At 35.5% G+C, this 57,671-nt stretch carries 53 protein-coding genes, 1 tRNA gene and 1 pseudogene (2 of these 55 only partly in view); 13 read left to right on the forward strand and 42 right to left on the reverse strand.

Going from position 1 to position 57,671, the window contains the following annotated elements; translation table 11 throughout:
- On the reverse strand, nucleotides 1-25 hold the 5' end (the start) of the coding sequence (eno, locus tag BM305_RS05160) for a phosphopyruvate hydratase (RefSeq protein WP_092559633.1). It extends 1,286 nt beyond the left edge of the window; only the first 25 of its 1,311 coding nucleotides appear in the window; the start codon lies at nucleotides 23-25; its stop codon lies beyond the left edge, outside the window.
- Between the two features lie 199 nt (nucleotides 26-224).
- Between eno and argH the strand changes: the two genes are divergently transcribed.
- Nucleotides 225-1,598 carry an argininosuccinate lyase gene (argH, locus tag BM305_RS05165; RefSeq protein WP_092559634.1) on the forward strand — a complete coding sequence of 458 codons (1,374 nt, stop codon included), beginning with the start codon at nucleotides 225-227 and terminating at the stop codon, nucleotides 1,596-1,598.
- Nucleotides 1,599-1,690: 92 nt separating this feature from the next.
- Here argH and BM305_RS05170 read toward each other — a convergent pair whose 3' ends face one another.
- From BM305_RS05170 to BM305_RS05245, 16 genes and pseudogenes are all read right to left on the reverse strand, one after another.
- The gene (locus BM305_RS05170) at nucleotides 1,691-2,224 is read right to left on the reverse strand and encodes a phosphatase PAP2 family protein (RefSeq protein ID WP_092559635.1); all 534 of its coding nucleotides are present in this window, start codon (nucleotides 2,222-2,224) and stop codon (nucleotides 1,691-1,693) included.
- A gap of 76 nt (nucleotides 2,225-2,300) precedes the next feature.
- Nucleotides 2,301-2,873, reverse strand: a complete 573-nt coding sequence (locus tag BM305_RS05175; RefSeq protein ID WP_092559636.1) for a hypothetical protein — start codon at nucleotides 2,871-2,873, stop codon at nucleotides 2,301-2,303.
- A gap of 3 nt (nucleotides 2,874-2,876) precedes the next feature.
- Nucleotides 2,877-4,712 carry a serine/threonine protein kinase gene (locus BM305_RS05180; RefSeq protein WP_092559637.1) on the reverse strand — a complete coding sequence of 612 codons (1,836 nt, stop codon included), beginning with the start codon at nucleotides 4,710-4,712 and terminating at the stop codon, nucleotides 2,877-2,879.
- Between the two features lie 26 nt (nucleotides 4,713-4,738).
- A complete protein-coding gene (locus tag BM305_RS05185) occupies nucleotides 4,739-5,506 on the reverse strand; it encodes a PP2C family protein-serine/threonine phosphatase (protein WP_092559638.1) in 768 nt (255 codons plus the stop codon).
- A gap of 180 nt (nucleotides 5,507-5,686) precedes the next feature.
- Nucleotides 5,687-7,798: a glutamine synthetase III family protein gene (locus BM305_RS05190; protein WP_092559639.1), complete on the reverse strand. Its 2,112-nt coding sequence runs from the start codon at nucleotides 7,796-7,798 to the stop codon at nucleotides 5,687-5,689.
- Nucleotides 7,799-8,011: 213 nt separating this feature from the next.
- Complete coding sequence (locus BM305_RS05195; RefSeq protein WP_092559640.1) at nucleotides 8,012-8,890, reverse strand: mechanosensitive ion channel family protein; 879 nt, start codon at nucleotides 8,888-8,890, stop codon at nucleotides 8,012-8,014.
- Between the two features lie 36 nt (nucleotides 8,891-8,926).
- Nucleotides 8,927-11,185: pseudogene (gene glgB / locus BM305_RS05200) on the reverse strand (1,4-alpha-glucan branching protein GlgB); the annotation flags it as partial.
- A 25-nt stretch (nucleotides 11,186-11,210) separates the two neighbouring features.
- Entirely contained in the window at nucleotides 11,211-11,852 is a 642-nt protein-coding gene (locus BM305_RS05205; protein WP_092559642.1) for a YesL family protein, read from the reverse strand.
- Between the two features lie 34 nt (nucleotides 11,853-11,886).
- A complete protein-coding gene (gene manA / locus BM305_RS05210) occupies nucleotides 11,887-12,819 on the reverse strand; it encodes a mannose-6-phosphate isomerase, class I (RefSeq protein WP_092559643.1) in 933 nt (310 codons plus the stop codon).
- Nucleotides 12,820-12,976: 157 nt separating this feature from the next.
- Nucleotides 12,977-13,864, reverse strand: coding sequence for an ROK family protein (locus BM305_RS05215; RefSeq protein ID WP_092559644.1), 888 nt, complete (start codon nucleotides 13,862-13,864; stop codon nucleotides 12,977-12,979).
- 25 nt (nucleotides 13,865-13,889) lie between these two features.
- Complete coding sequence (locus BM305_RS05220) at nucleotides 13,890-14,414, reverse strand: adenine phosphoribosyltransferase (RefSeq protein ID WP_092559645.1); 525 nt, start codon at nucleotides 14,412-14,414, stop codon at nucleotides 13,890-13,892.
- 88 nt (nucleotides 14,415-14,502) lie between these two features.
- Nucleotides 14,503-16,266 (reverse strand): single-stranded-DNA-specific exonuclease RecJ, encoded by a 1,764-nt coding sequence (gene recJ, locus BM305_RS05225; protein WP_092559646.1) that lies wholly within the window; start codon nucleotides 16,264-16,266, stop codon nucleotides 14,503-14,505.
- A 103-nt stretch (nucleotides 16,267-16,369) separates the two neighbouring features.
- Nucleotides 16,370-18,511 (reverse strand): protein translocase subunit SecD, encoded by a 2,142-nt coding sequence (gene secD / locus BM305_RS05230; protein ID WP_092559647.1) that lies wholly within the window; start codon nucleotides 18,509-18,511, stop codon nucleotides 16,370-16,372.
- A gap of 45 nt (nucleotides 18,512-18,556) precedes the next feature.
- On the reverse strand, nucleotides 18,557-19,924 hold the full coding sequence (gene scfB / locus BM305_RS05235) for a thioether cross-link-forming SCIFF peptide maturase (protein WP_092559648.1): 1,368 nt from the start codon (nucleotides 19,922-19,924) through the stop codon (nucleotides 18,557-18,559).
- Nucleotides 19,925-20,015: 91 nt separating this feature from the next.
- Nucleotides 20,016-20,156 (reverse strand): six-cysteine ranthipeptide SCIFF, encoded by a 141-nt coding sequence (scfA, locus tag BM305_RS05240; protein ID WP_092559649.1) that lies wholly within the window; start codon nucleotides 20,154-20,156, stop codon nucleotides 20,016-20,018.
- Between the two features lie 138 nt (nucleotides 20,157-20,294).
- On the reverse strand, nucleotides 20,295-20,669 hold the full coding sequence (locus tag BM305_RS05245) for a TIGR04086 family membrane protein (RefSeq protein WP_177214560.1): 375 nt from the start codon (nucleotides 20,667-20,669) through the stop codon (nucleotides 20,295-20,297).
- A gap of 136 nt (nucleotides 20,670-20,805) precedes the next feature.
- On the opposite strand from BM305_RS05245, the gene BM305_RS05250 reads away from it, so the two are divergent.
- Nucleotides 20,806-21,675 (forward strand): PHP domain-containing protein, encoded by an 870-nt coding sequence (locus BM305_RS05250; protein WP_092559651.1) that lies wholly within the window; start codon nucleotides 20,806-20,808, stop codon nucleotides 21,673-21,675.
- A gap of 74 nt (nucleotides 21,676-21,749) precedes the next feature.
- Here the strand turns inward: BM305_RS05250 and yajC are convergent, their stop codons facing one another.
- The 3 genes from yajC to BM305_RS05265 all read right to left on the reverse strand — a co-directional run bounded on the left by yajC (nucleotide 21,750) and on the right by BM305_RS05265 (nucleotide 23,831).
- Entirely contained in the window at nucleotides 21,750-22,064 is a 315-nt protein-coding gene (gene yajC / locus BM305_RS05255) for a preprotein translocase subunit YajC (RefSeq protein ID WP_092559652.1), read from the reverse strand.
- A 227-nt stretch (nucleotides 22,065-22,291) separates the two neighbouring features.
- Complete coding sequence (gene tgt / locus BM305_RS05260; RefSeq protein ID WP_092559653.1) at nucleotides 22,292-23,422, reverse strand: tRNA guanosine(34) transglycosylase Tgt; 1,131 nt, start codon at nucleotides 23,420-23,422, stop codon at nucleotides 22,292-22,294.
- Nucleotides 23,423-23,603: 181 nt separating this feature from the next.
- Nucleotides 23,604-23,831, reverse strand: coding sequence for an HPr family phosphocarrier protein (locus BM305_RS05265; RefSeq protein ID WP_092559654.1), 228 nt, complete (start codon nucleotides 23,829-23,831; stop codon nucleotides 23,604-23,606).
- A gap of 284 nt (nucleotides 23,832-24,115) precedes the next feature.
- Between BM305_RS05265 and BM305_RS05270 the strand changes: the two genes are divergently transcribed.
- Together BM305_RS05270 and BM305_RS05275 are read left to right on the forward strand one after the other, a co-directional pair.
- Nucleotides 24,116-24,188: transfer RNA gene (locus BM305_RS05270), tRNA-Trp, on the forward strand.
- Nucleotides 24,189-24,446: 258 nt separating this feature from the next.
- Nucleotides 24,447-26,003, forward strand: coding sequence for an ABC-F family ATP-binding cassette domain-containing protein (locus BM305_RS05275; protein WP_092559655.1), 1,557 nt, complete (start codon nucleotides 24,447-24,449; stop codon nucleotides 26,001-26,003).
- Between the two features lie 137 nt (nucleotides 26,004-26,140).
- Here BM305_RS05275 and BM305_RS05280 read toward each other — a convergent pair whose 3' ends face one another.
- A complete protein-coding gene (locus BM305_RS05280; RefSeq protein ID WP_092559656.1) occupies nucleotides 26,141-26,581 on the reverse strand; it encodes an acyl-CoA thioesterase in 441 nt (146 codons plus the stop codon).
- 257 nt (nucleotides 26,582-26,838) lie between these two features.
- On the opposite strand from BM305_RS05280, the gene BM305_RS05285 reads away from it, so the two are divergent.
- Nucleotides 26,839-27,507, forward strand: coding sequence for a hypothetical protein (locus tag BM305_RS05285; RefSeq protein ID WP_092559657.1), 669 nt, complete (start codon nucleotides 26,839-26,841; stop codon nucleotides 27,505-27,507).
- 85 nt (nucleotides 27,508-27,592) lie between these two features.
- Here the strand turns inward: BM305_RS05285 and BM305_RS05290 are convergent, their stop codons facing one another.
- The 6 genes from BM305_RS05290 to BM305_RS05315 form a co-directional block, all read right to left on the reverse strand.
- Complete coding sequence (locus BM305_RS05290; RefSeq protein ID WP_092559658.1) at nucleotides 27,593-28,309, reverse strand: M48 family metallopeptidase; 717 nt, start codon at nucleotides 28,307-28,309, stop codon at nucleotides 27,593-27,595.
- Nucleotides 28,310-28,339: 30 nt separating this feature from the next.
- Nucleotides 28,340-29,518 (reverse strand): ComEC/Rec2 family competence protein, encoded by a 1,179-nt coding sequence (locus tag BM305_RS05295; RefSeq protein ID WP_177214561.1) that lies wholly within the window; start codon nucleotides 29,516-29,518, stop codon nucleotides 28,340-28,342.
- Nucleotides 29,519-29,538: 20 nt separating this feature from the next.
- A complete protein-coding gene (locus BM305_RS05300; protein ID WP_092559660.1) occupies nucleotides 29,539-31,068 on the reverse strand; it encodes an ATP-binding protein in 1,530 nt (509 codons plus the stop codon).
- A gap of 3 nt (nucleotides 31,069-31,071) precedes the next feature.
- Nucleotides 31,072-32,409, reverse strand: coding sequence for a vWA domain-containing protein (locus BM305_RS05305; RefSeq protein ID WP_242940464.1), 1,338 nt, complete (start codon nucleotides 32,407-32,409; stop codon nucleotides 31,072-31,074).
- 15 nt (nucleotides 32,410-32,424) lie between these two features.
- Nucleotides 32,425-33,318 carry a leucine-rich repeat domain-containing protein gene (locus BM305_RS05310; RefSeq protein WP_092559661.1) on the reverse strand — a complete coding sequence of 298 codons (894 nt, stop codon included), beginning with the start codon at nucleotides 33,316-33,318 and terminating at the stop codon, nucleotides 32,425-32,427.
- A 173-nt stretch (nucleotides 33,319-33,491) separates the two neighbouring features.
- The gene (locus BM305_RS05315; protein WP_092559662.1) at nucleotides 33,492-33,632 is read right to left on the reverse strand and encodes a cyclic lactone autoinducer peptide; all 141 of its coding nucleotides are present in this window, start codon (nucleotides 33,630-33,632) and stop codon (nucleotides 33,492-33,494) included.
- 333 nt (nucleotides 33,633-33,965) lie between these two features.
- Between BM305_RS05315 and BM305_RS05320 the strand changes: the two genes are divergently transcribed.
- The 5 genes from BM305_RS05320 to BM305_RS05340 all read left to right on the forward strand — a co-directional run bounded on the left by BM305_RS05320 (nucleotide 33,966) and on the right by BM305_RS05340 (nucleotide 38,247).
- Nucleotides 33,966-34,487, forward strand: coding sequence for an ECF transporter S component (locus BM305_RS05320; protein ID WP_092559663.1), 522 nt, complete (start codon nucleotides 33,966-33,968; stop codon nucleotides 34,485-34,487).
- A gap of 285 nt (nucleotides 34,488-34,772) precedes the next feature.
- Nucleotides 34,773-36,026, forward strand: a complete 1,254-nt coding sequence (locus tag BM305_RS05325; RefSeq protein WP_092559664.1) for a sensor histidine kinase — start codon at nucleotides 34,773-34,775, stop codon at nucleotides 36,024-36,026.
- Between the two features lie 14 nt (nucleotides 36,027-36,040).
- A complete protein-coding gene (locus BM305_RS05330) occupies nucleotides 36,041-36,763 on the forward strand; it encodes a LytR/AlgR family response regulator transcription factor (RefSeq protein WP_092559665.1) in 723 nt (240 codons plus the stop codon).
- Nucleotides 36,764-36,823: 60 nt separating this feature from the next.
- Entirely contained in the window at nucleotides 36,824-36,967 is a 144-nt protein-coding gene (locus BM305_RS05335) for a cyclic lactone autoinducer peptide (RefSeq protein ID WP_092559666.1), read from the forward strand.
- A gap of 485 nt (nucleotides 36,968-37,452) precedes the next feature.
- A complete protein-coding gene (locus BM305_RS05340) occupies nucleotides 37,453-38,247 on the forward strand; it encodes a polysaccharide deacetylase family protein (protein ID WP_092559667.1) in 795 nt (264 codons plus the stop codon).
- A 661-nt stretch (nucleotides 38,248-38,908) separates the two neighbouring features.
- Here the strand turns inward: BM305_RS05340 and BM305_RS05345 are convergent.
- From BM305_RS05345 to BM305_RS05395, 11 genes are all read right to left on the reverse strand, one after another.
- A complete protein-coding gene (locus BM305_RS05345; protein ID WP_242940465.1) occupies nucleotides 38,909-39,199 on the reverse strand; it encodes a DUF1294 domain-containing protein in 291 nt (96 codons plus the stop codon).
- 17 nt (nucleotides 39,200-39,216) lie between these two features.
- Nucleotides 39,217-41,013 (reverse strand): aspartate--tRNA ligase, encoded by a 1,797-nt coding sequence (aspS, locus tag BM305_RS05350; RefSeq protein ID WP_092559668.1) that lies wholly within the window; start codon nucleotides 41,011-41,013, stop codon nucleotides 39,217-39,219.
- Nucleotides 41,014-41,024: 11 nt separating this feature from the next.
- Nucleotides 41,025-42,281 carry a histidine--tRNA ligase gene (gene hisS, locus BM305_RS05355; protein WP_092559669.1) on the reverse strand — a complete coding sequence of 419 codons (1,257 nt, stop codon included), beginning with the start codon at nucleotides 42,279-42,281 and terminating at the stop codon, nucleotides 41,025-41,027.
- A 26-nt stretch (nucleotides 42,282-42,307) separates the two neighbouring features.
- On the reverse strand, nucleotides 42,308-42,922 hold the full coding sequence (locus tag BM305_RS05360) for an HD-GYP domain-containing protein (RefSeq protein WP_143099130.1): 615 nt from the start codon (nucleotides 42,920-42,922) through the stop codon (nucleotides 42,308-42,310).
- On the reverse strand, nucleotides 42,909-44,378 hold the full coding sequence (gene hemZ, locus BM305_RS05365; protein ID WP_092559670.1) for a coproporphyrinogen dehydrogenase HemZ: 1,470 nt from the start codon (nucleotides 44,376-44,378) through the stop codon (nucleotides 42,909-42,911). The genes BM305_RS05360 and hemZ overlap by 14 nt, the downstream gene beginning before the upstream one ends.
- Before the next feature lie 19 nt (nucleotides 44,379-44,397).
- On the reverse strand, nucleotides 44,398-45,081 hold the full coding sequence (locus tag BM305_RS05370; protein ID WP_242940466.1) for an MBL fold metallo-hydrolase: 684 nt from the start codon (nucleotides 45,079-45,081) through the stop codon (nucleotides 44,398-44,400).
- A gap of 4 nt (nucleotides 45,082-45,085) precedes the next feature.
- Nucleotides 45,086-47,392, reverse strand: a complete 2,307-nt coding sequence (locus BM305_RS05375; protein WP_092559671.1) for a RelA/SpoT family protein — start codon at nucleotides 47,390-47,392, stop codon at nucleotides 45,086-45,088.
- A 165-nt stretch (nucleotides 47,393-47,557) separates the two neighbouring features.
- Nucleotides 47,558-48,103 carry a biotin transporter BioY gene (locus BM305_RS05380; protein WP_092559672.1) on the reverse strand — a complete coding sequence of 182 codons (546 nt, stop codon included), beginning with the start codon at nucleotides 48,101-48,103 and terminating at the stop codon, nucleotides 47,558-47,560.
- Nucleotides 48,104-48,221: 118 nt separating this feature from the next.
- On the reverse strand, nucleotides 48,222-48,953 hold the full coding sequence (locus BM305_RS05385; RefSeq protein ID WP_177214562.1) for a ferritin-like domain-containing protein: 732 nt from the start codon (nucleotides 48,951-48,953) through the stop codon (nucleotides 48,222-48,224).
- Between the two features lie 49 nt (nucleotides 48,954-49,002).
- A complete protein-coding gene (locus BM305_RS05390) occupies nucleotides 49,003-50,241 on the reverse strand; it encodes a DUF1015 domain-containing protein (protein WP_092559673.1) in 1,239 nt (412 codons plus the stop codon).
- Between the two features lie 88 nt (nucleotides 50,242-50,329).
- The gene (locus tag BM305_RS05395; protein WP_092559674.1) at nucleotides 50,330-51,052 is read right to left on the reverse strand and encodes an AlkZ-related protein; all 723 of its coding nucleotides are present in this window, start codon (nucleotides 51,050-51,052) and stop codon (nucleotides 50,330-50,332) included.
- Between the two features lie 143 nt (nucleotides 51,053-51,195).
- Between BM305_RS05395 and BM305_RS05400 the strand changes: the two genes are divergently transcribed.
- From BM305_RS05400 to BM305_RS05410, 3 genes are read left to right on the forward strand one after another with little or no spacing between them, the layout of a single operon-like run.
- A complete protein-coding gene (locus BM305_RS05400) occupies nucleotides 51,196-51,555 on the forward strand; it encodes an ArsR/SmtB family transcription factor (RefSeq protein ID WP_092559675.1) in 360 nt (119 codons plus the stop codon).
- A gap of 30 nt (nucleotides 51,556-51,585) precedes the next feature.
- Entirely contained in the window at nucleotides 51,586-51,804 is a 219-nt protein-coding gene (locus tag BM305_RS05405; protein WP_092559676.1) for a cation transporter, read from the forward strand.
- 37 nt (nucleotides 51,805-51,841) lie between these two features.
- The gene (locus tag BM305_RS05410) at nucleotides 51,842-53,698 is read left to right on the forward strand and encodes a heavy metal translocating P-type ATPase (RefSeq protein WP_092559677.1); all 1,857 of its coding nucleotides are present in this window, start codon (nucleotides 51,842-51,844) and stop codon (nucleotides 53,696-53,698) included.
- Between the two features lie 94 nt (nucleotides 53,699-53,792).
- On the opposite strand, the gene BM305_RS05415 is transcribed toward BM305_RS05410, so the two are convergent.
- The 4 genes from BM305_RS05415 to BM305_RS05430 all read right to left on the reverse strand — a co-directional run.
- Nucleotides 53,793-54,428: a methyl-accepting chemotaxis protein gene (locus BM305_RS05415; protein WP_092559678.1), complete on the reverse strand. Its 636-nt coding sequence runs from the start codon at nucleotides 54,426-54,428 to the stop codon at nucleotides 53,793-53,795.
- A 14-nt stretch (nucleotides 54,429-54,442) separates the two neighbouring features.
- Nucleotides 54,443-55,804, reverse strand: coding sequence for a DNA repair protein RadA (gene radA, locus BM305_RS05420; protein ID WP_092559679.1), 1,362 nt, complete (start codon nucleotides 55,802-55,804; stop codon nucleotides 54,443-54,445).
- Nucleotides 55,805-55,867: 63 nt separating this feature from the next.
- On the reverse strand, nucleotides 55,868-56,281 hold the full coding sequence (locus tag BM305_RS05425; protein WP_092559680.1) for an endosialidase: 414 nt from the start codon (nucleotides 56,279-56,281) through the stop codon (nucleotides 55,868-55,870).
- A gap of 98 nt (nucleotides 56,282-56,379) precedes the next feature.
- Nucleotides 56,380-57,671: the 3' portion of an ATP-dependent Clp protease ATP-binding subunit gene (locus BM305_RS05430; protein WP_092559681.1), read on the reverse strand. The gene runs 1,153 nt beyond the window's last position; only the last 1,292 of its 2,445 coding nucleotides appear in the window; its start codon lies beyond the right edge, outside the window; its stop codon occupies nucleotides 56,380-56,382.

Below are 57,671 nucleotides of genomic sequence, written 5' to 3' on the forward strand. Positions count from 1 at the left end.
CTGTGATACGTAATTGTTCATTCATATTATTTCCTCCATATCCTGTAAGTCTCCAAACAATCTTTTTCTTATAATAGAATGTGAATTTCTTCTATAAAATATTCAAAAAGAAAAATACACAGATTTTTTTTAGATAGTTGCATAAATACCAAAAAACAGTTAATATAGAAAAGCAGGAATTAAATGTACTTATATTATTACAATAAAGAAACGAGGTAATTAACATGAAACTCTGGGGCGGACGTTTTACAAAGGAGACGGACCAATTAGTTCATAATTTTAATGCTTCTATTAGCTTTGATCAAAAATTTTACAAGCAGGATATAACAGGTAGTATTGCCCACGTGAAAATGCTTTGCAAACAGGGAATTTTAAGTTCTGATGAATGCAGCACCATTGTAAAAGGTTTAGAAGATATTCTTACAGATATTGAAAATGGAACTTTGGTTATTGACAGTGAGCATGAAGATATACACAGCTTTGTAGAAGCACACTTAATTGAACGGATTGGCGATGTAGGTAAAAAGCTGCACACTGGAAGAAGCCGGAATGATCAGGTAGCTTTAGATATGAAGCTGTATACACGGGATGAAATGAAAGAACTAGATACTCTTCTTAAAAATCTTTTGTCTGAACTTTTTATAATTATGGAAAAGAATACAGAAACCTTTATGCCAGGATTTACCCATTTACAAAAGGCTCAGCCAATATCTCTAGCTCATCATATAGGTGCATACTTTGAAATGTTTAAAAGAGATCGTTCCCGGCTTTTTGATATTAAAAACCGTTTAAATTATTGTCCACTTGGTTCAGGCGCGCTGGCTGGTACAACCTATCCTTTGGATCGTGAATTTACAGCATCACTTTTAAATTTTGAAGGACCAACCTATAACAGTATGGATTCTGTTTCAGATAGAGATTATTTAATTGAACTTTTAAGCGCCATGTCAACCATTATGATGCATTTAAGCAGATTTTGCGAAGAAATTATTATCTGGAATTCAAATGAATATCAGTTTGTAGAACTTGACGATGCATATAGTACTGGCAGCAGTATTATGCCACAAAAGAAAAATCCAGATATTGCTGAATTGGTTCGTGGTAAAACTGGCCGCGTCTATGGTGCACTAATGTCACTATTAACCACTATGAAGGGCTTGCCACTTGCTTATAATAAAGATATGCAGGAAGATAAAGAACTGACATTTGATGCGATTGATACGGTAAAAGGATGTCTTGCTTTATTTACTGGTATGGTTTCAACTATGAGATTTAATAAAACCATAATGGAAAGCAGTGCCAAGAATGGATTTACCAATGCCACTGATGCAGCAGACTATCTTGTAAATCATGGTGTACCATTCCGTGACGCACATGGAATTGTAGGTCAGTTAGTTTTATTTTGCATAGAAAAAAACATTTCGCTGGATGAAATGACTCTTGACGAGTATAAAGCTATCAGCTCTGTTTTTGAATCAGATATTTATGAAGCCATCAGCTTAAAAACTTGTGTTGAAAAGAGAAATACCATTGGCGCTCCAGGTACCGAATCTATGAAGCAAGTTTTAGATTGGTGCAGAACATATTTAAATCAATAGGTTTGTTCCAGCTTTTGAAAAAGAGCCTAAGTCCATAAAAAGACCTGGCTCTTTTTTGGTGCTGGAAGGTGTGTGTTCTAAGCGCTTTGCTCTTATTCCGGTATCTTTTTCCCAGCATACACACTAATATAAGCAATTCCCATTCCCAACGCCATTCCAGCTAATACATCTGTTAAATAATGAACGCCTAAATATATTCGTGAAAATCCTATTAGTGCTGCAAGGCACAGCGCGCTAATACCATATTTTCTTGGCAACATTAAAAACAGCACCATAGCAGCTGCAAAACTAGAGGCTGTATGTCCAGAAGGAAAGGAGTAGCTATGAGGCGCCCTCGTTAAATGCTCCAATTCCTCCATTGCTACAAACGGCCTGGTGCGTGCAAATATATTTTTTAAAAACTGATTCACGACAAACATTTCCAACATAACAGAAAGATTTACAACAAAGCCAACCCTTCTATACTTGGCATAAAAGACAAGTCCAAATCCAATTAAAGTCCAAATAATCGCATTATCCCCTAACACCGTAATCATCTGCATGATTTTCGTCAATACTGGAGTCCTTAAGTATTCCTGAATCCATAATAATATATTTTGATCCAACTCTGTTATTGTTGTTATCATCCATGCTTCTCACTTATAAATAGAATATTGCTAAAGTATATTCGCAAGCATATAAATTAATACTATTGTTTCATTCTTATTCAATGTTCAAATCCGAATGTATAAATGAAATTTCATTAATAATTACAAACTGCTCTGATATAAATATTTCATCTGACTGCTTTTCACTTGTATCCCTATTTGCAGATAATTTTTCCGTTCTTGGCAGCTGATCCAGCACAGAGGTTTCATTCCCTCCTAACACTGTAGTCTGACCTTCACCTAATACAATGGTTTCATTTGTATCTAACACAGCAGTCTCATTTTGCCCTAAAACGGCAGTTTCATTTGCTTCTAACACCGTTGTTTCACTTACTTGGTTTTCAGATTCCTTCTTTAACTGCTTGGTTGCTTTCTTTAAGCCAGCCGTTTTCCCTTTTAGTTCTTTTGATTTTCCATGTTGCTTTTCCAACCTTCGTACATTTTCGACACTTTGGCTTTTCTCTCGTATCTGCTGCGTACCTTTTTTAGCTGAAGAACCCGTTAATACACCAATTACTTTCACAATGTGAAGTCTGAAAAAGAGAATGATTGAAATCATCAAAAATACACCTGCTGCTACTAAACCTGATATGAATAGTAAATTAAATACTTTTGCTTCTTCTGTCATTTTCTATCGTCCCTCCCCGCTTGTCACTGTACTGCCCGAATCCTGATTTTCTGACTGTTCTTCAGTTGTTCTTGCAGAATAAGCTGTTACTATGGCATTTTCAGCTTGTACAATTGTCTGGCTCAAAAGTTCTGTTACTTCTTTCTGGAGCAATTCATTTGTAACAGTCATATCAGTTAGCTCATTTTTAATACTTGTCAGCATTTCCTCCATATCAGTCTGATCAACGCCATCTGTTTTTAACTTATTTGCCCGTTCAAAAATCTGTCCGCATATTTCAGCAAAAAGCCTAATTTTGATAGCATCTTCTCCACTTACTTTATCCTGCTCTGACTTTAAAGTTTTCAGATTTTCCCAGAATTCAATATGCTTACCTGCATCTGAACCTTCATATTCAAGCCTTGTAATGTCCTTATAATAGCTTCCAATGGCTGAATATAAGCTGGCCTTTCTATAGTATCCGTCTTCTTCTATATCTTTTCCCTGTTCTTCACATATTTTTGTTACATAGTCGAAAAAAGTAATTGAAGTTTTCTTTTCAACATCCGTTTCCGTTTCCAGATAGAACCATCTTGCTTCTCCAATTTTATAGCATACCTCAATATATTCATCTGGTGATTCCATCAATCTGGTAAATGGTTTCACTGTCTCAGCATTGCTGAATTTATATTCTTTTGACTTTGAACCTGTTAATTGAATAAATGTATCAATTGGCTGACTAATTCCTCCTATCCGGCAATACTCAATAATCTGATCCTCCTCCTTTGAAAGAAGCTGATCGCTGGTAAATTGATCGATTAATTGCAGATAAGGTTCTTTAATTTGTGGTGACAAGGTAATAGCACTTAAATAGCACAAAATAATTTTATCATAGTCAGATGAACCTGCTGCCTCATCCATTAAAACCTCATATCTGTTTATTTGCAGCTTTTCCTTTTGGCTATAACAGAAAAAGGAAAAAGCCAAAAATGCTAGTGTCAGCACAGCAGGTATAATAAATAATGTCAGCTTTTTCTTTTGCTCCCTGATATATGCATCATCAAGCTCTTCGTAATGCTCCAAGGCATACATTAATTCTGAACAGGACTGAAACCGGTCTGCCGGATTATTTTGTGTGCACTTTAATATAATATTCTCCAAACCTTGGGATAAGGAAGGATTCCAGTAGCGTATTGGATACATTTCATATGGCGGATCACTTGGGTTGTGCCCAGTGATTAAATGATATAAAGTAGCTCCTAAACAATAAATATCGGTTCTGCCATCTGTCTGACCTTGCCCGCCAAACTGCTCAGGTGCAGCATATCCTCTAGTTCCTAAGCAGGTAGTGTCCTCCAGACTTGTTTTCTTATATTCCCGTGCTGTTCCAAAATCGATTAGCGTTACATCTCCATTGGGCCTTAGCATAACATTAGCTGGCTTCATATCACGATAAATAATCGGTGGCTTTTGATTATGTAAATAAGATAAAACATCACAAAGCTGCTTTGCCCAGTGAATCACCTCTTCCTGTGACAATGCTCCCTGCTCTGCTATCTTATCACTAAGTGGTTTTCCTTCTATGTAATCCATTACAATAAGAAACATTCCGTCAGAATCAATAACGTCTACAATACTAGGCAGGCTTGGATGGTTAAACTTCTTCAACATATCTGTTTCAACAATCAGCCCCTGCTTAATCACTTCAAAATTCCACACGCCATCCTTTCGGACTTCTTTTATTGCCCACTGCTTATTTGCCTTTTCATTCATGGCAAGGTATACAACACTCATTCCTCCCCGTCCAATAACGTTCAGTATCTTATATTTTCCATCAATAATTGAACCTATTTCAAGCATTTCTTCCTCTCCATAATTCTAAAATTTTAATAAGTTTTTATTAGTGCGATCGAAATATTATCCCGTTCCTTACGACTCTTGTTCAATTCAATCAAATAGTCAGCATAATGTTCCATATTTTCTACGCTGGTTAGTACATCAGGAGATAGACATTCAAAAATTTCCTCTTGTGTGATTTCATGGCGGAATCCATCTGAACAAAGCATATATACTGCATTTCTTTTCACCACTCCACTATAAAATTCAGGACATACACTTTCAGAAGCCCCCACACATTGTAATAAAATACTCCTTCTTGGATCAACCTTTGCCTGTTCCTCGGTCAGCCTTCCTCTGGCAATCTCCATTGCAACCACTGTCTGATCTCTTGTAAGTACTCTTAACTGATTCTCAATCTCATATAACCTTGTATCGCCAACATGAATAACATAATATTTTTCTCCCATAATAAGCAATGCAGTTATGGTCGTTCCTAACCGTATATTACATCTCCGTCCATAATTTTTAATTTTTTCGTTCAACTCACTTAGCATTTCTTCCCATTGGAAACGTATCTTATCTTCACTAATGCCACGTCTTAAATGATTGGGCAAAACAGTTGTAAACCAGTTTTCAAATGCTCTTATCACTGTTGCACTTGCCACTTCTCCCTGCTCCAGACCACCCATGCCATCACAAATAACAGCAAGTAAAATCTCCCCAAAAGAAGTATCTGCAATTTTAATAGAAAGACTATCCTGGTTTTTGTCCTTCACAATACCTTTGTCTGTCTGAGCTGCTGCCAGAAATTTCATATTCTCCCTCCATCACTCTCTGATAATTCGATGCTTTTTTGTCCTATGTACATAAATCTACAACACTTCTTGGTTTTAATTTTACCACAAAATATTCCATTCGTAAAACTAAACATAAAAAAATCACAAGAAACTTAAAACTAAGTTCCTTGTGATTTAGATTTTATCACTTCTTAATTATTATACTTCAAATAATAAATCGCCGTAAGATGGAACAGGCCAGAATGCTTTATCTACTATCATCTCTAATTCATCTATAGGACTTCTTAATTCTCCCATTGCTGCGAACACAGTATCTTTAAAGAATGTTGCTTGTTCTTTTCCTTCTTCAACACCAGCAGCTTCTGCTGTAACAGCTTCTAATTTTGCTAATGCAGCTTTTGCGCTAGCTAATAAAGAAGACGCTTTTGTTAAAATCTCTGTCTGAACAGAAATATCAGCAGCTGGACAAGCAGCTTTTACACTATTAATAGAATCAGCCAGGCTTGTAACATACTTAATAACAGCAGGAATATATTTCTTGGAAGCCATATCAATCATAGTTTTTGCTTCAATATTAATTGCTTTTGCATAAGCTTCATAGTGAATTTCTGCACGAGACTCTAACTCACAACGGGATAATACATGATGTTTTTCAAACATAGTAATTGTTTTCTCTGTTGTAAGCTCAGGAATTGCATCTACCATAGTTTTCAGGTTTGGTAATCCTCTGCGTGCTGCTTCTTCTACCCATTCATCCGAATAGCCATTTCCGTTGAAAATAACTCTTTGATGCTCTGCAAACGTCTTTTTAATTAAATCATGAACTGCAACGTTGAAATCTTCAGCACCCTCTAATTCATCTGCCATTTCAGCCAATACTTCAGCAACAATTGTGTTAAGTACTGTATTTGCCCCTGCAATTGACATAGAAGAAGCAACCATACGGAACTCAAATTTATTACCTGTGAAAGCAAAAGGTGATGTACGGTTTCTGTCAGTAGCATCTTTCTTAAGAGAAGGTAATGTATTTACACCAATATTCAATTTTCCACCCTGCTTACTAGAAGTAGCAGTACCAGTTTCGATTAATTGAGCTACAACATCTTGTAACTGTTCTCCTAAGAATACAGAAATAATAGCTGGAGGTGCTTCATTTGCTCCTAATCTGTGGTCATTTCCAGGATTAGATGCTGACATACGAAGTAAACCTGCATTTTCATCTACTGCCTTTAAAACAGCAGCCAGGAATAATAAGAATTGAATGTTATCATGTGGAGTTTTTCCTGGATCTAATAAGTTTTTACCTGTGCTAGTTACAAGTGACCAGTTATCATGTTTACCTGAACCATTAACTCCTGCAAATGGTTTCTCATGTAATAAACATTCTAAACCATGGCGTTTTGCAACTTTTTTCATTGTTTCCATAACTAACTGATTATGATCTGTTGCAATGTTGGCTGTAGAATAGATTGGAGCCATTTCATGCTGAGCAGGTGCAACTTCATTATGCTGGGTTTTTGCAAGAATACCAAGCTTCCAAAGTTCCACATTTAACTCTTTCATAAAAGCTGCAATTCTTTCTTTGATACTTCCAAAATAGTGATCATCCAGTTCCTGACCCTTTGGAGGCATTGCACCAAACAAAGTACGGCCAGTAAAAATCAAATCTTCTCTCATTAAATATTTTTCTTTATCTACTAAAAAGTATTCTTGTTCTGGACCAACAGAGCAAGATACATTTGTTACATCATCATGTCCAAATAATTTTAATACACGTACTGCCTGCTTGCTGACAGCTTCCATAGAACGTAATAATGGAGTCTTTTTATCAAGGGCTTCTCCTGTATATGCACAAAAAGCAGTTGGAATACATAAAGTAACACCTGCTGCATCTTCTCTTAAGAATGCTGGTGATGTACAATCCCAAGCTGTATATCCTCTTGCTTCAAATGTAGCACGAATACCACCTGATGGGAATGACGAAGCATCCGGCTCACCTTTTACTAACTCTTTGCCTGAAAACTCTAAAATCACACCACCATCTTTTGTTGGTGAAATAAAGGAATCATGCTTTTCAGCAGTAATACCAGTCATTGGCTGGAACCAATGGGTATAGTGTGTAGCACCTCTTTCTAAAGCCCACTCTTTCATTGCATGAGCAACTGCTCCAGCAATTTCCAGATCTAATTCTTCATCATTTTCAATTGTCTTTTTTAATTTTGCATAAACAGGCTTTGGTAAGCGTTCTTTCATTACTGCATCATTAAAAACATCCATAGCAAAAACTTCTTCAATTACATTCTTTTTCATATTCTAAGTCCTTCCTTCCATATGATATTCTATGCTATTCATAGTATTCCTATGAAAAAAGGTGTTCTCAAATAAACCTTGAGAACACCCTTGCTCCAATTCTAAACGAATTTCTTTTTCGCTAGTAATAAGATACCACGATTTATTAAAAAAATAAAGTGTTTTTTCATTTTTTTTTGAGATTTTTTCATTATTTCTTTTGAGAATAAGTTTTTATTCCCTTTTCACAATAACATCTAACTGATTAAACGGAATAAATATATTTTCTTCTGCGAATCGTTCTCTTATATTCTCCAGTATCTCGCACTTTAATTTCCAATAATTATCTGTATTTACCCACATTCTTAGCCCAAGTGAAATTGAACTCGCTTCAAAGCTGCTCACATAAATATCAATCTGATAATCTTCTTTTAGCACCAGCTGATGATTCATTGCTTCCTGAAATAAAACATCTTTAACCCTCTTTATGTTTTCAGAATATTCTATTGGAATTATTAAATCAAGCCTTCGAACTGGTTCTGCTGTGACATTTACTATATTAGAATTTGCTAAAGAACCATTGGGAATTACAACAACTTTATTATCTATTGTTAATAGTTTTGTATAAAAAATATCAATTCCCGAAACGGTTCCTTCATTTCCTGCTGCAATAATATAATCTCCAACTCGAAATGGTTTTAATACTAAAATTAAAACTCCACCTGCAAAATTAGACAGACTTCCCTGAAGTGCAAGACCAATTGTCACACCTGCTGAACCAATTAACGCTACAAAAGAGGTAGTTGGCAATCCCAAGATAGCAATAATTGTTACCAGCAATACAATGGTTGCTACTACTTTGCTAAATGAAATAAGGAACTTCGTAATTCCAGTATCTACATTTGACCGTTCAAGAGATTTTTCCACCAGACGTAACAGCCAGTTGATTACTTTCTTACCGATAAAGAACACAACAAGAGCAATCAAAAGACTTTTACCTACCTTCAATATATCAGGAAGAATGCTGTTAAACCAGTCCACCGATACCTGAACCTTTTCCTTTGCTTGTTCCAGCGCTTCTGAACTGTCTACAATACTGCTTTCCAAAAGCATTCTATTCACTTTAATCTCAATTCCCCCCTAATCCGTTTTCACAACTCTCGTTCTCTTTTGTTTTTTAGCCTTTTCTTCTTCCTTTACCAACGGCGTACAAGTAAATACGGAAATACCTAACGGTGGTACTACTATTTTAATAGATTCCTCTCTTCCATCCCACGCTATACTTTTTGATTGTTTTAATCGTGGATTACAGTTCCCTTCTCCACCATACTCTACACGGTCACTATTAAATATTTCTTTATATCTTCCTTTAAAAGGTACACCAACCAGAAACTCGTTATATACGACTGGAGTAAAATTACAAACAACTAAAAGAGTTTCCTCTTTTTTATTGCTCTTACGTAAAAAAGCAATTATACTATGATCACAATCCAGACAACTAATCCATTCAAATCCATCTGCACTATCATCCTTGCAATATAATGCTGGCCTCTGTTGATAAAAGAGATTCCATTCTCTTACATAATTCTGCATCTTTTGATGTGCTTCAAAATCCTCAATTAGTTTCCAGTCAAGTTCTTTCTTCTCATCCCATTCTGCAAATTGTGCAAATTCCTGCCCCATGAACAACAGCTTCTTACCTGGGTGTGTCATCATATAACCATAGGCAGCCCTCAAATTAGAGAACATCTCCCAATAATCCCCTGGCATCTTTTGAATCATAGAACCTTTTCCATGAACAACCTCATCATGAGAAAACACCAAAATAAATTTCTCACTATACGCATAAATCATGCTAAAAGTCAATTCTCCATGCCGGCCCTTTCGAAATAAGGGATCGCATCTCATATAATTAAGAAAATCATTCATCCATCCCATATTCCATTTGAAATCAAAGCCTAATCCTCCTGATTCCACATTTTCTGTTACCATCGGCCAGGCAGTTGACTCTTCCGCTATCAGTACAGCACCATCTTCCCGCTTTTTCATAATACTATTCAAATGCTTTAGCAATTCAAGGGCTTCCAGGTTTTCTTTTCCCCCATACATATTGGGAATCCATTGACCAGGTTCCTTACCATAATCCAGATAGAGCATAGAAGCTACTGCGTCCATTCGGATTCCATCTGCATGATACTTTTCAACCCAAAAAAGTGCATTGGCTATTAGAAAATTAGACACCTGAGGCCGTCCATAATTAAATATCAGCGTTCCCCAGTGAGGATGGGCTCCTTGTCTTGGATCCAGATGTTCATACAAACAAGTTCCATCAAAATTAGCAAGACCAAATGCATCTCTTGGAAAATGTGCTGGTACCCAGTCTAAAATAACCCCTATATTGTTCTGGTGCATAGTATCAATAAAATACATAAAATCTTCACAGGTTCCATATCGTGCAGTTGGTGCATAATAACCTGTCACCTGATATCCCCACGAAGCATCAAATGGATGTTCCATGACAGGAAGTATCTCAACATGTGTATAGTGCATTTCTATTAAATACTCTGCCAGCATATCTGCCAGCTGACGGTAGTTATAAAATTCTTTTGTTTCATCTTCAGGCTTTTTCCATGAACCAAGATGTACCTCATAAATGGAAACTGGCTGGTTCTGTAAAACATTTTTCTTACGCTTTTTCAGCCATTCATCATCCTGCCATTGATATAATTCAATATTTCTGACTACGCTGGCGGAATTTGGCCTTAACTCGGCTCCAAACCCATAGGGATCTGCTTTTAAAATCGTCAGATCACCTTTTATTTTTATCTCGTATTTGTAGTTGCTTCCCTCTTCTAATCCAGGTACAAATGTCCAAAAAACCCCCGATTCATCAAGATGAATCATTTGATTCCGCCTGCCATCCCAAAAGTTAAAATCACCAACAACACTGACTCTTACTGCATTGGGCGCCCAAACTGCAAATGCCACGCCTTTCACAGAATTTATTTCTACAGGATGAGCTCCTAACTTTTCATAAATTGAATAGTGGATTCCACCAGCAAAGCGAAGTAAATCCTGAGAAGTGATCGTAGGCTTAAATCGATAAGGATCTTCCACTGTTCTCTCAACACCATCCTGATAAACAACACGGTACGAGTAAGAAAACAGTTTCTTTCTTGCAACCAAAACGGCAAAAAAACCATTCTCATCAACCATTTCCATTTTATACTTCTTCTCTTTTCCAGCAGGAACCACATAAACCTCTTTTGCATCTGGGAAAAAGGCCTGGATTAATATGCCCTCCTTTAATAGGAATGCCCCTAAACATTCATCTGGATGATCAGTATCCGCATAAACTATACTTTCAACCTTCTCCCAATTCATTAAATCATACAATAATTTATCCATAACTCCCACTCCAACCTATATTTTTTTATTCTAAATACCACTCATCTTTATTTTCACCATCTTCTTCTTTTGGAGTATATAATTTTAAAACTGGTTCCATCACTAGTGATACTAACAGGCAGCAGCACACTGGCGTAAAGAAAATCAATGGTATTGCCGCAAAGGTAGCAAAGCCAAACAGAGCTACAATCACAATCATAAGGAGCGTTCTAATTAAATGCTTAAACATGAAAAATAAGCACGTCTTGACTACCTGACTGAATTTCATTGTAAACCTAGATAGTACCGGATAAAAATACACACTTACTCCAATAATTAAAAATGCAAAAAAACAATACACACAGATTAGAAATAATGCAAATTTTCCTTCTAATGCAAAAGCAAACTGAATATTTGAAACAATTAGTATTCCCAAAACCAGCTGCAATACCCATGCAATTGTTCCATTTACAAAATTCATTTTAAACGATTTAATAAATTCCTGTGTAACATATCCCCGTTCTCTTCTTAAAACCTTAACCGTAGTGTAGTACAGCGCTGTCGTTGCTGCCCCAACTGTTACCAGTGGAATACAACACAATCCCCATAGAATACTTAGATAAACCAAATCAAATAATTTTGATAAAAAGCGCATTACCGGATTATCTAAATTAAATAAATTAAACATATTTTTTCCTCTTTTCAAATGAAATACTTATATTTTATAAATAAGATACGATTAATTCCAAATCTCCTTCTACCGTATAATCCCCATAATTCGCTGGCAGAATAAAGTGATTTCCTTTTTCAACTTTTCTATTATCTATCATTCCACTTCCATCTATTACACTAAACAACATAAAAGGTTCTGTCTGTTTAAACGTTTCTCTTCCATTCACTACAACTCTCTCTACTGTGTAGTATTTACAAGAAATCAACTCATAAACAACTGCATGCTGTAAATTTGTATTCTGGTTAGAAATCATCACTTCTTCGTGTGGACATGTTATTACATCAATACTTTTTTCTAAATGAAGTTCTCTTGGTTTACCATTCTGCAATCGGTCATAGTCATACAAGCGATATGTAATATCACTGCTCTGTTGTGTTTCCAGAATAAGCGTACCCCCTTTAATAGCATGTACAGTCCCTGGATTAATTTGAAAAAAGTCACCCTTACTGATTTTCCGAAACTTAATTAGTTCGGACCATTTTTTTTGGTCGATCATATCCTTTAGTTCTTCCTTAGAAGAAGCATTATGTCCAATTACAATTGTAGCATCCTCATCACAATCTAATATATACCAGCATTCAGTTTTTCCTAATGCACCATCCTCATGAACTCTGGCATATTCATCATCGGGATGCACCTGAATACTTAAATCCGTCTTTGCATCAATTATTTTTACTAATAAAGGAAATTCATTTCCCTCCACATTACCAAAAAGTTCTCTGTGATTCTGCCATAGCCAGCTTAAGCTTTTCCCTTGAAAGGTTCCATCCTGAATCATACAATCGCCATTTTTATGCGCACTCACTGCCCAGCACTCACCTGTATGATCACAGGGAATGTCATAATGAAATTCTTCTCTTAGTCTTGATCCTCCCCAAATCATTTCCTTTAATACAGGTTGTAGCATAATAATTTCTCGCATTTTTATTTCTCCTTTTCCTCCGTGGCTATATAATTTTTCTCAAAAACTATTGTAGCATATTTTATCTCGTTTTCAAAATAAAATAATTATAAAAAGGACTGCATTCAGAAGAATCTACTTCCAAATACAATCCTTATTTTACAATTAGTTATCTTTATTACAATTTAGAGGAATTCATCATTTCAAGATATCCCAGTCGCAGGGCACCCATTATTCCAGGATCGTCTCCTAGCTTAGGGGCTACAATGTATTCCTCAATATTTTTTACTATGGCATCATGTCTGATATATCCGTTCAGCTTATTTACAACACCATTCCGAATCATCGGAAACAACTGAGGCTGATGCATAACGCCGCCCCAAAGCACAATTTTATTAGGAGAATAGGTTAAAATGTAATTTACCAGAGCTTGTGAAACATACTCTGCTTCCATCTTCCAGACCCCTTCTGAATCTGCCAGTTCGATTGCTTTCTTTCCCCATCTTCCTTCAATAGCCGGACCTGCCGCAAGTCCTTCCAGGCAGTTAGGATGAAATGGGCACTTCCCTGAATACGTATCATTTGGTAACTTTTCTAGCAGTATATGTCCTGCCTCTGGATGTACAAGCCCATGAAGAAGCTTCCCACCTATGCAGACCCCAACACCAACACCTGTACCGATTGTAATATATAAAACCACATCGCAGCCTGCACCAGCTCCCCAGGTAGCTTCAGCCAGAGCAGCTCCGTTGACATCTGTGTCAATACCAACCGGAATGTGAAATTCTTCAAGAAAAGCTCCCCTAAGATTTACATTACCCCAAAAAGGCTTTGGAGTACTGGTAATATATCCAAAGGTTTCAGACTTTCTATCCAAGTCTAACGGTCCAAAGCTTCCAATTCCTATTGCCTCAACAGGAAAATCCTTAAAATATGAAATCATTGCAGGTATTGTAACATCTGGTGTTTCTGTTGGAAATACCTTTCTGTCAATTAACTTACCATTTTCGTCACCAACTGCACATACCATTTTAGTACCACCAGCTTCTAATCCTCCCAATAACATACCGTCTCTCCTTTATGCTGAAATTTTATTTACCTTCGTATTTAATAACAGAAACTACATCATAATCCTTTAATTTTTCTCTTCCACAAAGACCTTCCAGCTCCATTAAAAATACAATTTTAATTACTTCACCGCCAAGCTTCCTTACTAATTTAGTAATTGCTTCTATGGTTCCTCCTGTAGCAATCAGATCATCAATGATTACAACCTTTTGTCCTGGCTGTATGGCATCCTTGTGCATTTCAATCACTGCTGTACCATATTCTAAATCATATTCCATCTCAACTGTTTCACATGGTAGTTTTCCCTTTTTTCTTACAGGAATAAACGGCTTATTCAAATTATATGCCACAGGAACTCCAAAAATAAATCCTCTGGACTCAGGTCCTAAAACTAAATCAAAATCTACCTGCGCTAATTCTTCTTGTATTTTATCAATTGCCATTCTTAAGCCATCTTTATCTTGTAATATACTGGTTACATCTCGAAATATAATTCCCTCTTCCGGAAAATCAGGAATACTTCTTACATAATCTTCTAATTTTTTCATAAAATACTACCTTTCTTCTTGTACAAAATTGAACTTACGCCATTATTGTATCATCTACTGAAAAAAATGCAAGTATGTTAGCGTTAATTTATCGAAAATGTTGAATAATAATCTGAACTGTTTCCTTTCCGTTGTATTCATTCACATCTGGATAAAACACAAGATCTAACAAAATATTTTTCGCATTTCCTTTCAGAATCTGTTCCATTGCGTTCTTCCCGTATTTTTCTCCTACTATTTCTTCAAATCTATCTAATCCCTGAAACAACATAGCAGAATACAAATTCGAACTACTCTTTGTTTTTACAGACAACCGCAGCATGGAATTATCTTTCCCAATTAGCCTGCCATTGATAATTTCAACATTTCTCAATACAAAAGTTGGTTTTCCATTCCCTTTTCCGAATGGCTCTAGCAACTCCATTTCACGAATAAACTTGGGACTGATTTCATTAAAAGGAAGCTCCATATCAAAAGACACTTTTCTGATTAAATCATCTTCTGTAAGACTGCTGTTTTGGTTTAATTTTGCCCTAAGCAAGGAAATATTTTCTTCTGGAAGTGAAAGTCCTGCTGCCATAGGATGTCCACCAAATTTTGTTAATAATTCTCTGCACTCATTCAATTTTTCAAACATAGAATACGCTTCTATGGATCTTCCCGAACCCTTTACACCCTGCTCTGCTCTAGTCAATATAATTGCTGGTTTATTATACTTTTCTCTGACTCTTCCTGCAATAATACCTGCAATACTTTCATGGCAGTCTGGCAGAAATACCACAAGCACAGAATCACTCTCGTACTGCTCCTCCACAACTGAATACGCCTGTTTTACCCCAAGGCTTGTTAATTCCTTGCGTTCCTCATTTAAAAGCTTTAGCTTCTTTGCTGATTGCATCGCTCTTTCATAATCCTCTGCCAAAAACATTTTCAAGCTGATTTTAGCAGATTCCAGCCGCCCCGAAGCATTGATACAAGGTCCTAAAATAAATCCCATATGATATGCTGATAACTTTCGTTCTTTCAACTGGTTTACCTCTATCAGCGCCTGAATACCGTAATTTTTTGAGAAAGGCAGTTTCTTTAACCCCTGACTTACCAGTACACGATTCTCTCCTTCCAAATCCATGACATCACATACCGTTGCGATTGCCACAAAAGGAAGCAGTTCTTCTAGTTCATTAAGTGCTATGAAATATTCTTTCCATAAAAGTTCTAACAATTTGAACACCACTGCTGCGCCACATAACTTTTTAAACAGATAGCTACAGTCCCATTGTTTCGGGTTCACTACAGCATCTGCGGGAGGAACCTTGTATATCCTCTTTCCATCCTCCTGCTCTTCATAAGGAACCTCATGGTGATCTGTAATAATTACCGTCATCCCCAGTTCCTTTGCACGTTGGATTTGATCATATGCTGCAATACCATTATCACAGGTAATAATGGTATCAATGTTATCACTACTTGCCGCCTCTACAATATCTATATTAATGCCATACCCATCCTTAATTCGGTCTGGAATTTCATAATCTACAACAGCGCCCACCCTGGAAAGACCCACCTTTAGCAAATAAGCAGCCATTACACCATCAACATCATAGTCGCCAATAATTCGTATCGATTTCCTTTGTTCTATCTTCTTCTTTAAAATATCAACTGCAAGAACACTATCCTTCATCTTATTTGGTTCCAAAAGCATATGCGTATCTGGATATAAATATTCCTTAAGCTCTGACGCAGATTTAACATTTCGATTTACAGCCAGCTGTACCAGTTTCTCACTAACTCCAAATGCTCTAGCAATCTTTGAAAAATCACCCTTTTTGTTTTTAATAAACCATTTTTCCATAACTACTCCTTATATGTGCCAACATCCTCTTCTGACATAGGAAAAGCCATGAAAGTTCATCTCTCATGGCCATTGAAACTACTAAAACTATACTTCTCAATTATTAAGCTTTTTTCTTTGTAAACGTCTTCTTTAATACAAACCACAATGCACCTGTAATACAGATAGAAGAATATGCACCACCTATAATACCAGCCATAATTGGAATTGCAAATTCTTGAATTGAATCCACTCCTAAGATTGCTAAAACCAATACCATTACAAAGGTTGTTAAAGATGTGTTAATATTTCTGCTGATTGTCTGGCTAACACTAGTATTAACTACATTTTCTAGTAAATCTGGGCGGTTCATTGTGCCTTTATTTTCACGAATTCGGTCAAATACAATAATCGTTGCATTAATAGAGTAACCAACAATTGTCAGCATACATGCTATAAATGTACTGCTTACAGATATACGATTCATTGCACTGGCTACTGCATATACCGTTATCACAATTAATACGTCATGGCACAATGCAAGCACTGCACTGGCACCAAAGTTAGCATCTTTAAATCTGAACCAGATGTAAATCAGCATACAGATAGTAGCAATGATAACTGCAACAACTGCATCCTCTTTCATTTCATCACTGATGGCACCACTGATATTTTCTGTCTGAATTTTGTTCTTATCAACACTATATGTTTCAACTAATTTATTTTCTAAAGCAGTTCTTTCATCAAGTGACAGTTCCTGTGTTTTAATAACAACAGCATTCTCACCTTTTACTTCTGACGTTTCGGCATTCTTTCCTGTAACTGTTTTTACAAGTTCTCTAATTTCTGTACTGCTTGGAACAGTTCCTTCAAAAGTCACCTCAGTTGAAGTACCACCCTTAAAATCAAGTCCATAATTTAAAATCTGTCCTGTCTGAGCTTTGTTATAAATAAGTGATCCAATACCAACTAAAATTATAACTCCAGATATAGATGCAAATTTCAGGAAGTTTCCAGTAAAGTTTTTAACCTTAACTTCTTTTTGTACACCATAGAATTTTTCCTTGTCAAATCCAATTCCATATAGACCTTTTAAAATAAACTTAGTAACTGTTAATGCTGTAAACATAGATAAAATAATACCAATTGCTAATGTCTGGGCAAATCCCTTTACAGTTCCCGAACCTTTAAAATATAATACCGCAGCAGCAATTAAAGTAGTTACGTTACCATCTATAATAGCAGATAGTGCTTTATCAAAACCTAATTTAATAGCAGAACGAACTGTCTTGCCTGTTGCAAGTTCTTCTCGGATTCTTGTAAAAATAACAACATTGGCATCTACCGCCATACCAATAGATAAAATAATACCAGCAATACCTGGAAGTGTCAGAGTTACATTAAAACCATTCAATACTACTAAAGTAACTACAACATATAAACATAATGCAATTGCAGAAGCTAAACCTGGAATTCTGTAATAAGCAATCATAAACAATAGAACAATAGCCAAACCAATGATACCTGCTAATAAACTTGTATCAACTGCTTCTTCACCAAGCCTTGCACCTACTACGTTAGAACGAACTTCCTTTAATTCTAATGGAAGTGCACCAATACGAATTGTGGATGCTAGTGCTTCCGCTTCATCATAGCTGCTCTGTCCACTGATTTGTGCCTTACCACCTGTAATTGCTTCATTTACCTTTGGAGAAGAAATGACCTCACCATCATAAACAATTGAAATTGTTTTACCGATATTAGCTGCCGTTGCTTCTGCAAATTTATTCGCTCCTGTTGCATTAAGCTCCAAGTTAACGACATATTCCGTAAGTCCCTGTGTAATAGTTCCTGCCTTGGCTGTAGAAATATCAGAACCATCAATTACAACATTACCATCTTCATCTTTAAATTCAATGGAACCTGCTTTTCCAAGTGCAGCAAGAATTTCATTTGCATTGGTAACACCTGGAATATCTACATTGATACGGTTACTTCCTTCCTGATAAACAGCTGCCTCCATGCTATAATTTTCAACACGCTTCTGTAACTTGTAAATAGTATCTTTCATTTCAGTCGCAGTTGGATTATCATCTACTGTTTCATAAGTAATACTTACACCACCTGCTAAGTCCAAACCTAATTTAATGTTTTGGGCACTACCCTTATGTTGTTTACCAATTCCCATAAATGCTATGGCACTAAATGCACCAATTACAATTACCACAAGAAGTAAGCTTGCTATGCCTCTTTTCTTATCTTTCATTGTTCTTTCTCCTTTTCCTCTTAACTTTACTAAATCACAGCCCTCTTACTCTGATTCTGCTGCTTTTATCATGATTGCACATTCAATGCGCTTTTTTTGCAGTTCACACCCGATGTCATAAGCATCTGTAATGGTTCCATGAAAATTATATGAATTAGCTGCACAGCCTCCGCTGCAATAAAACTTTGCAAAGCATTCTCTGCATTTTTCCTTGGCGTAAACATTGCAAAGCTTAAACTCATCTCTGATCTCAGTCTTTTGTACCCCTTCAAAGACATTGCCCATCAGAAAATCTTCATTCCCAACAAATTGATGGCAGGGATATAAATCTCCCCAAGGTGTTACTGCTAAATATTCAGTACCAGATCCACATCCAGATAATCTTTTTGCTACACACGGACCTCCGCTCAGATCAAGCATAAAGTGGAAAAAATTGAAACCATTCTTTTCCCTGTTTCTCCGAATCATTTCTCTGGCGAGAATATCATATTCCTCCATAATTTTTGGAAGGTCATCCTCTTTAATCGCGTAAGGCTCCTCTTCCTTTGAAACAACAGGCTCTACAGAAATTTGCTTAAAGCCCATGTCTGCTAAATGTAATACATCCTTTGAAAAATCTAAATTAAAATGTGTAAAAGTACCCCTCACATAATAATCCGTTTGCTTTCTGCTTTCAGCCATCTGTATAAACTTTGGCATAATCAAATCATAACTACCTTTATCATTTCTTGAAGGTCTCATATAATCATTGACTTCTTTTCTCCCATCAATGCTGAGGACAACATTTGACATTTCTTTATTTAGAAATTCCATTATTTCATTATTTAGTAATACACCATTTGTCGTAAGAGTAAAACGGAAGTTTTTACCATGCTTCTTTTCCTGATCTCTTCCGTATTGAACAAGCTGCTTTATGACCTCAAAATTCATAAGAGGCTCACCGCCAAAGAAATCTACCTCCAGATTTTTTCTGCTTCCAGACTGGGCAATCAGAAAATCCAGTGCCTTTTTCCCGACTTCAAAGCTCATATATGCTTTATCACCCTGATATTCACCTTTTCCTGCAAAACAATATCTACATGCCAGATTACAATCATGGGCAATATGTAAACATAAAGCCTTTACAACTGTCTGCCTTTTTTTAAAGTCCACAATATATTTTTCATAAATATCTTCTGTGAACAGACATCCACCCTCTTTAAGTTGTTCTATTTCGTTAAAGGCCTCATGAATATCTTCTATTTCAACTCCACTTTCCCTGTATTTTTCCAGCATTCTGCTTATAATGGATTCTTTCTCGTTTGTTTCATACAATTCAATCATGTCATAAACTAAATCGTCCACTACATGGACACTACCACTATTCACGTCTAAGACAATATTATAACCGTTATTTTTATACTGATGAATCACGGTATTACTCCTTTCATTCTTATGTTTTGGCATGTCCTGCATATATCACATTGAATAGGCAGCGACATCTGCCGCTGCCCTCTGCTTATAATTATTTGTTCTCACAGCTTTGATTACCAACTGTACAAGAAGTTTTACAAGCTGATTGGCAAGAAGTCTGACATTCTCCACAACCGCCTTTTTTCATTGTCTCTTTCAAATTACGAGTAGTTAATGTTTTGATATGTTTCAATGCAAGTAACCTCCTTTATTTGAATTTTCTGTTAAAAAATAAACTTTTGCTATGTAACAAAAAATTCATGTCAACTCAAAATATTATAACACAAATCATTTTGTATTGGAAGTTTTTTTTTATTAACATATTAACTTATTAACTAAGCATACCACCCAGCATGCCACCTAAGCTGCACATAAAAAACACAGTGATCATACTTCCTATTTCGCCCATAATATCTCTTTGCATTAGAATAGAAACTGCAAATATAATTGCAAAATACAGCATGCCCAATATGATTCCCCACAAAAATCTTTTTTGCGATGAATGTTTTCCCACAATTAGCCCCCCTATAAATGATGAGAAAATATATGAGAAAATAATTCCAGCATTTACTGCAATATCAGGCATTTCCAGCCTCGCCATGGCAAGAGCTAAAAATAACATAAAAGCCCCTGTTATAACATAAGCAATAAATAATGCCTTTAGCAAAGTAACACCTCTTGACTGTTTCATAATAGAACGATTCATCTCCATACCTCCAACCTCTCCAGTACCTGTACTTTTATTAACATATATATTGACAAAGAATGGCAGATAGAACTACAATAAAAATAAAATATTTATCCAACAAACTATATCTATCTATAAAAAGAAAGGCTTTCAAATGAAATTAATTGATTTACATGTGCATTCAAATATTTCAGACGGCACTTTTCCGCCAGAAGATTTAGTAAAACTTGCTGTTGAAAATAATCTTGCAGCTTTTGCCCTAACGGATCATGATACAATAAGCGGAATTGCTCCAGCAGCCGCTTTTGCAGAGAAATTTAAAAAAGAAGGAACTGACATTCAGGTTATTCCTGGTGTAGAACTATCTGTCGGATATAAAAACAGGGATATTCATATTTTAGGATTATTAATTAATGAGCAAAACTCTTTGCTTATCTCCACTTTGAATGAGTTACAAAAAGAACGGGAAAACCGTAACCTTAAAATGATTGCAAATTTTAATTCTGTTGATATTCCTATCACGATAGAAGATTTGACTCAATACGCAGAAGCTGCCGTTATTACACGAGCTCATTTTGCTAAATACTTAATCGAACACGGCTATGTCAAAACATCAAATGAGGCATTTGACCGTTATCTAAAAGAAGACGGACCATTTTACGTAAACCGTCACTTCATTTCTCCTGAAGACGCAATTGACTTAATCCGTCATGCTGGAGGAATTCCTGTACTGGCTCATCCCATGCTTTATAATCTCCCACCAGAAGAGCTTGATCAATTGACCAAACGACTTGCCTTGCATGGTCTGCTAGGCATTGAGGCAATTCACTCCTCTAATACCATTACTTCTGAAAACGTGTCACGCTATTTGGCAAGTAAGCACCATCTCCTTATTACGGGGGGCTCTGATTTTCATGGTTTAAATAAACCAGATATATCTTTGGGAACTGGGAAAGGAAATTTGCAAATATCTTATTCTATCTATGAAAACTTATTAAATAAGAAGCATGAATTATTCTCTTAATTTCTGCCAAAAAAGGCCGTTATTACAGTATAATGCAATAACGACCTTTTCATAATAATAACTATTCACCAAAATTAACTCTCTTTTTTGGGTTTTTCCACACTGACAATTGATTCTCTCTTCATCGGAATCCGGCAGTTTTTATTGCTTCCAAATTCAACAATTACGATTTCAGGCATCACATCAATAATAACACCATAAAAACCACTTGTTGTCAAAATACTGTCACCAATTTCCACAGAAGCAACAAGTGCATCATGTTCCCTCTGCTGCTTTTTTTGTGGTCTCATCACAAGAAAATAAAACACTAAGAACATAGCAATAATTGGTAAAAAAGTAGCCAGCATACTTGCTGTATCTGCTGCCAAAAAAATAGCTGGTAAATTCATTTTAATCCTCCTAATTATGCATTTTCATTTTATATTTTACCTGCCCTTCAAGGAACAAAGTGTGTGTTCCACACACTTTGCCGCGCCTTGGGGGGTGGCTGTCCTTTAGCCACAATATTCCTTACCCACAAGTGCGCATCATCCTGCACCCTGTTTTTTAGGGTGCTTTTTTCTGTGATAGCAAAATGCGGAGCAATTTCCTATCACAGAAAAACAGGTCATATATTCTATTCACCTTCTGCCATTCGGGCCAGTTTATCCCTTTTATATTCTTGAAAACGATGTTCCTCAATTGCCATTCGGATTTCTTCCATCATCTTATTATAAAAATACAAGTTATGTGTCACCAGAAAACGTAATCCCAGCATCTCCTTGGCTTTTAGTAAATGTCTGATATAAGCTCTGCTGTATGTCTTACAGACAGGACACTGACACCCCTCTTCAATCGGACGTTCATCCAGTTCATACTTGGCATTCAGCAAGTTCATTTTTCCATGGTTGGTATAAGCATGTCCATGTCTTCCATTCCTTGAAGGATAAACACAGTCAAAAAAATCTACCCCTCTCTCCACGGCCTCTAAAATATTAGCTGGTGTCCCCACCCCCATTAAATAAGTGGGCTTTTCCAGTGGCAGATAAGGTACTGTTTGTTCAATTATCTCATACATTTCCTCGTGGGATTCCCCAACTGCCAGACCGCCTAATGCATATCCATCCAAATCAAGTTCCGAAATCCTTCTGGCATGCTCTATCCGTATATCTGCAAAGGTTCCTCCCTGATTAATACCAAACAGCATCTGCTTTGGATTAATGGTATCTTCAAGTGAATTCAATCGTTCCATTTCTGTCTTACAGCGCAAAAGCCAGCGGGTAGTCCTGTCAACAGAGTCCTGCATATATTTTCTTGTCGCTGGATGAGGAGGACATTCATCAAAAGCCATTGCAATAGTAGATGCTAGGTTTGACTGAATCTGCATACTTTCCTCTGGCCCCATAAAAATACGTTTTCCATCAATATGAGACTGAAAATATACTCCCTCTTCCTTTATTTTTCTTAACCCTGCCAGAGAAAAAACTTGAAATCCTCCTGAATCAGTAAGAATTGGCTTATCCCATACCATAAACTTATGCAACCCACCCATTTTTTTTACTACAAGGTCTCCTGGTCTTACATGCAGATGATACGTATTGGATAGTTCAACCTGAGTATCAATTGCCTGCAAATCCAATGTGGACACAGCACCCTTAATGGCAGCCGCTGTCCCAACATTCATAAATACAGGTGTCTGTATTGTACCATGTACAGTATGAAATTCGCCTCGTTTCGCATTATTATCTCTAGTTATCAAACGATACATTGCCTTCTCCATTCCTTACATAATTCCGCAGACAATAGACAGAAAAAGTATCTCCTGACATTCATATTGTCTGCGTAACTACAAGTTCTTCTAATGTACTTCCCTGTAGTTTGCCGACTAATAGTATAGCCTCTAACAGAGAAAATTTCAACACATTAAAAGTGTTTTACGTATTAAATTTTTAGGATACAGCAAATTTCTTAAGAATATTTTCAAAATTTGGATTATAACCTCGACAAGTTACACTTAATTCCTTGGTAAGATCTAAACTCAATACACCCAGTAGAGATTTTGCATCTACAACTACTCTGTTGTAGCTAATATCAATATCAAAGTTACACCTAGATGCCTCACGCACAAATTCTTTTACCTGGTTTACTTCCTGTAATCTTATCTTCGTCTTTTCCATAAATAATTCACTTCTTTCTTTTAATAAAAACTCAACTATGTGCTAACATTTTAGTTAGTTATATCACCTTTTGCGAATACCGTCAATCTTTTTTCTATTTAATTTTAATTTTTATATTTATAGGAAAATTCTTCTTATAATAAGATGTATCTTATTCGATTTTATTCCTTACTATTCGTCATAAAAAAATATTTCTAAATTTTTTAAAATTATCTTGACAATAGCAACAATTTATTGTATTATGATTAAGCAACACAGCAGTGCTGCAACATACATAAGTACATAGGGGTATAGTTCAGTTGGTAGAATAACGGTCTCCAAAACCGCAGGTCGTGGGTTCAAGTCCTACTGCCCCTGTTCTTTTGAGTCATAAGCCTTTTGGTTTATGACTTTTTTGTTTTATATGCTTTCATACACATATTTCATGTATATTCTATTTCCATATGCCATTTTCTATTCCTACAAATTGCTGACATATAATAAACCGTTACTATTATTTTATGAAAGAAAAGATAGACTCTTGTCAGATTACTATTTTTCATATAAAATAACACTATTGCGCGAGCTGGTGAAATTAACAAAATAAAAACTTTTCAAGTATAAGGAGTTTATTGTATGAGTATCTTAAATGTTGAAAATCTAAGTCACGGATTTGGTGATCGGGCTATTTTTCATAACGTATCCTTTCGTCTTTTAAAAGGGGAACATATTGGGTTATTTGGCTCCAATGGCGAAGGTAAATCTACCTTCATGAATATAATCACAGGAAAACTCCAGCCAGATGAAGGTAAAATTGAATGGTCAAAAAATGTTCGTGTAGGCTATCTGGATCAGCACACCGTTCTTGAAAAAGGCATGACTATTCGAGATGTTTTAAAATCTGCTTTTGCTTTTTTATACGATATGGAAAACCAGATGAATGAAATCTGTGACAAAATGGGAGAAGCTTCTGAAACCGAACTAGCTTCTATGATGGAAGATCTAGGTGTCATTCAGGATTTACTTATGGCACACGACTTTTATATTATAGACTCTAAAATCGAAGAAATCGGCCATGCTCTAGGATTAGATGATATTGGATTAGATAAAGATGTTACTGATTTGAGCGGTGGTCAAAGAACTAAGGTTCTACTGGGAAAATTATTATTAGAAAAGCCCGACATCTTATTATTGGACGAGCCTACTAACTATCTGGACACCCAACATATTGAATGGTTAAAGCGTTACTTACAGGATTATGAAAACGCATTTATTTTAATATCCCATGACATCCCTTTTCTTAATAGTGTCATTAACCTAATCTATCATATGGAAAATCAGGCGCTTAACCGTTATGTCGGCGATTATGATAAATTTCAAGAGGTTTATGAAATGAAGAAGGCACAGCTAGAAGCTGCTTATCGAAAGCAACAACAAGAAATCGAAGAACTAGAGGATTTTGTTGCTCGTAATAAAGCAAGGGTTTCCACCCGCAATATGGCTATGTCCCGCCAGAAAAAGCTAGATAAAATGGAAGTGATTGAGCTGCAAAAGGAAAAACCAAAACCTGAATTTAATTTTATAAGTGCAAGAGCATCTGGCAAGGTTTTATTTGAAACGAAAGACTTAGTAATTGGTTATGATGAACCACTCTCTCATCCTTTAAATCTATCTATGGAACGGGGACAGAAAGTAGTTTTAGTTGGAGCAAATGGAATTGGTAAAACAACTCTTTTAAAAAGTATTTTAGGCTTAATCCCACCTGTATCTGGAAGTGTGTCCTTGGGAGACTACCTTCATATTGGCTACTTTGAGCAAGAAATGACTCCTGGTAATACAACAACGTGTATTGAAGAAATCTGGAAAGAGTTCCCTTCTTACACTCAGTATCAGGTTCGCTCTGCCTTAGCAAAATGTGGACTGACAACAAAGCATATCGAAAGTCAGGTCCGCGTTTTAAGCGGAGGTGAACAAGCTAAAGTCAGACTTTGCAAGCTCATCAACCGCGAAACAAATATTCTGCTTCTGGATGAGCCTACAAACCATTTAGACATTGATGCGAAAGATGAATTAAGACGTGCCCTGCAAGCCTATAAAGGCAGCATTCTGCTGATTTGTCATGAACCAGAATTTTATGAAGGACTGGCTACAGACGTATGGGACTGCTCCAGCTGGAGCTTAAAAATCATCTAATTTTTATGTAATCCAGATTTTATAGAATAACATAAGAGGTATATAAAATAGATGCTGCATTTATTTTTCATACCTCTTTGTATTTGTATCATATATTTCACTATTCAATTAATATGTATTTCAATGAATCCCTTAGGTTATGGAATGTCAATTACATCTTGTCCCACTAACCCTGCAAAAAAATCATATGCATCTGGATGTGACTTCTTTAATGAGATCAAATGATAGTTTTTATCAAGGACTGCATGAGCTGTACTTCCTAAAACCCTCAGCTCCTTTGTTACTGCATCAATAACCTGATATGTAAATTCAATTTTTACACCGTTGAAACCTTCTACTTTAGGAACAATATATACTGTTTCATCAAATCGAACCATCGATTTATACTTACAAGCTACTTCTGTTAAGGGACAAATAAATCCCATTTCCTCCATTCTATGATAAGAAAAATCTAGTAAATCTAACATCTCATTTCTGGCCTCTTCAAACCACCTAATATAATTGGAATGATGTACTACCTTCATCTGATCTGTTTCATAATACTGTGCCTTATGTTTATATACGCCTATTTTCCTCATATGTCTTCCCCCTATGCTTCGTAATAAATTATTTACTTATTTTCCTAAATACATATATTATAACAATTTTATTGAAAAAATCAATAAATTTCTAATTTTTTTTAAATTTTAATTAAATTTTTTCACAATTTTTACACTTTCACAATTTTTACACTTTTACAATTTGTTCATTTCTAGTACGAAAATATTAGTTGTTTCCAAATTGAAATCATGGTACAATAATCATACGTATTAATTCTGAAAAGGGAGTGATTAGAATGGCAAGTTATGTTCAATTTTTAAACGTAGGCTTTGGTATTATTAACAATACAAAAGAAGTAGAATCATGGGATATAAAAACAGCTATGGAAGAAGCACTATTAATGGATAATCCAGATACTGATGTTCGAATCATTGGTTTTAGATTTTATGACCTTGATCCAGTTACAAACCATGTTTCAAAGCGAAGTGGTATTTATTATCTGGATGGTGAGGTCTTCTACTATCCAAAAGTTGATAATGATATCTTGAATTTCTTAAAGACAATGAACAAGGAATTCCAGAAAAATCAACGCATTATAAAAATTCAAAAGCCATATACACTTGTATATCCTTTTGAAAGTGATGATACTATTGTAGATGTGAAACCATTCTTAGCAAAGATTAAGGCGAAGAAAGCGGAAGAACAGCTTGATCGAATGAAAGAAGAAATTGAAGAGTACAAGAATAATTTATTAGAGGCATTGCGTAAAATTGAAGATGCAATTGAAACAAATGCATTCAATACAATACCTTTATTAGATTCTCCGTATTCAGAAGCTACAAAAACTCTTAATATTATGAATGATGGCGGTAATTTTAATAAACATATTGAATACCTGCGTAATAAGCGTGTTGAAATTATGAACTTAGAACGCACAATGAATGAAACCGGCGGAGTGCAATAATACATAATAAAAGGAAATTGTGATAATTCATCCAATTTCCTTTTATTGATTTATAAGACAATATGTTTTATAAATCATGAAAGTATCATCCTGGCTCATTTGATACTATCTGACTATGTTCTTTTAACCACAAACGTCTTTTTTTATAATCAGGAATTATGGATGCAACTAGATCCCAAAAGTTCTTTGAATGATTCATATGTTTCAGGTGACACAATTCATGCACAACAACATAATCTATCATTTCTAATGGCGCCATAATAATTTTCCAGTTAATCATCACAGCTCCTTTACTACTACAGCTGCCCCAGCGGGTTTTTGCTTCTCTTAATGTTAATTTACTAACTCTGACACCCAGTTTTGCACTGTACATTTTAATCTGATTATCTATTACCCATTTTGCCTGTTCAAAATACCAGCTGCATAATGCTTCTCTCACAATTTCCCTTGAAAGCTTCTTCCCAGATACTTGAATTTGATTATGTAAAATTTTTACCTCTGGAACATCGTTCACCCTGTCTTCTACTAAAAGTAATGTATACTCTTTCCCTAAGTATAAAAAATGTTCCCCATTGACATATTCTTTTGCCTGTGTCCTTTTTTCCATCAAATGCATCTTTTTTTGTTTTTCCCGAATCCACCCCAGCTTCTTCAAAACAATAGCCTCTACTTCATTCATGGACAAAATAGCAGGAGCTTTTACGATAACACTCCCATCCTGTTCCACAATGATTGAAATTGTTTTTCGTTTTGAACGAATTAGTACATATTCTAAATCTACTTCCTCTCCAATACACTTCATATCCTTAATTCCACCTTATTTATATTGTATTTATTGTGCCACACAACTTGAAAGTTTATTTCCATAACTGTCATAGAGCAAAGCAATGTCTTCCTTTTTTGTACTCCACACCTTCTCCTCTTTCCAAATATAATCACCTTTCTTGCCAGTGCATGCAATTGTTATTTTTTCATTTCTTAATAGCCTGCTCCCTTCAGGAAAGCAAAATACTTCCTTTCCTTTTGTGGAAAAAATGAAATATCCTGACAAATCCACCTCATCACCATTATTTATAATCGTAACCGTCTGATTTTCCAGCGAAACTGATTGGATTTCCAGGCTGGCAACTAACTTAGGAATAATAGGATCTGATACCTCTGTGTTTCCATTTGTATCAATTTTAATAAGGACACCACATGCATAGTCTTCTGTAACATAAACCTTGGCAGAAGAGAAAAACGCTTTGACCTTTTTATTTGCAGAATTTTCATCCACTGATGTATCCGTTGATATAACAGCTATTTCTGGTGAAACTGCCTTTGCAAACTTTACTGAAGTCGCATCCTTGTTTCCATGATTTGCCACCTTTAAAATGTCTGCTGAAACATCAGCACCAGCTTTTAATAACGTTTCTTCCTCTGCAAATTGCATATCCCCCGTAAATAGAAATGTTTTTCCATTTACCGACAGCTTCAGTACCAGTGAATTATCATTATCATCTGCATCATTGTATTGAAGTGGTCCCAATACTTCAAAATAAACATCTGATGTAATAGCAATCTGGTCCCCTGCCTTTAGTTTTTTATGTGGCAGTGCTAATTGTTCCACTACCTGTTGTATTTTATTTTCACCTGTTTCTTCATTCATTGATATTTCGGCTGAATACACATTTTCTATTTCACATCTTTGTGCAAGTGCCTCCATACCACCAATGTGATCACTATGGGTATGGGTCAGAATAACACCATCTAATTTTGCCACTTCCTTATACTGTAATGCTCTGAAAAGAGAAGGTACAGAGTCATTCTCGCCTGCATCGATCAGAAAATTTTTTTCATCAACCTGTACTAATATAGAATCTGCCTTCCCCACATTTATATACATAACAGATACTTGATGATGATACTGCTGCTTGTCTTCTTTACAGCCTGTTAATATACACAAATTCACTGCTATAAGAAGTACTGCTGCACCGATCCAAATCAATTTACCCCTCTGATTCTTAATCATATTTCTTTCACCCATTCTTCTTAACTTTCCATCAGCTTGTTTACTTCTTGAATGTCTCTGATAATACTTTCTTTTCTGTCTTGAAACAGCAAGCCTTTATTGTATTCATAATACTTATCACAGCCAAACTCACTAATATATCTCATACTGTGATAATTTCCAGCTAATTCCGTAATAAAGATAACCATTTCCTGACTTTCGCCAAATGCTTTTTCCATAAAAAGAAAAGCATGCTTTAAACGATTGGAGGCTTTTTCAATTGATTCGTTTCTTTCCTTGGTTTCCTCATAAAACCATTCTTTCAGAAGCTGAAAGGATTCTTCATCCGCCATGCTTCCCTTCTGTACCAGCTTATCCTTATATTCCTCTAACGTCTGAATCATATGAAGAATAGCCTGTACTTGGTCAATTTCTATCTGACCAGCTTCTTTCTGAGCTGTTAAAACAATATTTTTTCGCTGTATGATAGACATTAATAACTCTGGCACACCATCCACATTACTATTTTCTTGAACATTTTCTTTTATTTCCTGTAAAACCTCATATAATCCTGTCACATATGCATCCATATGCAATGCCCTTTGAAAATTTTCATTTATGCCTGCCAGCAACAGTCCAATCACGGTATACCTTTCATCAAACTGTGCTTCCTTCACTCGTTTTACCAGTTCTGATTCAATTTGTCCATTTAAAATACTCTGAATCTGATAATCTTTTTCATATTTAACATACAACTCTAGATAGCTGGAAAAATCCTTTGCAATTTTCTGATTTTGCAGATACTGGATGACAACCTGTTCATCTACTTTAAGATTTAGTTCTTCATATACTAAGAGTAATTTAGACAGGTCTTCCCACCCCCTGGCTGTTACAAAACTCATACCATCTATTGTTGTTTCAATTTTATAAAAATGGTCTTTTTTTATTTCTAAATAGGAAAGAACTGCCCCGTGGATTCCCTGCTTATAAGCATATTCCTTCCAAACATCAAAATTGTCTTCTACCTCAATCTTTTTTAGCCGATCTAGTGTTACAATGTCAAAATCACGAACAGATTTATTATATTCAGGAGGATTTCCAGCTGCAACAATGATCCAGCCTTCTGGAAGCTTATGATTTCCAAACGTTTTAAATTGCAAAAATTGAAGCATAGTAGGTGCCAATGTCTCTGAAACACAGTTTATTTCATCCAAAAATAAAATACCTTCTCTTAATCCTGTTTCCTCAATTTTATTATATACCGCAGCAATTATCTCGCTCATTGTATATTCTGTTACCGCATATTCTCTGCCACTATACACCTTCTTACTAATAAATGGCAGGCCAACTGCACTCTGACGTGTATGATGTGTGATCGTATAAGCCAGCAGTCCGATTTTACATTCCATTGCAATCTGCTCCATAATCGCCGTTTTTCCAATACCAGGCGGACCTATCAGTAGAATTGGACGCTGCTTCATAATCGGAATTTTATACATTCCATACTCATCTTTACTTAAATATGCCTGAATTGAGTTTTTAATTTCTTCCTTTGCACGCTTTATATTCATTTTCTATTCCTTTCGTTTTTGTCTTAAATCATCTGGTTCTATTATAAGTTTCATTGCCCACGGGGGAACCTTTTTGTCTGTATAGTTTTCTTCAATAAATACAAATGCCACCTCATACCCTGGCGGTTTAGTAGGATAAACTCCCATTCCATCGGTGAAATAAAGTAATCCCTTTAAATGATGCAGCTCTTTCCTTTTGATCAGGTCATCAACATATTGAAACACAGGGCGGAAATCTGTCCCTCCATATCCTTTAACAGAAAACCCTTTTATACAATCTTCTATTTGTTCCATATCTGTGATAATCATATCTTCCTTTATTTCATTATCACACTGAATCACATGTACATTTACCTTATTAAAAAAATTCTCACTATCCAGCAGAATTGTAAAAGTCTCTTCCAAAAATGCCTTTACTGTCTCTCCCTGACAGGATCCTGATGTATCAATAGCAATTACAAACTCTTCTATCTTGTTTACCTCACTATACTCTAATGGTTCTATTAATGGCATATTCTGATAAAGCTCCAATCCGTAATGATAAAATCCATAATCAAAGCTATCCATATCCATTTTGTTTTCTTCCCGCAGCAATGCAAATCTACGTAAAAAACTTCTGTAATTATACTGCTCCCGGTGCTTAACATTTAAGTAGTCCATTAGTGCTCTTGATTCATTTCCTGCATTTTTAAAATAAGTTTCCAAATTGGTCTTTATAGTTTCACTTACTTTTTCCCACCTTTGATATTCTTCCTCTGGTGCCTTTCTGCTCTCAGGCTCCTCATTCTGTCCTCCCTTTTTCTTTTTTCTCCACAAGGTATGATCGTCTACTAAAAATTCCAATCCTATTTTTACTATATCCTGTTCTGCAAACCTCCCAGATAATAGTACCTTATAGATTCCCTCAGCAGTTAAAATCTTCTGCTCGTCCTCTAAGCTCGCATAAATTTGCTTTCTGTAATCGGAAATTAATTTTTGTATACATTTATAGTCCATTCCATCCATAATATATTCAACAGCAATATCACAGCTTATATCCCATAGTTCTTCATTCTTATCTTCATAATTATAAATGTGAAAAAAAATGCAGTGAAGCAGCATATGAAAATAACTCCTGTTTACCAAGATTCTGTTAAACTCATACCGTTCTGTCAAAAACTTGGGGTTATAATATATCTTCTCCCCGTCTGTTCCCATATAAAAAGTAGATAACAGAAATTCATAAGAAAACTGGCTCAGTGCTACATCTAAAAATCTCATAGAAAGGTACAATTCATTTCTGGAAGCCTTTAAAATCTGATTACATATATTTATTAATCTTTCCTTAATCTCATTTTTCACTTTTTGCTCTCCTGTCTACAATTCAAAACTTTTGTCAGAAAAACCAAACTTTCTTTTCTTATATGTTAATAAAAAATGAATGATTTCTAATTTTCCTAATGAACTGGCCGCCTTCAAGATGCGTTCAAGACTTTCCCTGTCAAATACCTCTAGTTTAGAAAGCTGCTCTAATATTTCCATATCTTCTCGTTCCGCTGCCAAATTGAAAATGTAATCTAAGTTCTCTTTTATATAAGCAAGATACATCTGCTGCGCTTCCTCTTCTAGCTTATAGGGATAAAAAGCCCTATACATAGCCAAAAATGCTGCTGTTTCATCAGAATCATTTGCTCTGGCAACAAAAAAATCTGCATCATATTTTTTATAGTCCACATCTCCACCAAACATACATTCCCGAAAATGTACGCCAGAACCGTATGTTACCTGATTGATGATTCTTGCCGCAGTCACTTCTTCATAATCAAACTCATATTTAGGAAATACAAGTTTAGCAACTGATATGCCATTCCATTTATCTTCACCATAATCCAGAGTCACATGAAGCTCCTGGTTAATTTCTGATAGGATTCCCTTTAAACATTTTGTTTTAGGAATTACACGATATATAAAAACTTCTTTCAAATTCCCACAATTTTTAAATGCACCATCTCCAATGGAATTCACTGTATTGTAAAGTACTATTTTCCTCAATTCTCGACAATTATAAAATGCATGTGTACCAATGCTTAGTAGTCCATCTGGCATAAACAATTCATACAATCCCCGGCATCGTTCAAATGCATATGCTGCCAGGCTGACAACTTTTTGCTCATCAATCTTTTCTGGAATGATTACACTAGAAGCGTCCCCTAAGTACCGGGTAATCTCAATTCCTGTCTCAACTATCTTCCATTCAAAATGATTTTTCAATTTTCCTAGCTCCTTGTTTCATAAATCAATAGATAATTTATAACGAGTATACCATTTTGGACTTTTTTTTACAATATTTATATCCATGTTCTGTAACGATAAAAATGAGAACAAAGGGGCTGTCACAATAAAAATGGCGTTTTGCATTGGCAAAACACCATTAAGACATAATTCTATTTTTTAAATCTCTCTGCACCTTTCGGAAGAACTGGCTGATAATACCAACTGATACATGCAGAATTTATTTCTTTTGATACAAAATGCTCTGCTGTTTTACTAATTATTTTTTCCACAATTTCTTTTCTCTTTTTCACCTTATGAACCTCCTTTTATTATAATCATTCAGATTATTAATATTCAAAATTTTCATTCAAAGTGTCGTAAATACAAAACTTGCAAAATATTAGTGTATAACATATTTTAACATAATGTTACAAGACATTCAATCCTATATTATACTTTTATCATTATTCAGTATACTTTTTTAAATAGATTCTGTCAAATAGTATCCTTACAAGTATTGAACGATGCAAAACTGGTACCATTCGTCATTTATCTTCTGACCCTTTTAATCATTCCACTTATATATTATAGTTATAGTACTTATACAAACAATTATATGAATAAATGAGATTCAGGAGGCTGTTATGAAAAAAGATAGAATTACGAAATTAACTCTTGCTGCACTTATGGCTGCATTAACCTATGTAGCAACAACTATTGTAAAAATCCCATCCCCTACAAATGGATTTATTCATCCAGGTGATGGCATGGTATTTTTGTCTGGTATATTGCTTGGTCCTATATATGGAGCATTTGCTGCCGGAATTGGTTCTATGCTTGTTGACTTGCTTTCAGGCTACACCCAGTACGTTCTTGGAACCTTTGTAATTAAAGCACTGGCAGCTTTTACCTGTGGACTTCTCTACCGTGTCCTTTCCACTAGATTTCACAATGCTATCCTTCCCAGCATATTGAGTGGTCTTGCTGCCTCTTCCATTATTGTGCTTGGGTATTTTGGATATACCTATTTATTTCTAGGGATGGGAATATCTGCTGCTGCTGACATTCCAGGAAATATTATTCAGACCTTGTTTGGTACTTTTACAGTGACAATTATTTTTCCAGCATTGAAAAAAGCCAACATATTTACCTATATAACTCATTAAATACAGCATATTGCACATTCCAGTTTTTTGTTTTTAAAGAAACGCCCGCCTATTTTATGTGCTTTTTTTACATTGTATATAACGATTGTCCATACTAATCTTAGATTATTGTGTATTTTTAATAAAAAAAATAATTTAATGTGTTGAATGTAGTTACAATTTATGATAAAATAATTAAAACGGGGAATACAATAGAACATAGGGAGATGTGTTATTATAAATGAATTAAATATAATACTTGCACTACTCTCGTATAGTATCGAGCCTTTTATTTGGATTCGGATCATGTCAAAAATTTTTAAACCGAAATACTCAAACAGAATCTATTATTTTTCCGCTGGCTTCGGTATGTATTTGCTGGGAGTATTAAAGCAAGTTCTTGCATTTAGGATTCAGAATGACGTGATAAATCTAGTAATACCGATTGTTATGATTTCCTATACTATATTTTTAACAAATATTTTGTTTAAAAACACTTTATACTCACGGCTTTTATGTCTGGGAATTTTAAATATTGTGTCCATCATAACAGATATCCTTACAGTCGGAATATTATATGGAATTATACGTATTCCAATTAATGAAATTACCTCGTTCGGAACAATTAATGTACTAGCAAGCTTATTTGCCCGATTGTGTTACATAATTATTTGTGAAATGATTTTTACAATAAGCTTTCGAAAGTTAATTTCCCGATTACTTTACAATAAAGAAATTGTTCCTTTGATACTAAGCAATATAATTTTAGTTGTACCTAGTGTCGCTGTATTTAATAATAAAAAATTGATTGGAAGTAATGTTTCACTGTTATTCTTTTTCTTATTGGAACAATTTTTACTTGTAGGGATTACCATTTATGTAATAGTTTTATTTGACAGGCGGCAACAACGAGAGTTTAAGAATACTCTTCGTTTACAACAGATGGAACTAGAAATGCAAATGAATAAAGATATTATTGAAGTTACAGATAAATTGAGAGAATTACGACATGATATGCGATCACATTATGGATTAATAAAATCACTTGTTATTTCAAAAAAATATAATGAATTAGAGTCGTATATTAATGATCTGTACGTGGATATAGAAGTTGCAGAAGATATTTTTCTTCTTGATAATAAAAATGTCGCTATTTTATTAAATCAAAAGAAGAAAGCAGCTAAACAGCTAAAAATCAAGTTCTCTTCTACTATTACAGTTAATGATTTTAAAATGTCTGATGTTGATATTTGTTCGCTGCTCTCCAATTTGCTTAATAATGCAATTGAAGCCAATGAAAATGTTTCTGTGGAACAGCGCTTTGTTAATTTGGACATTCAGCTAGAGGAGGCTGGTTACTACATTATATGTAATAATTCATTAGCTGATATGCCCGTTTTTAGAAAAGGGAGCTTTATTACTACTAAACTTGATTCCTCAAATCATGGTTTAGGTGTAAATATTATTCGAAATATTGTAAAGAAATATCATGGCAACGTTAAATTTGATTTTAATGAAAATGAATTTACAGTAGAAATTTTTATTCCAAATGCTTCATAGGAGGTTTCGGATAAATGGAACTTAATATTATTATTTGTGATGATGACCAAGTAAGCTTAAGTATTAATCGAACTTACATTGAGGAATTCAGCAAGAAATTTAAGGTACGCCCCAATATTCAGTGTTTTAGTACCATTAATGCATCATTTAACAGTATTGTAAAAAAAGAAAAGATTGATATTGCCCTTTTAGATATTGATTTAAAAGATCATAGTGGTATAGAAGTTGCAAAATTAATTCAGAAAAATAGTCCATGGGCTGTTATTATTTTTATAACCAGTCATTCTGAGTACGCATTGGACGCCTTTGAATTATTTGCATTTGGATATCTTCAGAAACCGATTGAGCAATCTCGACTTGAAAAATTATATGCAAAAGCAATTGTTCAGGTACAAAGTATTAAAAATAAAAAGATAAGTGCTTGTATTTATTTTACGGTTAATAAGAATAATATTACGTTAAAACAATCTAGTATTATTTATATTGAAAAAATACAACAGAAAACAAGAATTGTTACTTTTAAAGAAACATACGAAATTTACGAAACGTTATCTGCTGTTGAAGAACGGTTAGAATATATTTTTGTACGAATAAGCCAAAGTATTATTGTAAATATGGATGAAATTCTATCTATGGACAAAAATACTATTTATATGAAAAGCGGACAAGAATTTCGCATCGGAAGAACATTCTTAAAGAATGTGAAAGATATTTATTCCAAGTTTCCTAAACACTAGATATACATACTAATGACAATAGCATAATTGACACATTCATGTTGAAAGGCGGTGTTTTTTATGAAAGAAACAAAAGATACTGTGAAAGCTGCAATTGTAAGCTTATCAGAACAAGTGGTGAAAAATAATGTTAACTGTGCATGTTGGTGGTTCTTACACCAACCGAAGTTGCCAAAAGGCGCAGAAAAATTTAAAAAGCATTAATTATTACCTAAAAACCTAATAATAGAGAGTCATGGAGGCATATCCTGTTTCAATGACTCTCTATTATTTTGCCAATATTTATATCTATTTTGCTATTATACGTCAATATTTTTATACAAATTCATATACTTGCGTGCAGAATTTATAATTTCTTCTTTATTTTTCATGCAAAAACTTGCCATATTGTTGCTATAAAATGCAAAATACATAGTTTGATTGCATAAATAAAATCTATAGTATATTATATAACCATACAAATGAGGTGCAAATTTATAAAGCATTATCATTTATATCTTCGCAAATTAGCACAAAAAACCTTTTAATTCTTATTAAATTAAGCCCCCTTAATAAGTATTATACCCCTCGTTTAAAGGCTGTGACCGCACACATCACAGTCTTTATTTTTTTGCTTTTATTGCACTAGTTATATCGTACAACCATACTTTAATATAATTCTATTAATAGCATATATTTTAGAGGTTATTATGGATATTGACGAAGAAAAAGAGAAAATAGTCAAATTTATTAAAGGAGGGCTTTTTGGGCTTTCTATTGTATTACTGTTTGCTTGTGGAATATATTATTTTCCTAAAGCAGTTGCAACCATTTCAAATCCTCCTGTTCAGGATGAAAAAAAGCTGCCTATTTATTGCGTAAACTGTCAGGAAAAAAAGGTCTCTTTAAGCTTTGATGCCGCATGGGGAAATGAAGACACCCGTGAAATACTTGATATTTTGGCCAAATACAATGTAAAAGTTACTTTTTTTATGACAGGCGGATGGATTGAAAAGTATCCTGATGATGTAAAGGCAATTGCCGCTGCTGGCCATGACCTAGGTAATCACAGTGAAAATCATAAGCAGATGTCTCAGCTCAGCCTTGAACAATGTAAAGAAGAAATTATGAAACCGCATGAAAAAGTAAAGGAACTGACAGGAAAAGATATGCTTCTTTTTCGTCCCCCTTATGGAGACTATAATAATACATTAGTAGATGCCGTTAAGGAATGTGGTTATCATTGTATTCAATGGGATGTTGATAGTCTTGATTGGAAAGATTATGGTGTAGATTCTATTATTAAAACGGTTTGCAACCATAAGCACTTGGGAAATGGTTCTATTATTTTATGCCATAACGGTGCTAAATTTACAAAGGACGCTTTAGCATCTATGATTGCTGGCTTGCAAGAGCAGGGATATCAAATTGTACCTATTTCAGAATTAATTTATACAGACAATTATTATATGGATCATGAGGGCAGACAATTTCTAAATCAATAATTTTTCTCTATAATTTTATAATTACTTTACAAAAATTAATAAGATTCCTATTTCATTTGTCCAGCTAATATGCTACAATTTAGTATATTAGCTGTTCATTTTCACATAAGATTTAAGAAGAGAAAGGGCGTGCACTTATTGCCTATGATGAAGAAAATAGTATCCGTCATATCCCGACTTTTATATGGGCGTTATGGAATTGATAAATTGTCCCTGCACATATTATATTTAAGCATATTACTATCCTTTATTAATGGTTTTTTCCGAACAATTAGTTTAAATATTATTACAACTTTGTTATTAATCGTATCTCTATTAAGAATCTTTTCCAAGAACTATAATCAGAGACGTTCCGAATCAACGAAATGGGAAAATTTCATTTTGTCAGTTCGCAATTTTTTTTGCAAATGCGGAAAACGCCTTAGGGATTTACCACACTATAAATATTATACCTGTATGAATTGCAGCCAAACTCTTAGAGTACCAAGAAAAAAAGGTACCATTGAAATCCGGTGTCCAAAATGTGGCTATTCATTTCGGGGACGAACCTAAAGTATTGTTTTCTATTAACTATAAGTAATTCAAGAATACCTTGTTCATTTACTATGTCAATATAAAAGGTACTAGAATCTCAAGTAAGAAACTCTAGTACCTTTTCATCTTATCTTAATTTCAAATACCAACCAATTAAAATGAAAACTTGCACTATCAGAATAGTGGGAATACCAATATAAAATTTGGGATGCTTGGTTTTATGGTGAAAAATCTGCATTCCCGCTATAGAACCTATACTTCCTCCAAGCACTGCCACAGCTAGCAGATTTCTTTCACGAACCCTCCACTTATGGTGCTGTGCACGCCTCTTATCTATATACATAAGAGTGAATCCTGTCAAATTTATAGCTCCTGCATATAGGAGCAGACTCATTCTTATAATATTTCCATCCCACATCGCCTGTCTCCTGCTTTCTACTGTTCCTGTTCCATCATTTCTATTGCAATGGCTAATTCTTTTAATTGTTTTGCATCTACTACATTAGGAGCATCTGACATGAGGCAGGATGCGTCTTTGACCTTAGGGAATGCAATTACATCACGTATGCTGTCTTCTTTTGCCATAAGCATAATCAGACGATCTAGTCCATATGCCAATCCAGCATGAGGTGGGACGCCATATTTAAATGCATTTAATAAAAATCCAAACTGTTCATACGCATCTTCCTTACTAAATCCTAATACCCCAAACATTTTTTCCTGAACATCGTTTTGATGAATACGAATACTGCCACCACCAAGCTCTGTACCATTTAATACGATATCATATGCTTTCGCACGTACTTTCCCGGGATCACTTTCCAATAAATACAAATCCTCTTCCATTGGCATGGTAAAAGGATGATGCATTGCAGTAAAACGGTTTTGCTCCTCATCCCATTCTAACAGTGGAAATTCTGTTACCCATAAAAATCGATATTCATTTTTATCTAAAAGTCCTAATTGACTGGCAATCTCCAAACGAAGAGCACCTAACACATTATATACTACCTTATTCTTATCCGCTGCGAATAGCAGTAAATCGCCGTTTTTACCATCCATTGCTTCTACTAAAGCATTCATTTCCTCTGGCGTCATAAACTTGGCGAAAGAGGATTTGTAGCTTCCATCTTCTCCAATTGCAATGTATGCCAGTCCCTTTGCACCATATCCCTTTGCAAACTCTACTAATGCATCGATTTTCTTACGTGGCATTGCCCCCTGTCCTTCTGCATTAATACCACGCACGCTTCCTCCAGCTTCGATTGCATTTTTAAATACAACAAATTCAACATTTTTCACAACCTCTGTTACATCTTTCAGTTCCATCCCAAATCTTAGATCTGGTTTATCAGAACCAAACCGATCCATTGCTTCTTGCCATTTCATTCTCTGTATTGGAAGTGAAATTTCGACATCTAAAATTTCTTTAAATACTTTTTCCAGCAATCTTTCATTCACATCTAAAACATCATCAACCTCTACAAATGACATTTCCATATCTATCTGAGTAAATTCTGGCTGTCTGTCTGCCCGTAAATCTTCATCGCGAAAGCACTTGGCAAGTTGAAAATACCTATCGTATCCAGAACACATTAACAGCTGCTTAAAAAGCTGAGGTGACTGAGGCAATGCATAAAAATTACCTGGATGTACACGACTTGGCACCAAATAATCTCTTGCACCTTCTGGGGTACTTTTATTCAGCATCGGAGTCTCAATTTCTAGAAAACCTTCCTCACTCAAAAACTGACGTACCAACGTGGCTACTTTACTTCTCATAATAAGATTTTTTTGTAAATCAGGCCTTCGTAAATCAAGATAACGATATTTCAGCCGAAGTTCTTCCTTCGTCTTACTATCCTCTTCAATTGGAAATGGCGGTGTTTCAGCCTCTGAAAGTATTCTAACAGATAATGCACGTACTTCAATTGCACCTGTTGTCAAATTTTCATTTACGGCACCAGAACGCTCTACCACATTTCCTTCCACTGCAATTACAAATTCACTTCTCAGCTTTTCAGCTTTGGCAAAGTTCTCACTACCACATTCACTTTCTTCAAAAATTAATTGTAAAATACCAGAACGGTCTCTCAAATCTACAAAAATAATTCCGCCCTTATTTCTGCTTTTCTGTACCCATCCCATCACGGTTACCTTTTGTCCAATGTTTTCCTGGGAAACCTCGGTACATCTATGACTTCTTCGCATACCCATCATTGATTCTGACATAATTGTTCCTCCTACTGTTCTTTCCTTAAAAAGTACTCACTTATTTGACTTAATTCTACCTCTGTCTGTTCATGCGTATCCATATTTTTAATCGCTGCTTTATTATTGGCAATCTCATCTGCACCAATTACAACTGTATTCTTTGCTCCAATTTTATTAGCAAATTTCATCTGTGCCTTTACACTGCGATCCAAATAATCCGTTTCAACAATGATACCATTTAAACGCATTTCATTCACAATCTGATAAGCTGCTGCTTTTGCTTCTTTTCCCAAAATTCCCATATACAAAGAAATCTCTGGTTCTGGCTGAACCATAACCCCTTCCTTCTCCAGAAAATAAATAATTCGTTCGATTCCCATTCCAAAACCAGCAGATGGAATATCTTGCTTTTCATCTATTTCATGAACCAGATTATCGTATCGTCCACCACCACAAAGTGTAAAGCCTTCGCTGTTAACAAATTCAAAAACTGTCTTTGTATAATAATCAAGCCCCCTCACAATTCCTGTATCAATTTCATACGGTATGTTGAGACTTGTAAGAAGATTCTGCAACTCATCAAAATGCTCTCTGCACTCTTCGTCCAGGTATTCAATAGTGCGTGGTGCATTAGCCACAATTTCTTTACAGGCAGGCACTTTGCAATCTATTACGCGCAATGGATTTTTCAACATACGTTCCTTGCAGGTAGGACAAAGCTGATTTTCATATTTTTTCAAATACGCTAACAATGCCTCGTTATAAGTTTTGCGGCAATTAGCACAGCCAATGCTGTTAATGTGAAGTTTTGCATCCTTCAGTCCAATTTTCTTGATAAAGGTTGTAATTAAAGAAATTAATTCAACCTCCACTAGTGGGCTTTTTGAACCTACTATTTCTACTCCAAACTGATGATGCTGTCTTAATCTTCCACTCTGTGGCTGTTCATATCGAAATGCCGGTGTCACATAAAACATTTTAATTGGCTGACTCTGTGCATATAAATTATTTTCCAGATAAGCGCGGATTGCCCCCGCAGTACCTTCTGGTTTCAGCGTAATACTTCTGTCACCCTTATCCATAAATGTATACATCTCTTTTTGTACCACATCTGTTGTTTCACCTACACCTCTTTGAAATAAAACAGTATGTTCAAAAACCGGTGAAATAATTTCCTTTATATTATATACTTTGCATAAATCTCTTGCTAATTTTTCAATTACCGTTCTTTTATGCATTGATTCACCATACCAGTCCTGTGTCCCTTTTGGTCTTTGCGTAATCATAGTCTTCCTCCTTATCTCTTATGCATTTACCTATTCCTGCTATGAATCAACTCGCCTATATGGGCAAAATTACTAGAATTAATCAGGCTTTGAAAAGCCAGAAAAACACTCATATCAAAGTTTTTTACTTCATCTATCATCAACTCTAACGCTACTTCTATATCAAAAGCTTCTCGATAAGGACGATCAGATACCAAAGCAGCAAATACATCGCAGCAGCGTATAATTCTTGCTCCCCATGGAATATCATCTCCCTTTAAATTACCTGGATAACCACTTCCATCATAATTTTCATGGTGATGATAAATTGCCTCAAGAATAAAAGGTGAAAACCCTTCATTCTCAAGAATCTGCCTACTAAAAGTAGGATGCATCCGGACATATTTAATTTCCTCAATTGACAGGGCATCCTTCTTTCGGCCATATAGATATTTGCTAAGCTTTAGTTTTCCAATATCATGCAGCATTCCTGCCAAAGCCATTTCCTTGCAGAAGAACTCGCTTTCACCCAATTCCTGGGATAAAAAATAAGCCAGATTACTTACCACCATTCCATGATCAATAGCATATTGTAAGTCTTCCCTTATCGCTTCATCCAAATCATCTTCATCAAGTATAATATTTTGTTTAGCAACAGACATTGTATTCCCCTTCTATGAAAGCTCTCTTTCTTTCAATCATTTCGTCAATTCGTTCCACATAATCTTTTACACTTTTAACATTTTCGATCCGTTCAATTCTTGATCCATCTGGAAAAACAAACTTACAGGCAGCCCCTGCTCCTAATGCTAAAATAGTATGCTTTTCTTCCATAATCAGAATATTATAAAGCCCCTCTTTTCCGTTTTTAGCATAACCAATATTTTCTCTGCTGCTGTTGCTGCTTCCTGTGGTGTTCTTCTGGCGGTATAAATAATACGGTTCCATTTCATTCTCTTTTGCGTATTTATGACCTAATGCAATCATCTTTTCCACGTCACCAAAATGAAACTCTTCATATCTTTCTCTCTTCATATTCAAAATGGCGGCTCTTTTTAGTACCAGCGAATGAACTGTAATGCTGTCGGGATTTAGTTTCTTTATTTCATCAAATGTATGCATCACATCCTCAACCGTCTCATTAGGCAGTCCCACAATCAAATCCATATTAATATTACGAAAACCTATTTCCCTGGCAAGAAAGAAGGTATCCTTCACTTGTTCCACCGTATGGCATCGTCCAATCACATCTAACGTAGTCTGATTCATGGTCTGAGGATTAATAGAAATTCTTGTCACACCAGTTTTTTTCAATACCATTAATTTATCTTGGCTAATACTGTCGGGCCTCCCAGCCTCTACCGTAAATTCCTTTACAAAGGACATATCGAATGTTTCTTTGATTTTTCCAATTAAACGTTCTAATTGAAATGCCGTCAAAGTAGTTGGCGTGCCGCCTCCTATGTATATAGTAGCCAGCTTTTTCCCATTTAAACAAGCACCTGCATACTGGATTTCCCGAAATAATGCATCCAAATACTGTTCCACATAGGACGAAAATAATTTGAGTGAATACGATGTAAAGGAACAATATAAGCAAGTTGTTGGACAAAAGGGAATACCCACATATAAACTGTAGCTTTCCTTATAGTCTATATCTTTTAGAAGTGAAAGTTCCTTTTCCACAATATCTACTCCCAAGCGTGCTTTATCCTCAGAACATAGATACCACTTCTGCATCCTTTCTCTTGCCTCTTCCTTTGATATTCCAGATTCCACCAATTCCATCGCAAGCTTAGTTGGTCTGACACCAGTCAGTGCTCCCCATGGAAGTACATCACCTGTTACTTCTGCCAGCACTTCATATAAAGTACGCTTCAAAATATTTTTAAATTCTCTTTTTGGTTCTCTGACAAGCTCACTTGTCCTTTTAACAAGCACATTGTCAGACTTGATAAAAGAAACGGTAATATTGGATTCTTCTAAAAAAATCCAGATTTTTTCCGTTTCCCCTGTAATTTCATCTGTTCCAATTGTAATTTTTTCTTTTGGAAAGAATGCCTTTACTAATGCTTGTATTTCATAAGAAAATACATCTTCTGATAATAAAACGTACATAATATCTCCTGTCTGTCAACTAATTGAAATCAAATCCATTCACATATGGGTTGTTTTTCTTTTCATATCCTATCGTTGTACTATCTCCATGTCCTGGCAGAACAATTGTTTTTTCCTCAAGTCCAAACAATTTTTTATTAATAGAAGATACAATCGCTGAACTATTACCCGTTGGCAAATCCGTTCTTCCCACTGATTCTAAAAATAAAGTATCACCACTAAATAATACTCCTTGTTGTTCAAAGAAAAAGCAAACAGAGCCTTTTGTATGACCTGGAGTATGCAGCACCTTAATATCACAATCAATTAAATGCAACATTTCATTATCCCGAAACACATGTTCAACTGAGACTGAATATGTTTTTGCAATCATACCAGAGCAATTCATTATGGAATCCTCTACAATTTCCTTTTCTTCTGCATGACAATATATAGGAGCATGATACGCTGTTTTTAATTCACTTGCAGCTAAAATATGATCAAAATGACCATGTGTTAATAGAATAGCCTCTAGTTTTAATGAATTATCTTTTAAATATTTGTCAATGACACAAAATTGATCTGCTGGATCAATCACAATTGCTTTTTTCGTTTCTCCATGGCTTACGATAAAGCAATTTGTCTGTACCATTCCAAGAATAAATAACTTTATTTCAATTGGCTCAACTCGTAAAATATCTCCCATTTTTCTTTTCCCTTCCATCTAATCAGCCTGAGGTTCTTTCAATGTCAATAACCCCTTCAACACTACGAAGCTTTCCTGTTATATTACTTAACTGTTCTACTCCCTGAATTTCAAATCCAACACTAATTGTAGCTGTTCCCTGCTTACTTGTGCGGACAGTCATAGAAGTTACATCAATTCTATTTTCTGTAAATGCCTTAGAGACATCCACAAGCACACCACTTCTATTTTTTGCATAAATCCTAATTTCAGCTGTATAAAATTCATTTTCTGACTTGCTGGTTCCAACCCGCCATTCTGCTTCGATTAATCTTACTCTGTCCTCTTCTGGCAAGTTAATAACATTGATGCAGTCTGTCCTGTGAATGGATACTCCTCTTCCTCGTGTAACAAAACCAATAATTTCGTCTCCAGGAACAGGGCTGCAACATTTTGAAAATCTTACTGCAACATCATGGATTCCTTCCACCACAATACCACTTTTGGATTTACTTATCGCAGCAGGCTTATTGTCCTTAACCTCCTGGACAGTTTCCATTACTTTTTCATCTGTAATTTCTTTCCTATGTTTCTTCAGGTAACATTCTTGAAGCTTATTAATAACCTGACCTTCCTTAAGTCCGCCATGGCCTACAGCAGCATATACAGAATCCCAGTCTCTGAAACCATACTTCGTCATACATTCATTCATAAACTCTGGTTTCAGTAAATCACTCAATACAATGGTTTTTGACTTACAATAAGACAACAGCATATCTTTCCCTTTTATAATATTGTCTTCCTTTAATTGTGTTTTAAACCATTGATTAATCTTATTCTTTGCTTGTGTGCTTTTAACCTGCCAAAGCCAGTCTCGACTAGGTCCTCTTGAATTTTGTGAAGTCAGGATCTCAATTCTGTCTCCATTCTGTATTTCATAATTAATATTTACCAGTTTGCCATTAACCCTTGCACCCACCATTTTATTCCCTACCGCACTATGGATACTATAAGCAAAATCAACTGGGGTCGAACCTGTAGGAAGATTTTTAACATCTCCTGAAGGTGTAAAACAATATACACTCTCTGAAAATAAATCCAAATCACTCTTAATCAGACTTAAAAACTCTTTATTATCTGACATTTCCTGCTGCCACTCTAAAATCTGACGCAGCCATGTTAGTTTAGCTTCTTCACTGTCCTTGCTGTTCTTTCCATCATTTCCCTCTTTATATTTCCAATGAGCCGCTATACCGTATTCTGCGATACGGTGCATTTCATAGGTTCTAATTTGGATTTCGAACGGCTGACCAGTAGGACCAATTAAAGTTGTATGAAGCGACTGGTACATATTTGCTTTTGGCATTGCAATATAATCTTTAAATCTTCCCGGAATTGGTTTATACATTTCATGAATAATTCCCAAAGCTGCGTAACAGTCTTTTACAGACTCCACTATAATCCGCACGGCAAATAAATCATAAATCTGCTCTAACGTTTTATTTTGATTTACCATCTTGCGGTAGACACTAAATAAATGCTTTACTCTGCCATCAATATCTGCATCAATATTGGCATTGTTTATATGCCGGATTACTTCATCTACAATCTGGTTGACAAAAACTTCCCGATCACATTTCTTAACATTAATTTTTTGAAGTAAATCCGCATATACTTCTGGCTCCAGATATTTTAAACACAAATCATCCAGTTCAATTTTAATTTTAGAAATACCAAGACGCTGGGCAATGGGAGCATAAATATCCATAGTCTCTCTTGCCTTTTCCCTTTGCTTTTCTGGCTTCATATACTGTAACGTACGCATATTATGAAGACGATCCGCAAGCTTTATTAAAATTACCCGTATGTCCTTTGCCATTGCTAAAAACATCTTCCTCAAATTCTCTGCCTGTAATTCAACCTTATCAGAAGAATAATTCAAATTAGTTAATTTGGTTACTCCATCAACTAATAATGCTATCTCCTCACTAAACTGAACCGCTAATTCTTCAACCGTACACACGGTATCCTCTACTACATCATGTAATAGCCCTGCAACAATTGTTTCCTTATCTAATTCCAGTTCTGCCAAAATAATAGCAACACAGATTGGATGAATAATATATGGTTCTCCTGATTTTCGAAATTGTTCTTTATGTGCCTCATATGCAATTGAATATGCTTTTTCAATCATGGAAAGATCAGCAGAAGGATGATAACGCTTTATCGTATCTATTAACTTGTTATATAAGATCTCCGGGTCTGTAAAATCGGCTGGAGCAGTTAATGCGGTATGACTTTTTCTCACTAATTTTTTATTAACATCAAGTCCATTGCCAATTATATCCATGATATCACCCCTAGTTTAGAATATTCTATTATTATAATGATTTTTTTGCAAAAAATCAATTGCTTTATTGAATAATGTCTTTTTACCATAAAAAAACAAAAGAAACACTTATTTGTATTCCTTTTGTTTTTTGGCAGATATTAATTTTTCAATACAAAAAATCTATTAGTTAAACTGGTAAACACCTGATTTAGTAAGACCCTGGCGAATTGCTAAAGCCACAAAATATGCGATTCCTATTGAAATAATATCTTTTACAAGAAATGGAACCGAAACTAATGTTATAGAATATGGAATACTTAATTTCATAAGAAAAGCAAATTGAAGTACGCCAAACATATGGCAAATAATCAAACCCGCCAAAGAGAATATTGCAGTAAATACTTTATTCTTCATCTGCACTGCAATTCCGCAAAATACAGTTAAAACAACAAATCCAATCAGAAATCCGCCTGTCTTTCCAAACAACACCTGAACTCCACCGCGGAAGTTGGCAAAGACTGGAATCCCAATTACTCCTGCTAAAATATAAACCAAATTAGAAACCATTCCATATTTCCAACCAAGAATATAACCACAAAGTGCCATTCCAAGAGTCTGTAATGTCACAGGTACTCCTGATGGCAGGGGAATCGAAACTTGTGCCATTACAGCAAGTATTGCAGCAAACATTCCACACAGCACTATATTTTTAATTGACATCTTCTTCATTTTATGTAGCCTCCAACAAACTAATTTTCTTTTGCTCTTTCATCATACTTCAAAAAAAACAATTTGTCAACCTATATTGTTATCAGGTTGACAATTATATGTTTTTCTTAATTCTGTTCTATTTTCTGCTAATACCATTTAATTTGCTCATAGCCAATATTTGAGAGGCTCCTGTCTTTTCCCACTGCTCTACCTGATCAATTGCATCCTCTGGACTTTTTCCCAAGCCAACCAATACTCCTGCCAGTATAAATTCCTGAAAAAGATGTTCCTGATTAATTCCTTGCTTCGCTTCCTGCAAAGCACGCTTTGCCAACGGCATAATATAATTTACCCAGTCATCTGGTGTAAATTTTGTTCTGTCCATATCCATTGCATTAAGCACTGGCTGGTTCATACCTTGATTTAATGTAAATAAATAATTGTATTTTGATGCATGCTTTATTTCATCTGTGATAATATCAAACAGAGTGTCCTGATAGGCTCCCATTGGAAGTCCGCTTCGAATGATTCGGTACTTCTCCACCGCAGCAAGCTCACCAAATAAAGCCCTCCTAATACCATCTACGTACGATTCCGGCATTTCAAAGTCAACCTCTTCTTGACTGCCAATTTCATTTCCAGTAAAATCGTAGTAAATTCTTCGAAATAACTTATTATGTTTCCGTTCATCATCTCTGATAGAAGTAATAATTTCTACCTCTTCTTCCGTAGGTGCCTGACTCAATAAGTAATCATAAAATAATTCATCTTCCTTTTCAGATCCCACAGCATCACTTATCGCTGCAATGGCTGCCCGAAGCTGGGCATTATCTGTTAATTTACTGCTTTGACATGGGGCTATAAACATGCCAACCCTCCTAAAAGAATTCCTTTACTACTATATATATGATACTTCTTTAAATCTGGTGAATAAAAATTCCACTTCTTAATTTCGGCTCAAACCAGGTAGATTTAGGCGGCATTAATTTTTCTTCATCTGCCACCTGAAAAAGTTCATTTATAGAAGTTGGATACATAGCAAAAGAAATCTTCATATCTTGATTTGCTCTCCGCTCAAGCTCCTCCAGTCCCCGTATTCCCCCTATAAAATCAATTCTCTTATCTGTTCTTGGGTCTTCAATTCCCAATACTGGTTCCAGCAGATAATTCTGCAATAAGGATACGTCAAGGGATTCCACTGGATCTTTCATTTCAGATAACCCAGAACCTGCAACAAGTTTATACCACTTGTTTTCCAGATACATTCCAAATTCGCCCTTTTTCTCAGGTCTATATGGCGTTGTTCCGTATTCTGTAACATCAAAATTTTCTTTCACTTTATTAATAAAAGCTTCCTTAGTTAATCCGTTCAAATCTTTTACCGTTCGATTATAATCCATAATCATCAACTGGTCATGTGGAAACAGTACAGATAAAAAGAAATTAAACTCTTCTGTACCATCATAGTTTTTAGTTTGTTCCCGTCGCTTCAAGCCAACCTTTACGGCTGAAGCCGCCCTGTGATGTCCATCTGCTATATATATCTCCTGAATAGCAGAAAAAGCCTGCTGAATGTTCTGCACTTTCTCTGGATTAGCAAGCTTCCATACATTATGTCCGATACCATCATCAGAAATAAAGGAGTATAACATGGTTTCTTCCTTAACCTGATTCACAATTTGATTAATAATGTCATTAGAGCGATATGCAAGAAAAATAGGACCTGTCTGTGCACTTAATGTATCTACATGAGTAATTCTGTCCACTTCCTTATCTGCTCGTGTGTTCTCATGCTTTTTAATTACCTTGCTCTCATAGTCATCGATCGAAGCACATGCCACGATGCCTGTCTGACTTCTGCCCTGCATAATTAGTTCATAAATATAATACGCTGGCTCTGTATCTTTTATAAAAATTTTTTTTTCCAGCCAGTTTTGAAAAAGCTCTCTTGCTTTTTCGTACACACACGGTGCATAGGTATCTACTGTATCATCAAATTGAGTCTCCGCGCGATCGATATTTAAAAAGGAAATCGGTTCTTTCCCAACTTCAGCTTTGGCCTCCTGTCTATTGTAAACATCATACGGGAGAGCTGCTACTCGTCCCACCAAATCTGCATTGGGTCTAACACATTGGAAAGGTTTAATTACTGCCATGTTTCATCCTCCTAAACAACATTATTCTTCATTCGTCTTTATCATAACAAAACAATTTTAGTATAGCACCCTGCCTGCAAAAAGTAAATTACTTCATAAACTTTTCTATTTCTTCTGATGTGCTGTTTGGAAAATGCCTGCTTATCTTAGAAATTATTTTTTCCTTTGATAACAGTGGATTCTCTGAATAGCAGCTTCTCACATAATCTGTACCAAATACCATCTCAGGCAAACAATAAACTGCAACAGCCCATCCATATTCTTCATTTTGCTTGTTTCTCTTTTTCTGGAATCTTTTTACCGTAACATAAGTCTGCATCTGCAACGTTGTTAACCCAGTGTCAAACCCCTTCTCACCTGCCTTACCAAAACCAGCTGAATTTTTTAGTTCACTTGACAATATTTCATTATGCTGCTCTAGTACTTCCATTAACAACTGGCTTTTTCTTCCTGCCAGGCCTTCTTCATACCTTGTATCAAAATCATAACCATCCCTCCTATAATTGCAAAAAACCGGATACCATTCTTTTGAAACAAAGCCTGCCTTTTTTGAAAATAATTTACCATAGGCAATCTCTCCCTGTTCTGCAATCCTGCCTCTCCATTCCCATGGATCTTCCAGCGGATTTTCTCCCCACCAGGCATCTTTATCGGTTATTTCTTCTACTGAAAAGCCAGGTATACTATTTTTAAATAGTGGCAAAAAGCCGACCTTATTAATATACTTTATTAATTCATCCATGCTCCTGATACAATTTGGATCATCCTTCGACAATCCTTCCATAATCCATTTACCATTTATTTCATTCATACAATAATCCACCCTGTCAATTTTTTTAGATAAATTTATTATAATTTGGCATATTAGATTTGTACAGAAAATTTTACTTGACAAATAGCATTTTTGTATTAAAATAAACATATGAACAATAATTCATATGAAAGGATGATGGTATGAAAGAAACAAAGAATGAATGCTGTGATTTCCTGTGTGTACATCCTGATATAGTGGAAAATGTTTTTTCAAAAATGCCTGAAGAAGAAAATCTGTACGACCTGGCTGAATTATTTAAAGTATTTGGAGACTCTACCCGCATTAAGATTTTATATGTTCTTTTTGAACAGGAGATGTGTGTTTGTGACATTGCACAAATACTGAATATGACCCAAAGTGCAATTTCTCATCAGCTTAGAGTACTAAAGCAAAATCGTCTGGTCAAATACAGACGTGAAGGAAAAACAGTTATCTATTCCCTGTCAGATGACCATGTCAGAACAATTATGGATCAGGGTATGGAACATATTAGTGAATAGCAATATAATAATAGGAAGGTGGATATATTTATGAAAAAAACGTTTAAACTTCAAGATTTGGATTGTGCAAATTGCGCTGCAAAAATGGAGCACGCAATTAATGAAATGGAGGCTGTACACTCCGCAACCGTTAATTTTATGACGCAAAAGTTGACAGTAGACATCGACGAAGAGAAATTTGATTCTACTATGAAGGATATCCAAAAGACAATCCGCAAAGTAGAGCCAGACTGCACGATTATTATGTAAAATTAATTGTATGTTTTATTATGGAGGTGGTTAACAAATGACAAAGCGACAAAAGAAATCGCTTATACTAATCCTTTTAAGTTCATTGATTTTTATCATTGGCCTGATAGTTCCTTTAGGAAATACCGGAAAGTTAATCATTTACCTGGCTTCCTACATACTTGTAGGCCACCACGTTTTGCAAAAAGCATTTCGTAACATCCTGAAAGGCCGGGTATTTGATGAAAATTTCCTGATGGCACTTGCTAGTTTGGGTGCTTTCTTTATTGGTGACTATAAAGAGGGCGTTACTGTTATTATATTTTACCAGATTGGTGAGCTGTTTGAACATATTGCCGTAGATCGCTCCAGAAAATCAATTAAAGATTTAATGGACATTTGTCCTGATTATGCAAACTTGGAAAAAGACGGTAACCTTGAAACAGTAGATCCTGATGAGGTCTGCATTGATGATATCATTTTAATTAAAACAGGTGAAAAGGTTCCTTTAGACGGTGAAGTCGTAGAAGGCAGTTCCACCCTGGATACTACTGCTCTTACAGGGGAAACCGTTCCCAGAACAGTTCATGCAGGTGATACTATTTTAAGTGGAACGATAAATCTGACTGGTGTTTTGCGGGTTCGGGTGACAAAAGAATTTGGCGAATCTACTGTATCAAAAATATTGGATTTAGTTGAAAATGCCAGCAATAAAAAGGCTCATCACGAACAGTTCATTACAAAGTTTGCACGCTACTATACTCCTATTGTGGTAATCATTGCTGCTTTTCTTTCTTTGATTCCGCCTTTACTTATTCCTTCTGCTTCCTTCTCCGATTGGATTCACAGAGGACTGATTTTCCTTGTTATCTCTTGTCCATGTGCATTAGTGATTTCGGTTCCACTAAGCTTCTTTGGAGGAATTGGTGCCGCTTCTAAAGCGGGTATATTAATTAAAGGCAGTAACTATATTGAAGCTCTTGCAAATGCAGAAACTGTTGTTTTTGATAAAACAGGAACCTTAACCAAAGGAACCTTTGAAGTTACAAAGATTGCTCCGCTCCAAATTTCAAAAGATAAACTTCTTGAATATGCCGCTTATGCTGAATGTTATAGCAGTCACCCCATTGCCCTTTCCTTAAAAAAATCATATGGAAATCCAATTGATACAAACATGGTATCTGATATAGAGGAAATATCTGGTCATGGCATTAAAGCGGTAGTGAATGGTGTTGTTGTTCATGTTGGAAACAGCAAACTTATGAACCAAATTCAAGTTGAAATTCCTGCACATTCCTCAACAGGAACCACTGTACACATATCTGCTGATTATCAGTATGCTGGATATATTACCATTTCCGACCAGGTAAAAAGCGACTCAAAGTCTGCAATTACTTCTATTAAAGCATTAGGTGTAAAAACTACGGTTATGCTGACTGGTGATCAGAAAGCAGTAGGTGAAATGGTCGCTTCTGAATTAGGAATAGATAAAGTACGCACAGAATTGCTACCTGTTGACAAAGTGAATGAAGTTGAAAAACTTCTGGAAGAAACATCACAGACTGGAAAATTAATTTTCGTTGGCGATGGCATCAATGATGCACCTGTTTTAACTCGATCTGACATTGGTATTGCAATGGGTGGTTTAGGTTCTGATGCTGCTATTGAAGCCGCTGATATTGTAATCATGACCGATGAACCAAGCAAGGTTGCAACCGTCATTGCCATTAGCAGAAAGACCCTCCGCATAGTAAAACAAAACATTATATTTGCTCTTGGTGTTAAACTGTTTATCCTAAGCCTTGGCGCTTTTGGATTGGCAAATATGTGGGAAGCTGTTTTTGCAGATGTAGGAGTATCCGTTATTGCCATCTTAAATGCCATGAGAGTTTTAAAAATGAAACATAATGAATAACTTACTTGTAACAGACAAAACCAGTTCTGTTGTATCTGCCAGAACTGGTTTTATTTTTATAATTTGGTTTATTTACTAAACTAATTTTAAAACATTATTCTACAATTTGTTTTACGCTATCCGTAATTTCTCTTTGATAGGCAATCTCATGCTCCATTTTTCTTGAAACATCATTGGCAATGGAAGCAGCCTCCAGTATTTTATTAAATATCTCTCCAGCACTGGTATTCACATTATTTTGTTGATCTACAACATCTAATAAAGCCTCCATACTAGAACCCATTTCATTATTAAAGGCTTGCACTGCCTGAATGGTTTCCTTTATTTCCTTGGAAGAATTAGCTGACTGTGCTGCTAATTCCCGTACCTGATTTGCCACAACTGCAAATCCCAGCCCATGCTCACCAGCTCTTGCTGCTTCTATGGAAGCATTTAGTGCCAGCATATTGGTTTTATTGGAAATTCCTCCAATGACACCTGCAAATCCTTCGATTTTATTTGTTAATTTCTCCATTTGCTCCATAGTTCCAGATGTCTTCTTCATCACTTCATTCAGAATCGATATTTTCTCCGAAAGCTCTTTTATGCACTGCATGCCTTCTTTTACAAGATTTAATGTTGTATCCGAGGAATTAATTGCGTCAAAAGCATTTTGCTCCACCTTCAACTGTGAAGCATCTAAATTGTTTAAAACAGATTTTACGTCCATGTCCTTTATGTTTGTGTTCATTTTGAATCCCCTTTCTACAAAATATATTCTAATATTTCTCTAATATGTTGAATCCCTACTAGCTGCATACTCACTTTCGTATTATCCCGGGCACTCTGGTTTGCTTTTGGCAAAATACACTTTGTGAATCCCATTTTCTCTGCCTCTGCAATTCTTTGTTCCGAAAGGTTTACTGCTCTTACCTCTCCAGTCAGTCCGACTTCTCCAAATATAATTGTATTTTCATCTACTACACTATTTCGAAAGCTTGAGATAATTGCTGCAACAATTGCCAAATCCAATGCAGGTTCCATTATTTTCATTCCACCAGCCACATTGATATAAGCATCACAATTCGATAAGGTAATACCCAGACGTTTCTCAATTACAGCTATCAACAAATTGATTCTGTTATAATCCGTTCCAGCCGCAGTCCTTCTTGGCATATTGAAATTAGTATGACAGATCAAAGCCTGTGTCTCTATTAGAATTGGCCTTGTTCCTTCCATGGAACAACAAACCACAGAACCTGATTCCCCCTTTGGTTTGCCTTGCAGCATATATTGTGACGGATTGCTTACCTCACATAATCCACTTTGCTTCATTTCAAATACACCAATCTCATTAGTAGATCCAAAACGATTTTTTACAGCTCTTAAAACCCGGTATGTACTTGACGAATCACCTTCAAAATACAACACCGTATCAACCATATGTTCCAGTAATCTTGGGCCTGCCACTACACCTTCTTTTGTAACATGGCCAACTATAAAGATCGAAATGCCATAGCTTTTTGCTAATTTAAGTAAAACTCCTGTGGCCTCACGTACCTGTGAAACGCTTCCTGGAGCAGCACTCACTTCCTCACAAAACATAGTTTGAATGGAATCAATCATTACGATCTGTGGTTTTCTCTTTGTTATAATGTCTTCTACAGCGTTAAGATTTGTTTCACTATATAATAATAAATCACCTGAGAAGCCTCCGATTCTTTCTGCTCTCATTTTAATCTGACGAAGTGATTCTTCTCCTGAAACATAAAGAACATTTAATTTCTTTTCAACCATATCTCTGCAAACCTGCAAAAGCAATGTTGACTTTCCTATTCCAGGATCTCCTCCCACCAGCACTAATGAGCCTACAACGATTCCTCCTCCAAGTACTCTGTCAAATTCCATCATTCCCGTAATAAAACGGCTGCTTTCTTCTGTTGAAATTTCTGATAACGGTTCTGGTTCATTTACATTGATCATGCTTTTTTTGAAAGTACCGTTCTTTTTCACTACCGGCTCTTCTACAAAAACATCCCATTGGTGACAAGCGGGACATTTCCCAAGCCACTTATTGGACTCAAAACCACACTCCTTGCAAAAGAAAATCGTTTTATTTTTTGCCATTTTGTCTCTCCATTTTACATTGAAAGAAACATCAGTGCCAAAGCACTGATGTTCTAATATTTCCTATCGCTGAACTACACTAACTTTTACAGCCTCTTGATTTCCTAATTCTACACTAAGAACCAGCTTCCCGCCAAGATTGGTTTTCATTTCACCAATAGCAGCGTCAGCAATGGAAACACTGTATTCTTTCTCAGGCTCCAGTTCTAGTGTAATCTGCGCATCTTCATATCCAGTTACGCAAAATTCTATACCCTTATCTGATAAATCTAATTGTGTTACAGTAGTACCTGGTACTGATTCGTAAACAAATAAACCATTCTTTTCCAGCTTCGTAATTTCTTTAAATGTTTTTACTTTATAAAGATCCCCATTGTGTTCGAAATCAGATACCTTAGATTTCTTGTCCAACTCATAATTACCAAAACTTAAGGTTCCGTCTACTTCTTTGCGTATTAACTCTTGGATTACAGCCATTTTCAAAGTCCTCCTACTTGCTAAAGAAAAAAGCAATTTTATAGTCATATTATATTATATTTTCAAGAAAATTTCTAGTCTATTATGCATATTACCTTTTATTTGATCGAAAATTTTATTTCCTTGTCTTTCAATCTCATAGAAACAACATGACCACTCTTAATATTTCCCTCTAATACTTCCTCTGCAAGCTTATCCTCTACGTTGCTCTGGATTGCCCGTCTAAGTGGTCTGGCTCCATAGGTAGGATCATAATTCTTTTCTGCCAGAAATTCCAACACCGCATTACTTGCTTTCAGTGTAATGTTCATTTGCTCCTTGGTACGTTTACTAATACCATCTAACATAATGCTCACAATCTTCTTAATGTCATCTTTTGTTAATGCATGGAATACTATAATCTCATCAATACGATTAATAAATTCTGGTTTAAACTGATGCTTAACCTCTTCCATCACACTTTCCTTCATTTTCTTGTAATCTGCCGCCACATCCTGAGCTGATGCAAATCCTAATGTCTTTGGTGCAATTATGCGTTTTGCTCCTGCATTAGAGGTCATAATAATAATGGCATTCTTAAAGCTGACCTTTCTTCCCTGAGCATCGGTAATGTGTCCATCCTCCAGAACCTGTAACAAAATATTAAACACATCTGGATGAGCCTTTTCTATTTCATCAAATAAAATGACGGAATATGGATTTCTTCTTACTTTTTCACTTAATTGTCCGCCCTCTTCATATCCTACATATCCAGGAGGAGAACCGATTAATTTGGAAACACTATGCTTTTCCATATATTCAGACATATCTACACGAATCATGGCATTTTCACTGCCAAACATTGCCTCTGCCAGTGCCTTTGATAATTCGGTCTTACCAACACCAGTTGGTCCCAAAAACAGAAAAGAACCAATCGGACGGTTTGGATCCTTTAATCCTACTCTGCCTCTTCTAATTGCTTTAGAAATTGCCTTTACTGCCTCTTCCTGTCCAACAACCCGTTTATGCAGAATGTCCTCCAGCTTTCTTAATCGCTCCGTTTCTTCCTCTTCCAGTCTCTTCACTGGAATTTTTGTCCACGATGAAATAATATCTGCAATTTCAGCTTCTCCTACAATTAGTTTTCTTTCTGCTTTTTCTTTCTCTTTTTTCAGCTTAATCTTTACCAGTTTCTCCAAGTTATCCTGTTGTTTTTTCTTTATTTCACCAGCAAGTTCATAAGCTTCACTTTTTATAGCTTCTTCCTTCTCAATTTCCAGCTTTTCATTCTCTTCTTCTATTTTTCTCACCTCAGGAGAAGCAATGTAGGTACTTAAACGTACCTTAGATGCCGCCTCATCAATTAAGTCTATTGCTTTATCTGGTAAGAATCTATCGTTAATATAACGCA

It is taken from the genome of Anaeromicropila populeti, assembly GCF_900112775.1.
GTDB lineage: Bacteria > Bacillota > Clostridia > Lachnospirales > Lachnospiraceae > Anaeromicropila_A > Anaeromicropila_A populeti.

What these genes read in the sequence shown, in the direction of transcription:
- BM305_RS05295 (WP_177214561.1), bottom strand. Translation starts at nt 29,518, where the DNA reads ATGATTAAGAATCAGAGGGGTAAATTGATTTGGATCGGTGCAGCAGTA.
- BM305_RS05335 (WP_092559666.1), top strand. Translation starts at nt 36,824, where the DNA reads ATGAAAGAAACAAAAGATACTGTGAAAGCTGCAATTGTAAGCTTATCA.
- radA (WP_092559679.1), bottom strand. Translation starts at nt 55,804, where the DNA reads ATGGCAAAAAATAAAACGATTTTCTTTTGCAAGGAGTGTGGTTTTGAG.
- BM305_RS05410 (WP_092559677.1), top strand. Translation starts at nt 51,842, where the DNA reads ATGACAAAGCGACAAAAGAAATCGCTTATACTAATCCTTTTAAGTTCA.
- BM305_RS05370 (WP_242940466.1), bottom strand. Translation starts at nt 45,081, where the DNA reads ATGGAAGGGAAAAGAAAAATGGGAGATATTTTACGAGTTGAGCCAATT.
- BM305_RS05250 (WP_092559651.1), top strand. Translation starts at nt 20,806, where the DNA reads ATGAAATTAATTGATTTACATGTGCATTCAAATATTTCAGACGGCACT.
- BM305_RS05345 (WP_242940465.1), bottom strand. Translation starts at nt 39,199, where the DNA reads ATGTGGGATGGAAATATTATAAGAATGAGTCTGCTCCTATATGCAGGA.
- hemZ (WP_092559670.1), bottom strand. Translation starts at nt 44,378, where the DNA reads ATGTACGTTTTATTATCAGAAGATGTATTTTCTTATGAAATACAAGCA.
- BM305_RS05325 (WP_092559664.1), top strand. Translation starts at nt 34,773, where the DNA reads ATGTCAAAAATTTTTAAACCGAAATACTCAAACAGAATCTATTATTTT.
- BM305_RS05180 (WP_092559637.1), bottom strand. Translation starts at nt 4,712, where the DNA reads ATGCTTGAAATAGGTTCAATTATTGATGGAAAATATAAGATACTGAAC.
- BM305_RS05220 (WP_092559645.1), bottom strand. Translation starts at nt 14,414, where the DNA reads ATGAAAAAATTAGAAGATTATGTAAGAAGTATTCCTGATTTTCCGGAA.
- BM305_RS05190 (WP_092559639.1), bottom strand. Translation starts at nt 7,798, where the DNA reads ATGAAAAAGAATGTAATTGAAGAAGTTTTTGCTATGGATGTTTTTAAT.
- BM305_RS05205 (WP_092559642.1), bottom strand. Translation starts at nt 11,852, where the DNA reads ATGTTTAATTTATTTAATTTAGATAATCCGGTAATGCGCTTTTTATCA.
- BM305_RS05265 (WP_092559654.1), bottom strand. Translation starts at nt 23,831, where the DNA reads ATGGAAAAGACGAAGATAAGATTACAGGAAGTAAACCAGGTAAAAGAA.
- BM305_RS05360 (WP_143099130.1), bottom strand. Translation starts at nt 42,922, where the DNA reads ATGTCTGTTGCTAAACAAAATATTATACTTGATGAAGATGATTTGGAT.
- BM305_RS05395 (WP_092559674.1), bottom strand. Translation starts at nt 51,052, where the DNA reads ATGAATGAAATAAATGGTAAATGGATTATGGAAGGATTGTCGAAGGAT.
- BM305_RS05175 (WP_092559636.1), bottom strand. Translation starts at nt 2,873, where the DNA reads ATGACAGAAGAAGCAAAAGTATTTAATTTACTATTCATATCAGGTTTA.
- BM305_RS05390 (WP_092559673.1), bottom strand. Translation starts at nt 50,241, where the DNA reads ATGGCAGTAATTAAACCTTTCCAATGTGTTAGACCCAATGCAGATTTG.
- BM305_RS05330 (WP_092559665.1), top strand. Translation starts at nt 36,041, where the DNA reads ATGGAACTTAATATTATTATTTGTGATGATGACCAAGTAAGCTTAAGT.
- BM305_RS05185 (WP_092559638.1), bottom strand. Translation starts at nt 5,506, where the DNA reads ATGAAATTTCTGGCAGCAGCTCAGACAGACAAAGGTATTGTGAAGGAC.
- yajC (WP_092559652.1), bottom strand. Translation starts at nt 22,064, where the DNA reads ATGAATTTACCAGCTATTTTTTTGGCAGCAGATACAGCAAGTATGCTG.
- manA (WP_092559643.1), bottom strand. Translation starts at nt 12,819, where the DNA reads ATGCGAGAAATTATTATGCTACAACCTGTATTAAAGGAAATGATTTGG.
- BM305_RS05280 (WP_092559656.1), bottom strand. Translation starts at nt 26,581, where the DNA reads ATGAGGAAAATAGGCGTATATAAACATAAGGCACAGTATTATGAAACA.
- BM305_RS05405 (WP_092559676.1), top strand. Translation starts at nt 51,586, where the DNA reads ATGAAAAAAACGTTTAAACTTCAAGATTTGGATTGTGCAAATTGCGCT.
- secD (WP_092559647.1), bottom strand. Translation starts at nt 18,511, where the DNA reads ATGAAAGATAAGAAAAGAGGCATAGCAAGCTTACTTCTTGTGGTAATT.
- hisS (WP_092559669.1), bottom strand. Translation starts at nt 42,281, where the DNA reads ATGATTACGCAAAGACCAAAAGGGACACAGGACTGGTATGGTGAATCA.
- argH (WP_092559634.1), top strand. Translation starts at nt 225, where the DNA reads ATGAAACTCTGGGGCGGACGTTTTACAAAGGAGACGGACCAATTAGTT.
- BM305_RS05425 (WP_092559680.1), bottom strand. Translation starts at nt 56,281, where the DNA reads ATGGCTGTAATCCAAGAGTTAATACGCAAAGAAGTAGACGGAACCTTA.
- recJ (WP_092559646.1), bottom strand. Translation starts at nt 16,266, where the DNA reads ATGGAAAAATGGTTTATTAAAAACAAAAAGGGTGATTTTTCAAAGATT.
- BM305_RS05300 (WP_092559660.1), bottom strand. Translation starts at nt 31,068, where the DNA reads ATGAATATAAAGCGTGCAAAGGAAGAAATTAAAAACTCAATTCAGGCA.
- BM305_RS05170 (WP_092559635.1), bottom strand. Translation starts at nt 2,224, where the DNA reads ATGATAACAACAATAACAGAGTTGGATCAAAATATATTATTATGGATT.
- BM305_RS05285 (WP_092559657.1), top strand. Translation starts at nt 26,839, where the DNA reads ATGGCAAGTTATGTTCAATTTTTAAACGTAGGCTTTGGTATTATTAAC.
- BM305_RS05415 (WP_092559678.1), bottom strand. Translation starts at nt 54,428, where the DNA reads ATGAACACAAACATAAAGGACATGGACGTAAAATCTGTTTTAAACAAT.
- BM305_RS05215 (WP_092559644.1), bottom strand. Translation starts at nt 13,864, where the DNA reads ATGTTATTGGGAGGATTAGAAGCTGGTGGTACTAAAATGGTATGTGCA.
- BM305_RS05320 (WP_092559663.1), top strand. Translation starts at nt 33,966, where the DNA reads ATGAAAAAAGATAGAATTACGAAATTAACTCTTGCTGCACTTATGGCT.
- BM305_RS05245 (WP_177214560.1), bottom strand. Translation starts at nt 20,669, where the DNA reads ATGAATCGTTCTATTATGAAACAGTCAAGAGGTGTTACTTTGCTAAAG.
- BM305_RS05400 (WP_092559675.1), top strand. Translation starts at nt 51,196, where the DNA reads ATGAAAGAAACAAAGAATGAATGCTGTGATTTCCTGTGTGTACATCCT.
- BM305_RS05275 (WP_092559655.1), top strand. Translation starts at nt 24,447, where the DNA reads ATGAGTATCTTAAATGTTGAAAATCTAAGTCACGGATTTGGTGATCGG.
- BM305_RS05195 (WP_092559640.1), bottom strand. Translation starts at nt 8,890, where the DNA reads ATGCTTTTGGAAAGCAGTATTGTAGACAGTTCAGAAGCGCTGGAACAA.
- BM305_RS05340 (WP_092559667.1), top strand. Translation starts at nt 37,453, where the DNA reads ATGGATATTGACGAAGAAAAAGAGAAAATAGTCAAATTTATTAAAGGA.
- BM305_RS05380 (WP_092559672.1), bottom strand. Translation starts at nt 48,103, where the DNA reads ATGAAGAAGATGTCAATTAAAAATATAGTGCTGTGTGGAATGTTTGCT.
- BM305_RS05385 (WP_177214562.1), bottom strand. Translation starts at nt 48,953, where the DNA reads ATGTTTATAGCCCCATGTCAAAGCAGTAAATTAACAGATAATGCCCAG.
- BM305_RS05375 (WP_092559671.1), bottom strand. Translation starts at nt 47,392, where the DNA reads ATGGATATAATTGGCAATGGACTTGATGTTAATAAAAAATTAGTGAGA.
- BM305_RS05290 (WP_092559658.1), bottom strand. Translation starts at nt 28,309, where the DNA reads ATGAAGTGTATTGGAGAGGAAGTAGATTTAGAATATGTACTAATTCGT.
- aspS (WP_092559668.1), bottom strand. Translation starts at nt 41,013, where the DNA reads ATGTCAGAATCAATGATGGGTATGCGAAGAAGTCATAGATGTACCGAG.
- tgt (WP_092559653.1), bottom strand. Translation starts at nt 23,422, where the DNA reads ATGTATCGTTTGATAACTAGAGATAATAATGCGAAACGAGGCGAATTT.